At 65.8% G+C, this 56,620-nt stretch carries 49 protein-coding genes (2 of these 49 cut by a window edge); 22 read left to right on the top strand and 27 right to left on the bottom strand.

The window, feature by feature from the left end; translation table 11 throughout:
• Positions 1-312, bottom strand: partial view of a hypothetical protein gene (locus C2862_RS01490; protein WP_136218332.1) — the 5' portion only. 57 nt of this gene lie to the left of the window's left edge; only the first 312 of its 369 coding nucleotides appear in the window; the start codon lies at positions 310-312; the stop codon falls past the left edge of the window.
• A 228-nt stretch (positions 313-540) separates the two neighbouring features.
• Between C2862_RS01490 and C2862_RS01485 the strand changes: the two genes are divergently transcribed.
• The 3 genes from C2862_RS01485 (at position 541) to C2862_RS01475 (ending at position 5,050) form a co-directional block, all read left to right on the top strand.
• Complete coding sequence (locus tag C2862_RS01485; RefSeq protein ID WP_136218331.1) at positions 541-2,988, top strand: alpha/beta hydrolase fold domain-containing protein; 2,448 nt, start codon at positions 541-543, stop codon at positions 2,986-2,988.
• A 3-nt stretch (positions 2,989-2,991) separates the two neighbouring features.
• Positions 2,992-3,363, top strand: a complete 372-nt coding sequence (locus tag C2862_RS01480) for a DUF2784 domain-containing protein (RefSeq protein ID WP_136218330.1) — start codon at positions 2,992-2,994, stop codon at positions 3,361-3,363.
• 292 nt (positions 3,364-3,655) lie between these two features.
• Positions 3,656-5,050, top strand: coding sequence for an amino acid permease (locus C2862_RS01475; protein ID WP_307723529.1), 1,395 nt, complete (start codon positions 3,656-3,658; stop codon positions 5,048-5,050).
• Between the two features lie 79 nt (positions 5,051-5,129).
• Here the strand turns inward: C2862_RS01475 and C2862_RS01470 are convergent, their stop codons facing one another.
• A complete protein-coding gene (locus tag C2862_RS01470) occupies positions 5,130-5,732 on the bottom strand; it encodes a nicotinamidase (protein ID WP_136218329.1) in 603 nt (200 codons plus the stop codon).
• Positions 5,733-5,833: 101 nt separating this feature from the next.
• Here C2862_RS01470 and C2862_RS01465 point away from each other — a divergent pair, with 101 nt between their 5' ends.
• From C2862_RS01465 to C2862_RS01455, 3 genes are all read left to right on the top strand, one after another.
• Entirely contained in the window at positions 5,834-7,012 is a 1,179-nt protein-coding gene (locus C2862_RS01465; protein WP_229467237.1) for a tyrosine-type recombinase/integrase, read from the top strand.
• A gap of 173 nt (positions 7,013-7,185) precedes the next feature.
• On the top strand, positions 7,186-8,343 hold the full coding sequence (locus C2862_RS01460) for an acyltransferase (protein ID WP_136218328.1): 1,158 nt from the start codon (positions 7,186-7,188) through the stop codon (positions 8,341-8,343).
• Positions 8,344-9,009: 666 nt separating this feature from the next.
• On the top strand, positions 9,010-9,870 hold the full coding sequence (locus C2862_RS01455; protein WP_136218327.1) for a hypothetical protein: 861 nt from the start codon (positions 9,010-9,012) through the stop codon (positions 9,868-9,870).
• Between the two features lie 244 nt (positions 9,871-10,114).
• Here C2862_RS01455 and C2862_RS01450 read toward each other — a convergent pair whose 3' ends face one another.
• Both C2862_RS01450 and C2862_RS01445 read right to left on the bottom strand, forming a co-directional pair.
• Complete coding sequence (locus C2862_RS01450; RefSeq protein WP_136218326.1) at positions 10,115-10,765, bottom strand: glutathione S-transferase family protein; 651 nt, start codon at positions 10,763-10,765, stop codon at positions 10,115-10,117.
• A 58-nt stretch (positions 10,766-10,823) separates the two neighbouring features.
• Positions 10,824-12,950, bottom strand: coding sequence for a bifunctional diguanylate cyclase/phosphodiesterase (locus C2862_RS01445; protein ID WP_136218325.1), 2,127 nt, complete (start codon positions 12,948-12,950; stop codon positions 10,824-10,826).
• A 160-nt stretch (positions 12,951-13,110) separates the two neighbouring features.
• Between C2862_RS01445 and C2862_RS01440 the strand changes: the two genes are divergently transcribed.
• Complete coding sequence (locus tag C2862_RS01440) at positions 13,111-13,548, top strand: universal stress protein (RefSeq protein ID WP_136218324.1); 438 nt, start codon at positions 13,111-13,113, stop codon at positions 13,546-13,548.
• Between the two features lie 155 nt (positions 13,549-13,703).
• Positions 13,704-14,708, top strand: coding sequence for a tyrosine recombinase XerC (xerC, locus tag C2862_RS01435; RefSeq protein WP_136218323.1), 1,005 nt, complete (start codon positions 13,704-13,706; stop codon positions 14,706-14,708).
• Positions 14,709-14,766: 58 nt separating this feature from the next.
• On the opposite strand, the gene lpxO is transcribed toward xerC, so the two are convergent.
• From lpxO to mltG, 11 genes are all read right to left on the bottom strand, one after another.
• Positions 14,767-15,666, bottom strand: a complete 900-nt coding sequence (gene lpxO / locus C2862_RS01430; protein ID WP_136218322.1) for a lipid A hydroxylase LpxO — start codon at positions 15,664-15,666, stop codon at positions 14,767-14,769.
• Between the two features lie 161 nt (positions 15,667-15,827).
• Entirely contained in the window at positions 15,828-16,052 is a 225-nt protein-coding gene (locus C2862_RS01425) for a DUF6139 family protein (RefSeq protein WP_136218321.1), read from the bottom strand.
• Between the two features lie 112 nt (positions 16,053-16,164).
• Positions 16,165-16,365 (bottom strand): hypothetical protein, encoded by a 201-nt coding sequence (locus tag C2862_RS01420; RefSeq protein ID WP_136218320.1) that lies wholly within the window; start codon positions 16,363-16,365, stop codon positions 16,165-16,167.
• Positions 16,366-16,515: 150 nt separating this feature from the next.
• Complete coding sequence (locus C2862_RS01415) at positions 16,516-17,448, bottom strand: methyltransferase domain-containing protein (protein WP_136218319.1); 933 nt, start codon at positions 17,446-17,448, stop codon at positions 16,516-16,518.
• Positions 17,449-17,609: 161 nt separating this feature from the next.
• Positions 17,610-18,287, bottom strand: a complete 678-nt coding sequence (locus C2862_RS01410) for an ankyrin repeat domain-containing protein (protein WP_136218318.1) — start codon at positions 18,285-18,287, stop codon at positions 17,610-17,612.
• A gap of 1 nt (position 18,288) precedes the next feature.
• Positions 18,289-19,071: a TatD family hydrolase gene (locus C2862_RS01405; protein WP_136218317.1), complete on the bottom strand. Its 783-nt coding sequence runs from the start codon at positions 19,069-19,071 to the stop codon at positions 18,289-18,291.
• 77 nt (positions 19,072-19,148) lie between these two features.
• Positions 19,149-19,670, bottom strand: coding sequence for a GNAT family N-acetyltransferase (locus C2862_RS01400; RefSeq protein WP_136218316.1), 522 nt, complete (start codon positions 19,668-19,670; stop codon positions 19,149-19,151).
• A gap of 19 nt (positions 19,671-19,689) precedes the next feature.
• Positions 19,690-20,064 carry a PilZ domain-containing protein gene (locus tag C2862_RS01395; RefSeq protein ID WP_136218315.1) on the bottom strand — a complete coding sequence of 125 codons (375 nt, stop codon included), beginning with the start codon at positions 20,062-20,064 and terminating at the stop codon, positions 19,690-19,692.
• Between the two features lie 19 nt (positions 20,065-20,083).
• A complete protein-coding gene (locus C2862_RS01390) occupies positions 20,084-21,109 on the bottom strand; it encodes a DNA polymerase III subunit delta' (RefSeq protein WP_136218442.1) in 1,026 nt (341 codons plus the stop codon).
• Complete coding sequence (gene tmk, locus C2862_RS01385) at positions 21,109-21,717, bottom strand: dTMP kinase (protein WP_136218314.1); 609 nt, start codon at positions 21,715-21,717, stop codon at positions 21,109-21,111. Before tmk ends, C2862_RS01390 begins: the two co-directional genes overlap by 1 nt.
• Complete coding sequence (mltG, locus tag C2862_RS01380; RefSeq protein WP_136218441.1) at positions 21,714-22,706, bottom strand: endolytic transglycosylase MltG; 993 nt, start codon at positions 22,704-22,706, stop codon at positions 21,714-21,716. Before mltG ends, tmk begins: the two co-directional genes overlap by 4 nt.
• A 121-nt stretch (positions 22,707-22,827) precedes the next feature.
• Here mltG and C2862_RS01375 point away from each other — a divergent pair, with 121 nt between their 5' ends.
• The 3 genes from C2862_RS01375 to C2862_RS01365 are packed head-to-tail and all read left to right on the top strand — an operon-like array spanning position 22,828 to position 24,909.
• Positions 22,828-23,889 carry a folate-binding protein YgfZ gene (locus C2862_RS01375; protein ID WP_136218313.1) on the top strand — a complete coding sequence of 354 codons (1,062 nt, stop codon included), beginning with the start codon at positions 22,828-22,830 and terminating at the stop codon, positions 23,887-23,889.
• 1 nt (position 23,890) lies between these two features.
• Positions 23,891-24,175, top strand: coding sequence for a DUF4936 family protein (locus C2862_RS01370; protein ID WP_136218312.1), 285 nt, complete (start codon positions 23,891-23,893; stop codon positions 24,173-24,175).
• Positions 24,166-24,909 carry an NRDE family protein gene (locus C2862_RS01365; RefSeq protein ID WP_136218311.1) on the top strand — a complete coding sequence of 248 codons (744 nt, stop codon included), beginning with the start codon at positions 24,166-24,168 and terminating at the stop codon, positions 24,907-24,909. Before C2862_RS01370 ends, C2862_RS01365 begins: the two co-directional genes overlap by 10 nt.
• A 114-nt stretch (positions 24,910-25,023) precedes the next feature.
• Here the strand turns inward: C2862_RS01365 and C2862_RS01360 are convergent, their stop codons facing one another.
• The 4 genes from C2862_RS01360 to C2862_RS01345 are packed head-to-tail and all read right to left on the bottom strand — an operon-like array spanning position 25,024 to position 28,272.
• The gene (locus C2862_RS01360) at positions 25,024-25,920 is read right to left on the bottom strand and encodes an SDR family oxidoreductase (protein ID WP_136218310.1); all 897 of its coding nucleotides are present in this window, start codon (positions 25,918-25,920) and stop codon (positions 25,024-25,026) included.
• A 9-nt stretch (positions 25,921-25,929) separates the two neighbouring features.
• Entirely contained in the window at positions 25,930-26,712 is a 783-nt protein-coding gene (locus C2862_RS01355; RefSeq protein ID WP_136218309.1) for an SDR family oxidoreductase, read from the bottom strand.
• A 35-nt stretch (positions 26,713-26,747) separates the two neighbouring features.
• Positions 26,748-27,050, bottom strand: coding sequence for a Dabb family protein (locus C2862_RS01350; protein ID WP_136218308.1), 303 nt, complete (start codon positions 27,048-27,050; stop codon positions 26,748-26,750).
• A 43-nt stretch (positions 27,051-27,093) separates the two neighbouring features.
• Entirely contained in the window at positions 27,094-28,272 is a 1,179-nt protein-coding gene (locus C2862_RS01345) for an acetyl-CoA C-acyltransferase (protein ID WP_136218307.1), read from the bottom strand.
• 304 nt (positions 28,273-28,576) lie between these two features.
• Between C2862_RS01345 and C2862_RS01340 the strand changes: the two genes are divergently transcribed.
• The gene (locus tag C2862_RS01340; RefSeq protein ID WP_229467236.1) at positions 28,577-30,277 is read left to right on the top strand and encodes an MFS transporter; all 1,701 of its coding nucleotides are present in this window, start codon (positions 28,577-28,579) and stop codon (positions 30,275-30,277) included.
• 101 nt (positions 30,278-30,378) lie between these two features.
• Here C2862_RS01340 and C2862_RS01335 read toward each other — a convergent pair whose 3' ends face one another.
• The 4 genes from C2862_RS01335 to C2862_RS01320 form a co-directional block, all read right to left on the bottom strand.
• The gene (locus C2862_RS01335) at positions 30,379-31,908 is read right to left on the bottom strand and encodes a PAS domain-containing sensor histidine kinase (RefSeq protein WP_168709977.1); all 1,530 of its coding nucleotides are present in this window, start codon (positions 31,906-31,908) and stop codon (positions 30,379-30,381) included.
• Between the two features lie 224 nt (positions 31,909-32,132).
• Positions 32,133-32,768 carry a metalloregulator ArsR/SmtB family transcription factor gene (locus C2862_RS01330; protein ID WP_136218305.1) on the bottom strand — a complete coding sequence of 212 codons (636 nt, stop codon included), beginning with the start codon at positions 32,766-32,768 and terminating at the stop codon, positions 32,133-32,135.
• Positions 32,765-34,012 (bottom strand): MFS transporter, encoded by a 1,248-nt coding sequence (locus tag C2862_RS01325; RefSeq protein ID WP_136218304.1) that lies wholly within the window; start codon positions 34,010-34,012, stop codon positions 32,765-32,767. Before C2862_RS01325 ends, C2862_RS01330 begins: the two co-directional genes overlap by 4 nt.
• A 123-nt stretch (positions 34,013-34,135) precedes the next feature.
• Positions 34,136-36,223, bottom strand: a complete 2,088-nt coding sequence (locus C2862_RS01320; protein ID WP_136218303.1) for a 3-hydroxyacyl-CoA dehydrogenase NAD-binding domain-containing protein — start codon at positions 36,221-36,223, stop codon at positions 34,136-34,138.
• 180 nt (positions 36,224-36,403) lie between these two features.
• Between C2862_RS01320 and C2862_RS01315 the strand changes: the two genes are divergently transcribed.
• The 3 genes from C2862_RS01315 (at position 36,404) to C2862_RS01305 (ending at position 39,717) form a co-directional block, all read left to right on the top strand.
• Entirely contained in the window at positions 36,404-37,171 is a 768-nt protein-coding gene (locus tag C2862_RS01315) for a hypothetical protein (protein WP_136218302.1), read from the top strand.
• Positions 37,172-37,291: 120 nt separating this feature from the next.
• Positions 37,292-37,888 carry an MEDS domain-containing protein gene (locus C2862_RS01310; protein WP_168709976.1) on the top strand — a complete coding sequence of 199 codons (597 nt, stop codon included), beginning with the start codon at positions 37,292-37,294 and terminating at the stop codon, positions 37,886-37,888.
• A 2-nt stretch (positions 37,889-37,890) separates the two neighbouring features.
• Positions 37,891-39,717: a bifunctional diguanylate cyclase/phosphodiesterase gene (locus C2862_RS01305; RefSeq protein WP_168709975.1), complete on the top strand. Its 1,827-nt coding sequence runs from the start codon at positions 37,891-37,893 to the stop codon at positions 39,715-39,717.
• A gap of 3 nt (positions 39,718-39,720) precedes the next feature.
• Here C2862_RS01305 and C2862_RS01300 read toward each other — a convergent pair whose 3' ends face one another.
• Complete coding sequence (locus tag C2862_RS01300) at positions 39,721-41,370, bottom strand: 3-(methylthio)propionyl-CoA ligase (protein WP_136218299.1); 1,650 nt, start codon at positions 41,368-41,370, stop codon at positions 39,721-39,723.
• A gap of 300 nt (positions 41,371-41,670) precedes the next feature.
• On the opposite strand from C2862_RS01300, the gene C2862_RS01295 reads away from it, so the two are divergent.
• The 6 genes from C2862_RS01295 to C2862_RS01270 all read left to right on the top strand — a co-directional run bounded on the left by C2862_RS01295 (position 41,671) and on the right by C2862_RS01270 (position 46,172).
• Complete coding sequence (locus tag C2862_RS01295) at positions 41,671-43,065, top strand: YdiU family protein (RefSeq protein ID WP_373888236.1); 1,395 nt, start codon at positions 41,671-41,673, stop codon at positions 43,063-43,065.
• Positions 43,066-43,085: 20 nt separating this feature from the next.
• Positions 43,086-43,481 carry a peptide-methionine (R)-S-oxide reductase MsrB gene (msrB, locus tag C2862_RS01290; protein WP_136218297.1) on the top strand — a complete coding sequence of 132 codons (396 nt, stop codon included), beginning with the start codon at positions 43,086-43,088 and terminating at the stop codon, positions 43,479-43,481.
• 5 nt (positions 43,482-43,486) lie between these two features.
• Complete coding sequence (locus C2862_RS01285; RefSeq protein WP_136218296.1) at positions 43,487-44,119, top strand: septation protein A; 633 nt, start codon at positions 43,487-43,489, stop codon at positions 44,117-44,119.
• Entirely contained in the window at positions 44,116-44,406 is a 291-nt protein-coding gene (locus tag C2862_RS01280; RefSeq protein ID WP_136218295.1) for a BolA family transcriptional regulator, read from the top strand. The genes C2862_RS01285 and C2862_RS01280 overlap by 4 nt, the downstream gene beginning before the upstream one ends.
• 120 nt (positions 44,407-44,526) lie before the next feature.
• Positions 44,527-45,309, top strand: a complete 783-nt coding sequence (locus tag C2862_RS01275; protein ID WP_136218294.1) for a peptidylprolyl isomerase — start codon at positions 44,527-44,529, stop codon at positions 45,307-45,309.
• Positions 45,310-45,392: 83 nt separating this feature from the next.
• The gene (locus C2862_RS01270) at positions 45,393-46,172 is read left to right on the top strand and encodes a peptidylprolyl isomerase (RefSeq protein ID WP_136218293.1); all 780 of its coding nucleotides are present in this window, start codon (positions 45,393-45,395) and stop codon (positions 46,170-46,172) included.
• Positions 46,173-46,347: 175 nt separating this feature from the next.
• Here the strand turns inward: C2862_RS01270 and C2862_RS01265 are convergent, their stop codons facing one another.
• Both C2862_RS01265 and purL read right to left on the bottom strand, forming a co-directional pair.
• Entirely contained in the window at positions 46,348-47,178 is an 831-nt protein-coding gene (locus C2862_RS01265; protein WP_136218292.1) for a hypothetical protein, read from the bottom strand.
• Positions 47,179-47,368: 190 nt separating this feature from the next.
• Positions 47,369-51,394, bottom strand: a complete 4,026-nt coding sequence (purL, locus tag C2862_RS01260; protein WP_136218291.1) for a phosphoribosylformylglycinamidine synthase — start codon at positions 51,392-51,394, stop codon at positions 47,369-47,371.
• A gap of 170 nt (positions 51,395-51,564) precedes the next feature.
• On the opposite strand from purL, the gene C2862_RS01255 reads away from it, so the two are divergent.
• Positions 51,565-53,193 carry a tetratricopeptide repeat protein gene (locus tag C2862_RS01255; protein ID WP_136218290.1) on the top strand — a complete coding sequence of 543 codons (1,629 nt, stop codon included), beginning with the start codon at positions 51,565-51,567 and terminating at the stop codon, positions 53,191-53,193.
• Between the two features lie 51 nt (positions 53,194-53,244).
• Here C2862_RS01255 and C2862_RS01250 read toward each other — a convergent pair whose 3' ends face one another.
• On the bottom strand, positions 53,245-56,620 hold the 3' portion of the coding sequence (locus C2862_RS01250) for a hydantoinase B/oxoprolinase family protein (protein ID WP_136218289.1). The gene runs 251 nt beyond the window's last position; only the last 3,376 of its 3,627 coding nucleotides appear in the window; its start codon lies off the right edge, out of view; the stop codon is at positions 53,245-53,247.

Below are 56,620 nucleotides of genomic sequence, written 5' to 3'. Positions count from 1 at the left end.
GAGACCGGTCCCGGTACCGCCGGCCTGGTCGCCGCGGGTGTCCTGGGCGCCGCGCGCCCCGCTTTGCATGGCGCTGCCGTCCGGGCTTGGCACGGCCTGCGGTGCATCCGGGGACTGCTGCGGGCGGCTGTCCGGCGCCTTGTCGATCTCGCCCGTGCTCTGGGTGAGCTGCGCGCCGCCGCTGCCGCCCGTTTCCTGCTGGGTTTCGTGCGCGGGCGTGGCGCCGGCCTGGCCGCTGGTCGCGCCGCCCAGGCCCAGGGTAGCAGAATCGCCTTGCGGCGCCGATGCGTTGTTCGTAGCTTGCGTAGCCATCGTGGGTCTCCCGAAAATGTCTTCGCTTCGATTATGCCCGCAGCGAAAGCGCGTACCATCGGTGCGTACAGCGTGCCTTTGTAGGAGTGCGGCGCGTCGTCCTCATGCGTGGCACATAAAGCGCAGCCTGTTCCTGCTTGACAGGGACTCAAGCGGACTTTCCTCGTGTATTGTTGCGAATTGGAATCATTGATTGAATCATTGCTCCATTCGCGACAGGAGACGCAAATGACACACTTACCCCCATCACCGGAGGACGCCGGGATACGCGACGCGCTCGTCATTGGCGCCGGCTTCGGTGGCATCTGCGTGGGGGTGGCGCTACGCCGTGCCGGTGTCGAGGATTTCCTGATCCTGGAGAAGGGCGCCGAACCCGGCGGCGTCTGGCGCGACAACACCTATCCCGGCGCCGCCTGCGACGTGCCCTCGCACCTGTATTCTTTCTCCTTCGCCCCGAATCCCGGCTGGTCGCACACCTTTGCCCGCCAGGGAGAGATCCACGCTTACCTGCACGACTGCGTGCGCCGCTTCGAACTCGGCAAGCACCTGCGCTACCGGACCGAAGTCGCCGCGGCGCGCTACGACGAGGCCCTGGCGCTGTGGGAAGTCAGCCTGGCGAGCGGCGAGCGCATGCGGACGCGCATGCTGGTGAGTGCCACCGGCCTGCTGAGCCGGCCGCTGCTGCCGCGCCTGCCCGGCATCGACAGCTTCCGCGGCCCCGCCTTTCACTCCGCGCAGTGGGATCATGCCTGTTCGCTGTCGGGCAAGCGTGTCGCCGTGATCGGCACCGGCGCCTCGGCCACCCAGTTCGTTCCGGCGATTGCCGGCGAGACGGCGAAGCTGACGGTATTCCAGCGTTCCCCCGCCTACGTGATCGCGCGCCGCGACCGTGCCTACCGGCCCTGGCAGCAGGCGCTGTTCCGGCGCCTGCCGCTGGCGATGCGCCTGCACCGGGGCCTGATCTACGTGAAATACGAAGCGCGTGCGCTGGCCTTCACGCGCATGAAAGCGATCCTGTCGCTCGCGGTCGGCCGGCCGTTCCGGCGCATGCTCGCGCGCGACGTGCTCAACCCGGACCTGCGCGCCAGGCTGACACCCGATTACCCGATCGGCTGCAAGCGCATCCTGCTGAGCGACGACTATTTGTCCGCCTTTTCGAGGCCGGAGGTCGCCCTGGTCACCGACCCGGTCCGCCGCATCACCCCCGGCGGGATCGAAACCGAAGACGGCACACGGCACGAGGCCGATGTCCTGATCTACGGCACCGGCTTTGCCGCCACCGAGTTCCTGGCGCCGATGCGCATCACCGGGCGCGGCGGACGCGAGCTGAACGAGGCCTGGCGCGAGGGCGCCGAAGCCTTTCTCGGCATGACGGTGCCGGGCTTTCCGAACTTCTTCATGCTATACGGCCCGAATACCAACCTGGGTCATAATTCCATCGTCTACATGCTGGAGAGCCAGGTGGAACATGTGATGCGCTGCCGCAGGGAGATGATCGCCGCCGGCGCAGCCTCGGTCGAAGTGGAGCCGACCGCGCACCGGCGCTTCAACACGCGCCTGCACGCGCGCCTGGCGGATGCCGTCTGGCAGGGCTGCAGCAGCTGGTACCTCGACCGCCACGGCCGCAACAGCGCCAACTGGCCGGGCTTCACCTTCAGCTACCGGCTGCTGACCCGCCACGCGAGCCTGCGCGCCTACCGCTTCGCCTCGCCCCTCGACGGCCGGCCCGACAGCGTCGGCATCGCGGCGCCGCGCTCGCCGGCGGAGCGCGGCGCCGCCGCCTTCCAGCGCGCTTTTCTCCGCACCGCCTTCAAGCCGCTGATCGGGCCGCCTTTCAGCGCCCCTGCGCAACGACGCTACGCCCGCCTGCTGGCGCCGCTGATGCCCGGCGTCGGCGGGGTCGGGTATCGCCGCATCGATGTCGGCGGCCTCGCGGTCGAGATCGTCACACCCGAGCAGGCGGGGCAGGGTGCCGTTCTCTACCTGCACGGCGGCGCCTTCTGCCTGGGCAGTGCGCGGACCCACCGCAGCATCACCTCGCGCCTGGCGCGCGACGCCGGGCTGGCGCTGTGGGTGCCGGACTACCGCCTGGCGCCGGAGCATCCGTATCCGGCCGCGCTCGAGGATGGGCTCGCCTGCTTCGATGCCATGCTGGCCGCCGGCATCCCGGCCGCGCGCATCGTGCTGGCCGGCGACTCGGCCGGTGCGGCGCTGGCGCTGGCCGTCGCGCTGCGCCTGCGTGCGCGCGGCGATACGCTGCCGGCCGCGCTGGCGCTGGTCTCGCCGGTGACGCGGATCCCGCCGCCCGGGCCCGACGGCTATCCGATCGCCGCGATCGACCCGATGGTACGGGCGGAGTGGGTGCGCCAGGGTGTGGCCTGGTACGCCTGTCCGCCGGAGGCCGAAGCCCATCATCCGTTGAGGTGCAACCTGGCCGGGCTGCCGCCGATGCTGGTGCAGGCGGGCGACCAGGAGATCCTGCTGCCCGACGCGCAGGCCCTGGTGGCGCATGCCAGGGCCTGCGGCGTGTCCTGCCGTTTCGAGCTGCACCGCGAACGCTGGCACGTCTTCCACCTGCAAGCCTTCTACCTGCGCTCGGCGGCGAACGCCATCGGCGCCCTGGCCCAGTTCGCGCGCGCGCACGTCGCGAGCGCGAACGAGCACGCGACGGCCTGAGCCATGCTGTACGCCGCCGCAGCCGTGCTGGTCTTGCTGGTGCACCTGAGTTTCGTGCTGTTCGTCGTGTTCGGCGCCTTGCTCATGCTGCGCCGTCCGCGCTTCCTGTGGGTGCACCTGCCGGCCGTGGCCTGGGGCGTGTATATCGAACTGAGCAGCCGCGGCTGCCCGCTGACGGCGCTCGAGAACCTGCTGCGCCTGCGCGCCGGGCTGGCGGACGTCCAGGGCAGCTTCATCGAGTACTACCTGCGCTGGCTGCTGTATCCGGGCTGGCTGACGGCCGATATCCAGTACCTGCTCGCCGCCCTGGTGGCGGCGGTCAATCTCGTATTGTATGTATGCGTCTGGCGCAGGCGGGCCGTGCCCGTCGGCTGAAAAACGCTGCGCGCCGCCATGAGCGCTTGCTGAACAGGGGGTAGCGGAGCAATAATGCGGACGTGCTGGCTTATTGTTAATGCTTTTCGCCGCGCCCGGGACAAGGGCGCGGACGGACGTAGCGGGTCGATCGGCGCCTGGCGGTCTTGCAGGCGCTTTTCGTTGGTAGCTTCCCTCGGCGCGGCCGGTTCACGCAGCAAACGTAAGCGGGGCAGGAGAGAGTAAAGAGGCCGGCCGGACCCATCCGGCGGCCTTCCGGAGGAGACATTATGAAAAAACAGGAGAACACGTAGTGAGTCTTTTTAGAACCAAGAATCTCGATACCATGGTGGCGGACGCCCGCACGCCCGGCGGTCTGAAGAAGGTCCTCGGACCGACCGACCTCATCCTCATGGGTATCGGGGCCATCGTCGGCACGGGTATCTTCGTGCTGACCGGTACCGGTGCGGTCACGGCCGGTCCGGCGTTGACGCTGTCCTTCATCATCGCGGCCATCGCCTGCGGCTTCGCCGCGCTGTGCTATGCCGAATTCGCGTCGAGCGTGCCGGTGGCCGGTTCGATCTATACCTATTCCTACGTGACCCTGGGCGAAATCGTCGCCTGGATGATCGGCTGGGACCTGCTGCTCGAATACGGCCTGGCCACCTCGACGGTCGCCGTCGGCTGGTCCGGCTATTTCCAGTCGCTGCTGGAGGGCTTCGGCATGGTGCTGCCGGAAGCGCTGCGCGCGGCTCCCGGCGCCAAGCCTGGCGTGGACACCGTGTTCAACCTGCCGGCCTTCCTGATCATGATGGTCCTGACCTGGATGCTGTCGCTGGGCGTGCGCGAATCGGCGCGCGTGAACAACGTGATGGTCCTGATCAAGACCGGCGTCGTCCTACTGTTCATTTTCGTCGGCGTCGGCTACGTCAAGCCGGACAACTGGCAGCCGTTCATGCCTTTCGGCATGGGTAGTGTGATGAGCGCCGCTGCGCTGGTGTTCTTCGCCTTCATCGGCTTCGACGCCGTCACCTCGGCCGCCGAGGAAGTCAAGAACCCGAGCAAGGACCTGCCGATCGGCATCATCGGTTCGCTGGGCATCTGCACCGTCCTGTACGTGATCGTTGCCGCCATCATGACCGGCATCGTTCCGTTTATGAACTTCAAGGGCGTCGACCACCCGGTCTCGCTGGCCCTCAAGTACGCCGGCCAGGACTGGGTCGCCGGTTTCGTCGACCTCGCCGCGATCCTGGGCATGAGCACCGTGATGCTGGTGATGGCCTACGGCCAGACCCGCATCCTGTACGCCATGTCGCGCGACGGCCTGCTGCCCGCGAAACTGTCGACCGTGCACCCGAAGTACGGCACCCCGTACTTCGCGACCTGGATGGTCGGCATCATCTTCGGCCTGATCGCCGCCGTCGTGCCGCTCGACGTGCTGGCCGAGCTGGTCAACATCGGCACCCTGGCCGCGTTCTCGCTGGTCTCGCTGGCCGTCATCATCCTGCGCAAGAAGCGCCCGGACCTGCACCGCGCCTTCCGCTGCCCGGGCGTGCCGGTCGTCCCGGCCCTGGCCATCATCTTCTGCCTGGCCCTGATGTCCTTCCTGAGCTGGCACACCTGGGTCGCCTTCGTCGTCTGGCTGGCGATCGGCCTGGCCGTGTACTTCGGCTACGCCCGTTCGCGCTCGAAGCTGAACGCACAGTAATACCGATGCGCCCAGGGGCGCATCTTTCCTGGAACCTGGCCGCCGGCGCTTGCCGCGGCCAGGTTTTTTATTGACTCCTTCAGGCCGGCGCCAGCTCCTCGAGCCTGATCGACTGCGCGCCGAGTTCGCGCATGCGGGCGATGGCGCGCTCGCCGTCGCCGGGGGTGACGTCCACGGCCCGCATCGCCTCCTCGGCGATCAGCACCGCGAAGCCGTGCTCGCGCGCGTCGATCACCGTATTCAGCACACAGTAATCCGTCGCCAGTCCGCACACGACAAGGCGTTGCACACCATGGCCGCGCAGGTGCGATGCCAGTTCCGTGCCATTGAAGGCGGAGTAGGCATCCACGTCCGCGGTATCGGCCTTCGAGACGATCACGGCGCTGGCGGGCAGGGCGAGCCGCTCAGAGAACGCGGCGCCCGCGGTATCGGCCACGCAATGGGGAGGCCAGGGACCGCCGCGCGCTGCAAAGGAGCAGTGATTCTCGGGATGCCAGTCGCGCGAGGCGTAGATCGGCAAGTCCTGCCCCGCAAACAGGGCCAGTAACCGGTTGATCGGTTCGATCACGGCGTCCCCGTTCGGCACACCCAGCTTGCCGCCCGGGAGGAAATCGACCTGCATGTCGATCACGAGAAGGGCGTCCGTGGAAGTAAGCCGGAATGGCTGGTCTGGTGTAGTCATGGGGTTCCTGTCGGGTGGTTTGATATGGAAAGGGTAGCACGCGCTGCGGCCGTGGGCGCTGCAGGCTTGTCATGTTATACTGTATGAAAACACAGTATTGCATGAAGCCAATGACCAAGTTCGCTCCCATCGACCTCGCCCCGCGCCTGCCCGGCACGGACGACGCGCCCAGCAGCCGGCTCGACGTCAAGATGTTCCGGGTCGCCGACGACCCTATCACCGAGGCGCAGACCGATGCCGAGATCGCGCGCGAATTCATCGGCAATGGCGAACTGAGCGCGAAGTCGATCGCCAACAGCCAGAAGGAACTCTACCGTTTCCTGACCTGGTGCCGCGAGGAGGCGAAAAAGACACTGTCGCAGCTGAACGTCGCCGACCTGAATGCCTACAAGGAATTCCTGCGCAATCCGCCGCCCGACTGGATCTCGAAGACCAAGTGGCCGCGCAGCGACCCGCGCTACCGTCCGTTCACCGGCCCCTTGTCCGACCCCAGCCGGCGCCAGGCGATGATCGCGGTGAAAGGCTTGCTCGCCTTTGCCGAACAGACCGGCTACCTGCGGCGCAATCCCGCCGCCCTGGTGCGCAACGTCCGCACGCCCGTCGCCAGCCGCATCACGCGCTACCTGACGCCGGAGGCCATTGCCCTGGCCATCGAGACGGTGTCGAAGCGGGTGCCCGATTCTCCGGCGGCGGCGCAGCGCCGTGCGCGCGACCGCTTCCTGCTGATCGCGTTCGCCCATACCGGCGCCCGCCTGAATGAGCTGGTCAGCGCGAACATGGGCGACATCTATTCCGAAGGAAAGAATCGCTGGTGGCTCGACGTCATGGGCAAGGGCAACAAGCCACGCCGCCTGCCGGTCCCCGCCGACATGCTCGAGGCCTTCCGCGCCTACCGCGAGACATTCGGGCTGCCGCCCGTCACCGCGCGCGCCGATCGCACGCCGCTGGTGCTGTCGAGCCGGAGCAGGGCGGTCACGCGCCTCACCGATGAGGCGGCATCGGAAGCGATCAAGAATGGTTTCGCCGAAGCGGCCGGGGTGGCGGCCCGCCAGGGCGAGGCCGACATCGCCGCCAGCCTGCGCCATGCCTCGGCCCACTGGCTGCGCCACAGCATGCTGACGAATCATGCCAATAACGGCGTGCAGCTCAAGACCCTGCAGGACACGGCTGGGCACGCAAACATTGCCACGACCGCCGGCTATCTGCACAAGACCGACAATGAACGGCACGACGAGATCATCGGCTCGATCTTGAACGAAGACGCGAAGAAGGGCAGGTAAGTGTAAATACGCGCAGGGCTGCCGATCGGTGCCGAAATTCAATAACTTGCACCAAGGAAGTGCCATTTGGCCTCTTCGTGCAGACAATGGCACTTAACTTGGGACTGGTCAGCATATCGCCACCTGTAGGGTTATATCGTCACTCCGAACTTGTTCACTAAGGAGAGGCGGCAATGCCGAAAATCACGATTTTAAGGAAAACCAATCTGCAGGAAGACAGCTGGCATTCAATGTTGATCTCGCTGTTTCGGGGGTTGGCAGCGCTGGTGGTGGCATGGGCGCATCTGCGTGCGGCAACGTTTCCGGCATTCGGTGAGGTCGCGAATCCGTCCTTGCTGTTCCAGGCAATGGCGTTCAGCTCGGGCTTCGCTTACCTTGCCGTGATGGTTTTCTTCGTACTCAGTGGCTGGCTCGTCGGCGGAAGTTTCCTTAACAAGATGGAATCGGACCGGGCGATCCAGCATTACGCGGTCGACCGGGTCTCGCGCCTGTGGGTGGTGCTCGTGCCGACCTTCCTGGTCGCGCTGCTCGCCGGCGCCGTGGTCGGCACGATCGATCCGGCCCGCGTCTCCTTTTCGGCAAGCGATCCGTATTCCGTGACCGCCTTCATCGGCAACATGTTCGGGCTCCAGACCATTCTCGTGCCTTCGTTCGGCGAGAACTTCCCCCTCTGGAGCCTGGCCAACGAGACCTGGTACTACGTGCTGTTCCCGCTGCTCGTGCTGGTATTTCGCGGCGGATCGCTCGTGTTGCGGGCCGCGGCGCTGCTGGCGATCGGCGCCATCGTCCAGCTGGTCACGCCTGAGATCATCGTGTACTTTTCTATCTGGCTGCTCGGTGCCGGCTTCTCGCGCGTGAAGATCGAGGCAGGACCGGTCCTGCGCTGGGCACTGCTGCTCCTGATCGGCGGCGTCGCCGTCCTCATCCGGCTGAATGGCGAAAACGAGATCAGTACGGCAACGTTTCCCCAGTTCCTGGTGTTTAGCCTGCTCTTTGCACTGTCCCTGTCCAGCATGCAGTTCAAGCGCCTACCGTCTCCGATGCTGGACCGGCTCGACCGCATCGGACGATTCTTCGCCAATTTCTCGTTCACCGTGTATGTGCTCCACGTGCCGCTGATCTTCGTACTGGTGTACCTGAGCTCGTCGCTGCTCGGAGTCGCCCAGCTCTCGCCCCACATCCTGTCCCACTACCTCATCTACCTGGGGATGTTCCTGGTGCTCGTGGTCGGCGGCTACTTCTTCCATCTGCCGTTCGAGGCGAATACGGGCCGGGTCCGCCAGTGGCTGAAAGGGCAGCTGTTCACGCGGGTCGGCGCCGTTCGGACTTGAGAAGGCAGGGTGGGGCGGCTGGGGCTGAGCTAGCCGGCCGCCGCCGGCATGATGCTGTGCCGATGGCGCGCGTGCTTCAAAGGGGAGGGATACGCCAGCCAGTCCGCCTCTCCGTTCCGGCCGCGACAAGACTGCCAGTTTTCGCGAGTCTGGGCGTGGCCTTCGGTAATCAGCACCTGGCGCGAACCAGTCGAGCAGGGATGACGTAGGGCCCGAAACATCCGGGACGGTCGATGGTGGGCAGCTCCCACCATCGATTGACAACAACGAAAACCGGGTCCTGAGGAGAGGCGGATTCTATACGCGGAAAGAGCGCCTCGATACACAAAAGCCGTTTCTCCGCCTTGATGGCTCCTCATCGGGTCCCGGCCGGGTCCCGTTTCAGGTTTGAGCATCAACCAAATCCGCCCACATGCGGACGAGACGGTAAAACTACGAACTCGACATTAGCAAATATATTGTCGAGTTCAGTCCATGCGCGCGGCCGATCCGCCGGGGGCGGTATCCCTGCTGGCGCGCCAGGAGGTGGCTTGACGCAATAAAGCAGATATCAAAGCACTCCGGCATAGCAAAATGGTCATTCTTTGATAAGCTGCCGGCACGCGTAGCCGCAGCCGCTGCCGCAGCGGCAGGCGAGATGGCGGCCGACCACATAAGGATGACAAGATGAAGTTGCTGAGCCATGTACTCAATGCAATCAAACCCGTGCTGGACATGCTGGACCACATTATCTGGGCCCGCCGCACGCGGACATTATTGATCGATTACAGGACGCGCGAAAACCAGCCTTTGCTGGAGATGCTGAACCGCCTGCTGACGCAGTACGGATTCGAGCCGGCGCCGGCCGAGGAAGACAGCAGGCCGGACTTCGCAATCTGGCACAAGCGCCTCGCGCCGACCCTGCGCGCCCGCATGTCGATCACATTGCATCCCGTAGTGGCGCCGGATACCTGGAGCCTGAGCCCGATGGTGTCTATCGACGCTTCTTACGTGGCGCATGTCGAGAGCGCGCTCGCCGCCGGCCGGGACCTCGACGCGCTCACGGTGCAAGGCTTCGATCCCGCGCACCCGCCGATCATGCGCTTCGAGCCGGCTCATCTGCGCTGGCAAGACCGGCTCGAACTGCAGTCTCCGGCGCTCAAAGGCCGTCCGGAGACCATCGAACAGCTGCGCACGGACCTGGTGGACGTATGCGAGCATTACGTGCTCCCCGTACTCGAGGAGTGCCGTGATCCTTTGGCCGCGGCGCGCTTCCTCGAACGTGCGGAAACCGAATTGCGCTCCAGACGGCTGCGCCATGACGAGCCGCGCTACAAAGTCTTCAACCCGGCCAGCGCGCCGGCGCTACTGTTCGACGAAGCCGGTGAAACCGCCAGGGCATTCGCATTCCTGGAAGCCCGCCGGGAAACACTGTCGCAGCTCTGGGCGACGGAAGATCCGGACTGGACAGGACCCCGCTTGGCCAGGATCGACAAGCTGCTGGACTATCTTCGCTCCAGGCTGCCGGCGGAGCAGGTGCGCGCCTGAGTCGGGAATCGGCCAGACCCGGGCGGCCGGTCCTGGGACTGGTTCTGCCATTGGCGAAGGGTGCTACCCGGCACCGCCGGCCATCACGCCCAAAGCGTATTTGACATAATATAGATTATGCGTCTTTTAGGTACGGGACTATCACAGCTCACTCCGCCGCCAATTACGCTCAAAAAGCCGGCATGTTCCGACTTCCCGGCCAGCCCGCCACCGTGTGCCGCACCGTGCGCTTCGCAGCGACTTCTCAACCCGCCGGCGCCGCCTTGAACACCGCCAGCTGCGCCGCAAACGCCCGCCGATACGCCGGCCGCGCCTCGCCGTGCGCGACATATGCCGCGAGATTCGGATACTCCTCGACCAGGCCGGAACCGCTCAAACGGCGCAGCACCGTCACCATCAGCAAGTCGCCCGCGCTGAACGCGCCGTCCAGCCAGTCGCGCTCGCCCAGGTATGCGGACAGCTCCGCCAGGCGCTTGCGGATGCGTTCCTCCAGGACCGGCAGCCGCTCCCTGGTCCAGCTCTCGTGGCCTTCCGCCAGGATCGCGTTCTGGCGTTCGACGATCGGCGGTTCGACCGTGTTCAGCGCCGCGAACATCCAGGTGATGGCGCGCGCCCGGCCGCCTGGCTCCGCCGGCAGCAGGCCCGGATGGCGTTCGGCGACATGGAACACGATGGAACCCGATTCGAACAGGACCAGTTCTCCTTCCGTCCAGGTCGGAATCTGCCCGAAGGGATTGCGCGCCCGGTGCGCCGGCGCCTTCAGGGCCTCGAACGAAACCAGCTGGACTTCAATGGGCTCGCCGACCTCTTCGCAGGCCCAGCGCACGCGCATGTCGCGTGCAAGTCCCCTGCCGCGGTCCGGCGATTTTTCGAAGGCGGTGACGGTGGCAGGCATGCTGGGCTCCCGGCGGTGGCGTGAACCCCGAGGCTAACACAGGCGCAGCCCGTGCAGCTCATGCGTGGCCAATGCCGGTCGCGCTGTACAGCGACTCGAACTCGGCGATCGGCATCGGCGCGCCCAGCAGGTAGCCCTGCAGCGCCGAGCAGCCGTTGCGCGCCAGGAAGGTTCTCTGGGCTTCGTGCTCGACGCCCTCGGCGACGATCTCGAGTTTCAGCTGCTGCGCCAGCGCGATGATGGCTTTCACGATGGGACCGGCGCTCGGGTCGACGTGGACATCGTGCACGAAGGAACGGTCGATCTTCAGAGCCGTCAGGGGAAACTGTTTCAGGTAGGCCAGCGAGGAATAACCGGTGCCGAAATCGTCCAGCGAAAAGCGCAGGCCCTGGCCGCACAGCAGGTGCATGCGCTCGGCCAGGTCCTGCTTGTCGTCGGCGAAGATGCTTTCCGTTAGTTCCAGGAACAGCTGGCCCGCCGGCGCGCCCGACCTGGCGAGAATCCGCGCGACTTCGTCCGGAAACTCCGGATCGCGCAGTTGCTGGACGCTGACGTTCACCGCCAGCTTGAGCTTGCCGAGCGCCCTGTCGCCTGCCCAGCGCGCAAGCGCCCTGCAGCTTTCCTCGAGCACCTGCCGGCCCAGCGGCAGGATCAGGCCCGAGGATTCGGCCAGCCCGATAAAGTCGCCGGGCGCGACTAGCACACCGCTATCGCGGCGCCAGCGCACCAGGACTTCGGCCCCCACCAGGCGGCCATGGGTGTCGAACTGCGGCTGGCAGTACAGCACGAACTCGTGGCGGGCGAGCCCGTCGCGCAAGCCTGTTTCCAATGCCGACTGGCGATTGGCCGCGGCCTGCATGCCGGGATCGAAGAAGCGCGCGATGTGGCGGCCGTCCGCCTTGGCCCGGTACATCGCCAGGTCGGCCTGCTTCAGGAGCGTGTCCACGTCCGCACCCATGCCTTCGAACAGTGTTACCCCGATGCTGGTGGTGCTGACGAACAGGCGGCCGTCGAGGTGATATGGCTGGTCGAGCACTTCGAGGATCTTGTCGACCACGTGATTGGCTTCGGCGATCGCGTCCTCGAGCGTGGTGCCCAGGTCTTCGAACACGACCACGAATTCGTCGCCGCCCAGGCGTGCCAGCTGATCGCTGTGGCGCAGGGCCAATTTGAGGCGCAGGGCCACCTGGCGCAGCAGCAGGTCGCCGATGTCGTGGCCCATCGTGTCGTTCAGGAGCTTGAAGTTGTCGAGGTCGAGGAAGAGCACGGCGCCGAACTGGCCGGAGCGCTCGCTGCGCGCCAGCACCTTGTCCAGCTCCTCGGCCAGGAAGCGCCGGTTCGGCAAGCCGGTGAGGTGGTCGAAATACGCCAGTTCGTGAATGCGCTGCTCCACCTGCTTGCGCTCGGTGAGGTCGGTATTCGTGCCGGAAATCCGTAAAGGGAGCCCGTCTTCGTCGCGCAGGATGAAACCGCGCGAGAGGATCGGTACCGCGTGGCCGTCGCGGTGCACCATCCGGAACTCGACGCTGTAGCTGTCGGTTGTACCACCCAGCAGATCGTGCAGGAAGCCGGTGACGCGCCGGAAGTCGTCCGGGTGCAGGACTTTCTGCCAGGTGTGCGCGTCGATCGGCAAGTCTCCCACGCGGTAGCCGAGCATCTCCCACCAGCGCTCGGAATAATGCACCTCGCCGTTCCTGAGGTCGTAGTCCCAGGAGGCATCGGTGGACCCGCGCAGCACCAGGCGCAGCCGTTCTTCGGATTGCTGAGCGCGGTGTTCGGCCAGCTTCAGCTTCGTGCAGTCGGTGAAGCAGACCACGACACGCTCGATGCGCCCGTCCCGTCCGCGTTCGGGATAGGCATTGCAGATGAGCCAGCGGACCGGACCTGGAGGCGTCGCCGGTACTCCCACGACCAGGTCGGACACAGGATCGCCAGTCGACAATACCTGATTGACCGGGTATTCCGGCTCCGGCATCACCGTATTGTCAGCACGCACGAGGGACCACACGACCTGGCTCGATTCCGCGCCGATCAGTTCCTCCACCGAATGCCCGAGCAGTACCTTGGCCCGCCGGTTCGCCGACAGGATGCGGCCGTCCGGGCCGTGTACCACTACCCCGGCGGGCAAGTGGTCGAGTAGCACGTCGAACTGCCGCTGGAGATTCGCCGATTCGTTGGGAGGCATAGGATCGCTGGGAATGCGCTTCAGAAGCAATTCTGCCACCAATAATGCGCGAATGGGCGCGTGACATGCTCTCCACCGCCTTTGAGCTCGATCAAACGCATAACAGCCCCGCGCGCGAGACTGGTCATGGAAGCTTCGTTGATTTCTTCAAGGAGGAAGCATGTTCAAGCGTATTCTGCTGCCGACGGACGGATCCGAACTATCGTCGCGCGCCGTCCTGGCGGGCGTCAGTTTCGCCAAGGAAGTAGGCGCCGACCTGGTCGGCATGACCGCCCTGCCCGACTTCAAAACCTTCACAGCCGACGCCGAGATGATCGAAAGCACCGAGGACGAATATCTCGCTGCCAGCGAAGCGCGCGCCAACAGGCGCCTGGCGCCCCTAGTGGATGCGGCGCGCACTGCGGGCGTGGATTGTGCCGCGCTACTGGTGCGCTCTGACGATCCCCACGAAGCAATCCTGCGCACGGCGCGGGACCGAGGCTGTGACCTGATCATCATGGCCTCGCACGGCCGGCATGGCCTGGGTGGCGTTCTGCTGGGTAGTGAAACGCAAAAAGTGTTGGTGCACAGCTCGATTCCGGTGCTGGTCTATCGCTGAGTGACAATCCGCCGGCCTCTGTCCTGGCGGCTGGTATGTTTAGTCGTAAGGTGGCCGGAGTCGTTTGTGTTTCAGTTATTTGGCTGTCGTGAAGCGGGTGTTGGTTAGTTACGCTTTTATGGTAGGCTAGCCATACTTCATCCCAAGCTCGCCGCATGCACACCCTGACTTCGTGGGATGCCGATCCGGTTCAGGCATTCAAGAAATTCATCGCTTCCGCCGCCTTCGCCGATACCGGCCGGCGCACGCGCGCCGACGGCACGCCCCGCCTGCTGTCGCCCGCTTCGGCGAAGATCTATATTTTCATGTTCAACAACCTGGCAGGCTGGTTCCTGGAACAAGGGCTGAAGTTTTCGACCGTCACCCAGGCCGACCTCCTCCGCTTCATCGACCGCCGGGTCAAGGGCAAGCGCGTCCTCAACAGCAAGATCGCCTACCGTTACCTGCGCCTGCTGGAGCGCTGCTACGAGCACCTCGGCGCCATGCCCAATCCCGCCCAGCAAGCCATCCTCGGCATCGACCGCGCCCACATGACCCAGGACGAGGCCGGACGCGCCCTCTCCGAGGACCAGCTGGAGCGCTTCTTTGCCGCCCTGCCCGGCGAAGCGCCACGGCAGGGCGGCAACAGGCCCTTCGGCGGCTGGAAACGGCGGCGCGACCGCGCGATGCAGCTGGTCATGGCGCTGGCGGGACTGCGGGTATCGGAAGCGATCGGCCTGCTCATTGCCGAGGTCGGCCGCCAGGTTGCGCTCGACGGTGCGATCGAGCTCACCATCACGCCGGACGAGAAGCACGACACCAGCCACGAACATGCCGTCACCCTGCCCCGCATGGGCGCCGAGGCGCTGCGGGCCTGGCTGGAGGAGCGTGAAGCGATGGCGATTCCGGGGGAGTTGGTGTTTCCGGCCAACCTAACGGGCGCCAGGATGACCAGGAAAACCGTGTATATGCAGATGCGCGCCACCTTCGAGCGGGCCGGCATGGACCTCGCGCGCTCGGGCGGGCGCACCTTGCGCAACACTTTCGCGAAGCAGCAGCTCGAACAAGGGACACCTGCCGACGAGCTCAAGGACGTATTGGGACTCGCGCTGGAACGCTCGGCCGCAGACTACCAGATGGTGCGCGTGAAGCCGGATCCGGAACCCGATCCGCCAGTTTGACGGCCAGCCCACGCGCCGAAACGGAGCCGTAGCCGGGGCCCCGCCCCGGACTGGACCGTCAAATCCAATAGATCAATGCCGCCAGTCCGACAATTAGCGCTACCTTGGTGACCTTATAAGCCGTCTTGTTCCAGGCCTTGTAGCGGCGGCGGTAGCCGCCCATGATGTGCGAAATCTTGAACAGCTTGCTCACCAGGCCGGTCTGGTCGCCGGTCTCGTTGGGCGAGCTGGCGGCCGTCATCATCGTGCGGCCCAGCCAGCGGTTGATCGCCGCCATCCAGCGCGTGCGCATCGGGCGCTCGACGTCGCAGAACAGGATGATGCGATCGCTGTCGCTGCCGTTGATGGCCCAGTGGATATAGGTTTCGTCGAAGATCACGCCCTCGCCGTCGCGCCAGCTATGGCGCTGGCCGTCGACGTCGATGAAGCAGCGGTCGTCGTTCGGCGTCGCCAGGCCCAGGTGGTAGCGCATCGAGCCGGCGAAGGGATCGCGGTGCGGGTTCAGCTTGGCGCCCGGCGGCAGTTCGGCGAACATCGCGGCCTTGACCGTGGGGATGGCCTGGAGCATCGCGTAGGTTTGCGGGCACAGGCGCTGGGCCGACGGGTGGCTGGCGTCGTACCACTTCAGGTAGAAGCGCTTCCAGCCGGTCTTGAAGAAGGAGTTGAAGCCGGCGTCGTCGTTCTGCTCGGCCGCCTTGATCTTTTTCATGGCCAGCATGTTCTCCGCTTCGGCGCGGATGATCTGCCAGTTGGCCTGCAGGGGCGCCAGCTCGGGGAAGTCGCTGACCGGGATGTAGGGCGTGCTCGGCACCCGCGAGAACAGGTGCATGAAGATGTTAATCGGCGCCATGAACGACGAATGGTCGAACAGCTGGCGTCCGAACGGCAGGCGCACCTTGCCGCGGAAATGAATGTGGAAAACCGCGAGGAAATAAAAACCGACCAGCGCCCACTTCATCTTGCCCCCAACCCGGCTCGAACAGCCGGCATCAATTAAACAGGGCGCAAGAATAGCATATCCACCGGGTGCCCGTCGGGGGAACCCGGTGAAAACGGGACCGCTTGTCGCGTGCATGCCGAAGCCTGCACTGTCGGTGCCGCCGGCGCGGCGAATGCGTCCTACTGGACGTGCGTCATGGCATAGCCTTTTTCCGCGAGCTGGCCACTCAGGTTGTCGATCTCATAGTCGGGCAGCAGATCGGCATTGTCGTCGATCTCGAAGGCGCGCGCCTCCACTTCCCAATCGGTGTTGGTGGCTTCTTCGGGGATGTTACGGGTTTCCGGCACGGCCAAGTAGGAGAACTTGCCGTCGCTTTCGGCTCTGCGGTAAATGTCCAGGCGCATAATCGTTTCCTTACAGTGAAAGCGCGCTTTCGGGTGAAAGCGCACGGCTCCACAGTATGCGAAAGGCAAGCCGGCGTCTGTTAATTGCCCCACACTCTGCCGGGCGCGGCGCTTACCTGCCCGGCGACAGGCCGAGCACACGGGCCGGCAGCAGCAGGATGGCCTTCAGCAGGCTGAACACGGCATCCACGCCGATGCCCAGCAGGCGCAGCGGCAGCAGGAGCAGCCAGACGAGCGGATACAGGATCAGGGCCAGCAGAGCGAGCGGCCAGCACAGGAACAGAAGTAGCAGCCACAGCAGGAAACCGAACATGGTGTGCTCCAGTAGAAGAATGGAGCGAGTGTAGGGCCGGGAGTAAAGACGCGCAGGCCGTATGCGACGAATGGCAGACTGGGGCGGCCGACCTGCGCAAAGACGCGACGAACCGGCCGTTCGCGGGGCCGGACCGTCGGTATGGAAGGTTTAGGCGAACTCGACGGTACGCATGCCGGCCGGCACCATCGCCTCGGCCTCGTCGAACACCAGGCTGGTGCGAATGGCCGCCTGCAGGCTCGGGATCGAGCCGCCGGCGCGGTACTGGAAGGACACCTCGACCACGTCGCCCGCCACCACCTCGAGCGGGCGCGCCAGCGGCAGCGTCATGTAATGGTTCAGCCAGTCGATCGTCGTGCCGCGCTCCTGCACGATGGAGAGCACGTTCTTGGTCACGAAACGCAGGGCGTTCAGCGTACCGTCCTGCTCGACCGTGAAGTTGCCGCGCCAGGCGATCAGGCTGTCCACCGGCTCGGCGAAATCCAGCACGCTGTAGACGGCCGGCTGGGCCAGCAGGGCGGTGCCCGCATAGGCGACGGCCGTGTCCTGGAACTGGACGATGGGCGCGTAATAGCCGTGGAAACTGTAGTCCTGCTGCAGCGGCTGCACCGCCATCACGACCGCTTCCGGCATGAAGATGGGCAGCGGGCCGCCGAAACGTTCGAGGTAGCGCTGCTTGAAGGCTTCGATCACGGCCACCTGCTTTTCGCGCAGCATGGCGACGTGGATCATCTCGCAGATCACGACGTCGACCGGCTCCGGCGGCAGGTAATCGAAGGCGTCCGCATGGATCACCTCGACCTTGTGGCCGTTCGGGTTCTGCGCCAAGAAGCGGCGCGCCTCCTGCACCAGGTCGGGATTGAACTCGACGCAATACACCTTGTCCGCCTGCTGGGCCGCGAAGAAAGACAGCACGCCCGTGCCGCCGCCCAGTTCGAGGACCTTCATGCCGGGCCGCACCGTGTGGGCGATCGCGCCTTGGAAGGCATTCATGCGGTTCTGGTCCATCAGCATATTGTGATGGTAATGGACCGGGATGAATTGGCCGAGGTAGCAGCTTTCGATTTCGCGTTCGTTCAGCATGGGAGATCCTTGTTGGGCGCCACGGACGTTTCCATGTCGCAATATTCGTTACGGTAACGAGATTATGCGACGCTGCCTCGAAGATCTATGCAGAGAGGAAAGGCGGGATTACCCGCCAGTTCGGCCGACGCAAGCGCTGCCCGGTGGCCGGATGGCGGGATTCAGCGCCCGCCGCGCTGCAGGGCCGCAGCCACGCGCGGCTTGCCGGCGCGCTCGGCGATCTGGACCGCGTCCAGGCCCTCGATGTTCTTGCGCGTCCGGTCGGCGCCGTGCGCGATCAGGACCAGGGCCGTGCCGTCGTGCCCTTCGCGCGCGGCCATCATCATCGGCGTGTAGGCGCCGCTCTTGGGCGGCGACACGGCGTCCACCTTCGCGCCGCGCGCCAGCAGCAGGCGCACGATCTGCTCGTCGCCGGCGGCGGCCGCATAATGCAAGGCGGTCCAGCCAGGCTGGTTGACCTTCGCACCCTTGGCCAGGAGCAGCTCCACGGCCGGCCGGTTGCGCTTAAACGCAGCCATCATCAGCGCCGTGTTGCCGTTCGCGGCTTTCGTTTCCAGGTTGGTGCCGGGATGGTCGAGGAAGACCTGCACGACCTTCATCGCATCCTCGCGCAGCGCCTGCACCAGGCCCGGCTCGCCGCCGATGGGATTGGGCTGGTTGGCGTTAACCACCGTGCCCAGCATCTCCCCCACGGTTTTCGCGTCGTCCAGCTGAACGGCGCGGAAGAAGGTGGTCAGTTCCGACGGGCTCGGTGGCCGCGGCGCCGCGGCCGTGAGTCCGCAGGCCAGGCCGGCGGCGAGAACGATTCCTTGAAGGACGAGGCGGCGCCGTGCTTGCATATCAACCCTTTGCGTGTTGGAACAGCTTAAAGAAATTCTCGCTCGTGCGGTCCGCGACTTCACGCAAGGGCACGTCCTTCAGATTGGCGATGAATTCCGCCACATGGGCCACGTAGCCCGGCTCGTTCATCTTGCCGCGGTAGGGAACCGGCGCGAGATAAGGCGAATCCGTTTCGATCAGGATCCGCTCCATCGGCACCGCGCGCGCCACCGCCTGCAAGTCCTTCGCGCTCTTGAAGGTGACGATGCCGGAGAAGGAGATATAAAAGCCCATCTCGATGGCCGCTTCGGCCACTTCGAGCGACTCGGTAAAGCAGTGCATCACGCCAGCCACGCCGCCCTCATTCGTCCCCGCGCCCTCTTCCCGCATGATGCGGATCGTGTCGGCGCTGGCCGAGCGGGTGTGGATGATCAAGGGTTTACGCGTCGCGCGCGAGGCCCGGATGTGGGTGCGGAAACGCTCGCGCTGCCACTCGAGGTCGCCTTCGAGGCGGTAATAATCCAGGCCGGTCTCGCCGATCGCGATGATTTTCGGATGCGCCGCCAGTTCGACCAGCTGCTCGACGGTTGGTTCCGGCGTGTCTTCGTAGTCCGGATGGACGCCGACCGAGGCGTAAATGTTGGGATATTGCTCGGCCAGCGCGAGCACCGAGGGAAAGTCCGGCAGGTCGACCGAGACGCACAGGGCGTGGGTGACGCGGTTCTCGGCCATCTTGGCCAGGACTTCGGGCATCCGGGCGGCCAGCTCGGGGAAATTGATGTGGCAGTGGGAATCGATGTACATCCTCGTATTGTACGGGGTGCGGGGGAGACGCGTCACGCGGTCGCCGCCTGGGCATTTCGTAGGCCGCAAACGTCAGATCAGTCGACGACGCGTTTTCCGAGAATGATCAGATCGCGCTCGATCCCGTCCAGATTCGCCACGCGCGGGAAATTCGCCCAGGTGTCGAAGCCGAACTTGCGGAACAGCGCCAGGCTCGGCACGTTATGCCCAAAAATGAAACCCAACAGTGTATGCACGTGAATACGAGGCGCAAACGCGATCGCCTGCTCCAGGCAGTAGCGCCCCATGCCCTTGCCACGCCATTCCTCGTCGATATAGATCGACAGCTCGGCCGTCCCCGAATAGGCCGGGCGGCCGTAGAAATTCGAGTAGGACATCCAGCCGATCACGGTCGGCTCATCGGACACGTCGTTCGCATCGTGGATCACCCAAAGCGGCCGGCGCTCGGGCGTGTGCTCGTTGAACCAGGCTTCGCGCGAGGCGACGCTCACGGGTTCGGTGTCGGCGGTGACTTCGCGCGAGGCGATGGTGGAGTTGTAGATGTCGACGATGACGGGCAGGTCGTCGCGGCGGGCAAGGCGATGAACGTAGGACGGCATTGGAGCAAAAAATGAGGGATTACAGGGTATGCGTGGCGCGCGAGGACCGCAGCGCCGCGCCGAGGATTTCTTCGATTCTAGCCTTGGCGCGCTGGCCGGTTTCGTCGGCCGGGAAATGCACGCCGATGCCTTGCGCCTTGCTGTTGTTGGCGCCGGCCGGGGTGATCCAGGCAACCTTGCCGGCGATCGGGTATTTGTTCGGGTCGTCCATCAGCGACAGGATCAGGTAGACCTCGTCGCCGATCTTGTATGGCTTGTTCGTCGGCACGAACATGCCGCCGTTCTTCAGGAAAGGCATGTAGGCCGCATACAGGGCCGCCTTTTCCTTGATCGCCAGCGACAGGACCGACGGCCGTGGGAGCGCGGCGTTGGGGTCGGTGGTGTTGCCAGTCATGTCGGTCCTTTCCAGCCCTTCAGGCAGCTGCGCAGCAGGCTGCATAATCCAGCAACATGTCCTCGACGAACAGCTTGGCCGAGAGCGGATGGTCGGCCACGGCGCGGCGTTCGTTGGTGGACTTGATTGCACGTAACAGGTTCGCAGTGTGCACGTTGCCGGCCAAGGCTGCAAGTTCCTTCTGGTAGCGCGGGTAATAACGCACCGTGCCGGCCAGCTTGCTCGCCAACAGGTCGTAGAGCCAGCGCTGCTGCCAGGACACAAGGGCGCTCAGCGGCGTCTTGCTCAGTTTATCCGCCTGGCGCAACGCCGACTCGACGTTCGGACGCGCCAGGAATCCGAGCAGGGCATCGAGTTCTTCGCGGTTGCCGCTGCCGGAACGCTCCAGCGCGGCCAGCGGTGCGCCGCCCTCCTCGCGCAGCCAGCTGTCGGCGTCCGGCACGCCCTGCGCCGATAGCCAGGCCAGCGCGGCGGCGTGCTCGGGCATGGGCAGCGCGAACTTGCGGCAGCGCGAGAGGATGGTCGGCAGCAGGCGGTCCAGGCCGTTCGAGGCGAGCAGGAAGACGGTGCCGGGCGGCGGCTCTTCCAGGGTCTTGAGCAGCGCGTTCGAAGCCGGCATGTTCAGTGCTTCGGCCGGATACAGCACCACCACGCGCAGGCCCTGGCGGTGGGTCGAGATGTTCATGAAGTCGGCCAGGGAGCGGATCTGCTCGATCTTGATCTCTTTCGAGGGCGCCTTGGCCGACTTCGCCTTCTTGTCCTCGCCGCCTTCTTCCCCTTCCGCAGCCGGCTCGTCTTCCAGCGCTTCAGGGCGCACGCGGCGGTAGTCCGGGTGGTTGTGCTGCAGGAACCAGCCGCAGGAGGCGCAACTGCCGCAGGCCTGGCCGTCGGGCTGCACGTTCTCGCACAGCAGGGACTGGGCGAAGGCTTCGATGAAGCCCGACTTGCCGATGCCGGCCGGGCCATGGAACAGGATCGCGTGCGGCAGGCGCGCGCGCATGGCCTGGAGCTGGGTCCAGGCGCTTTGCTGCCAAGGGTAGATCATCACAGCAACTTCTCCAGCGCCTCACCGATCGTTTGCTGCGTTTGCGCGATGCTGCGCGTCGAATCGATCACGACGAAGCGTTGCGGAAACTGCTCCGCGCGGCGCAGGTACTCCGCGCGGCAACGGGCAAAAAACTCGCCCTGCTCGCGCTCGAATTTGTCGAGGGTGCGGGTCGCATCCAGGCGCTCGCGCGCCACCTCGAGCGGCACGTCGAACAGCAGGGTCAGGTCCGGCTGCAGCTGCGGGTGCACCCAGGCTTCCAGCGCTTCCATCTTGCTACGGTCCATGCCGCGCCCGCCGCTCTGGTAGGCGAAGCTGGCGTCGGTGAAGCGGTCGGACAGGACCCAGGAACCGGCGGCCAGCGCCGGCTCGATCACCTGCGCCATGTGTTCGCGGCGGCTGGCGAACATCAGCAGCGCTTCCGTTTCCAGGTGCATCTTTTCGTGCAAGAGCAGCTCGCGCAGCTTTTCGCCCAGCGGGGTGCCGCCCGGCTCGCGCGAGGACACGACGGTCTTGCCGCGCGCCTGGAGGAATTGCGTCACGAAGCCGATGTGGGTCGACTTGCCGGCGCCGTCGATCCCTTCGACGGTCAGGAACTTGCCCCTCATGGCTTGCTCGCGCCGCGCTGGTACTGGTTCACCGCGCGATTGTGTTCGTTCAGGTTTTCCGAGAAATGGCTGGTACCGTCGTTGCGCGACACGAAATACAGGGCTTCCGTCTTGGCCGGCGCCAGCGCCGCGCTCAGCGACTGCACACCCGGCAGCGAAATCGGGGTCGGCGGCAGGCCGTAGCGGGTGTAGGTGTTGTACGGGGTATCGGTCGTCAGGTCCTTCTTCGCGATCTTGCCCTCGTAGCGCTCGCCCATGCCGTAGATCACGCTCGGATCGGTCTGCAGCATCATGCCGGTACGCAGGCGATTCACGAACACGCCGGCGATCATCGCCCGTTCGCTCTTCTGTCCCGTTTCCTTTTCCACGATGGAGGCCATGATCAGTGCCTCGTACGGGGTTTTATACGGCAGGTTGGCGTCGCGCTTTTCCCAGGCCGCGTTCAGGCGGCTCAGCAGCATCTGGTGCGCCTGTTTATAAATCTGCAGGTCGCTCGACCCCTTGGCGAACAAATAGGTGTCGGGGAAGAACAGGCCTTCGGGCTGCTTGTACTCGGTCGAGATCTTCGCCATCAGCTCGGCGTCGCTCATCTTGACCGTTTCGTGGCGCAAGGTCTTGGTGGCGGCAATCGCGTCGCGCATCTGGCGGAAGGTCCAGCCTTCGATGATGGTGACGGCTTCCTGGGCGTATTCGCCGCGCACCAGCTGGGTCAGCAGGCGCCGCGGCGAGGTGTTGGGTTTCAGCTCGTAGCTGCCGGCCTTGATGCGCGCGCTCTGGCCGGTAACGCGGGCCAGGATCTGGAACAGCATCGGGTTGACCGGCACGCCGGCCTGCGCCATCTGCTGCGCGGCCGCGCCGACGCCGCTACCGGGCGTAACCGTGAAGGGGATCGGCGGCTCGCCCGTGGTGAGCGGCTGCTTCGACCACCAGCTGAACGCGCCGATGCCGACGATGGAAACGACCACAGCCGTAATGAGTGTTTTTTTTATGAAAGCCATTCTGATTTTCGGGTTGACGCCAGGGTTTTATCAGGTCCGCGGCGCGAAATGCTCGACAACTCTATAATGAGGCCGTAATGATAAAGCCTAAACCGCAAAGCATATTGCATTTATGAGCAACTGGACAGACTATCTAGCAAGCCACGGGGCCCGTTTCCATATCGACGAGGCCACCCAGGTCGAGGATTTCCGCCGTACCCTCTCCACCGCCGACCTCGCAAGCGGTTTCGTCGCCCCCGTCACCGACCTCGGCCTGATCGCGGTCGCCGGCGAAGAAGCGGCCAAATTCCTGCACAGCCAGCTGACCAACGACGTCGAGCATCTGGGCATGGGCGAGGCCCGCCTGGCCGGCTTCTGCACGCCGAAAGGCCGCCTGCAAGCCACTTTCCTGATGTGGCGCAGCGAGGATGGCACGGTCTGGCTGCAGCTGCCGCGCGCCATCCAGGCGCCGCTGCAAAAGCGCCTGACGATGTTCGTGCTGCGCGCCAAGGCGAAGTTGCGCGATGCGACCGAAGAAGAGAACGTCGCCGCCGTGCTCGGTTTCGGCGGCCTCAAGGCCGAAGCCGCCCTGCGCGCGCAAGGCCTCGAGCTGCCGGGCGCGCCCTACGCAGCGACGCAGGGCGAGCGCGGCACCGTGATCCGCCTGGCCGATGCCTTTGGCGCGCCGCGCTTCCTGTGGCTGAGCTCGAACGCGACCGCGCAGGACGCCCTGCCGGCACTCTCCGCCGAACTGGCCCTGGGTGGGAACGCCGCCTGGCACCTGGCTGCGATCCATGCCGGGGTGCCGCAGGTAAGCGCCGCGACCCAGGAACAGTTCGTGCCCCAGATGATCAACCTCGAGCTGCTGGGAGGCGTGAATTTCAAGAAAGGCTGCTATCCGGGCCAGGAAATCGTTGCCCGCAGCCAGTATCTCGGCAAGCTGAAACGGCGCACGGCGCTGGCCAGCGTCGAGAATGCCGCCGCGCGCGCCGGCGACGAGGTCTTCTCCGCGAGCGACCCCGAGCAGCCTTGCGGCATGGTGGTGAACGCCGCGCCGAACGGCCTGGGAGGCGCCGACCTGCTGGTCGAGATGAAGCTGGCGTCGCTGGAGGAAGAGGTGCACCTCGGCTCCGCCGCGGGCGCGCCGCTGCGCTTCCTGCCCATGCCTTATGCGCTGGACGCGCTCGATCTCTAGCATGGTCGACCTTTACGTGTATTACAAGGTGCGCGACGAGCACGCCGAGCACCTCGCGCCCCTCGTTTGCGCCCTGCAGGCCCGGGTGATCCAGCCCGGCCACGCGCGCCTGCTGCGCCGTCCCGAAAGCAAGGAAGGCCTGCAGACCTGGATGGAAGTCTATCCCGACGTGCCGGCGAGTTTTGCCGCCGAACTGGACAAGGCGGTGCTTGGGGCCGGCCTCGAAGGCCTGGTCGAAGGTCCGCGCCACGTCGAAGTATTTACGGAGATTCCGCCATGTGCCTGATCGTCTTTGCCTGGCGCGTGATTCCAGGCGTGCCCGTGATCGCGGTCGCCAACCGCGATGAGTTCTACGACCGCCCCGCCGCCCCGGCGGCGCCCTGGCCCGAGCACCCGAACCTGATCGCCGGCCGCGACCTGGAGCACGGCGGCAGCTGGATGGGCATCACGCGCGAAGGCCCCAAGGGCCCGAAATTCGCCGCGCTGACCAACATCCGCGCGCCGGGCGAAGGCCGCGCCAACGCGCCCTCGCGCGGAGAGCTGGTGGCGGATTTCCTGAAGGGTTCGCTGAGCGCCGCCGAGTACCTTGAGCTGATCGCCGCGCGCGGCGACGTCTACAACGGCTTCAACCTGGTGCTGGGCGACCGCGAGAACCTGTACTGGTACTCGAACCGCGCCGGCGACGACCCGCGCAACGGCCAGCCTCTGGAAGCGGGCCGGATTTATGGCGTCTCGAACGGCTTGCTGGATGCGCCCTGGCCGAAGGTCACCCGCACCAAGGCCCAGTTTGCCAGCCTGCTGTGCCAGGGTGCGCCGGAAGATGCCTATTTCGAGATGCTGGCCGATACAACCCGGGCGCCGGACATGCGCCTGCCGGAGACGGGCGTGCCGCTCGACCTGGAGCGGGTGCTGTCGGCCGTGTGTATCGAGACGCCGGGGTATGGAACGCGGACCTCGACGGTGGTCAAACTGTACGATAACGCGCCCGCGGAACTGCACGAGCGCATCGTCCGCCCATGACGGTGGCGTAACGTAGGGTGGGCTTGCCCACGCGTGAATGTCGCATTGTGTTGGCTTCGTTTGGGGAAAGACCCCGCCAACACGATGCGGGCGCCACGCGCGGGCATGCCCGCCCTACAATTTCGCCTTCAACATCTCCGTCACATGCGGCGTCGCCGCATACGGATCCGGCGGATTCTTCCCTTCCACGATCGCTTCCATGCGCTCGCGCACGCCGCCCAATGCCTGCGGGTGCGAGTAGATGTAGAAGCGCCCTTCGCGGATCGCGTCGAAGGTGATGCGCGCCACGTCGCTCGCCGATACCTTGCCCGACTCCACCGCTTTCGAGGTCAGCGCCTGGGCCGCCATCTGGCTCGCGGTCGGCCGCGCGTCCGGTTTCAGTTCTTCCGGACGGTTGCGGTGCGACTGGTGGATGCCGGTCGGGACGAAATACGGGCAGAGCACCGAGGCGCCGATCGGGGCGCCGACCAGTTCCAGGTCGTGGTACAGGGTCTCCGACAGCGAGACCACCGCGTGCTTGGAGACGTTGTAGACGCCCATCGCCGGCGCGTTCAGCAGGCCCGCCATCGAGGCCGTGTTGACGATGTGACCCTCGAAATCGGGATCGCGCCGCGCGCATTCGAGCATGGCGTGGGTGAAGACGCGCACGCCGTGGATCACGCCCCACAGGTTCACGCCCAGCACCCATTCCCAGTCGGCTTCCGTGCTTTCCCAGATCAGGCCGCCCGAGCCGACACCGGCATTGTTGAACACCAGGTGAATGCCGTGGAAGCGCGCGATGGCCGCGTCCGCCAGTTCCTGCACGTGGGCGCCCTTGCTGACGTCGCAGACCATGGACAGCACTTCGCAGTCCTTGGCCAGCAGTTCGTCGGTGGTGCGTTCGAGCGCGTCGGCCTGCACGTCGGCCAGCACCAGCTTCATGCCCAGCCCGCTTGCTACGAGCGCGAATTCACGGCCCAGGCCGCTGCCGGCCCCGGTGATGACGGCCACCTTGCCGCTGAAGTGTTTCATGCTGCCTCCTCAGACCGCGGACACGCCGCCGTCGATCGCCAGGATCTGGCCCGTGATGTGCTTGCTGGCGTCGGAGGCGAACAGCACGACCGCACCCTTCAGGTCTTCGTCGTCGCCCAGGCGGCCCAGCGGCGCGCCCTTGGCCAGCTTGTCGACGCCGATATTTTCCAGCACGCCCTTGGTCATTTTAGACGGGAAAAAGCCTGGTGCAATCGAGTTGACGGTGATGCCGTGGCGGCCCCATTCGCCCGCCAGCGTGCGCGTGAAATTGATCACGGCGCCCTTCGAGGTGTTGTAGGCGATGGTCTGCATCGTGCCCGGACCATTGCCCGCCAGGCCGGCGATCGAGGAGATGTTGATGATCTTGCCGTAGCGGCGCGGGATCATCGACAGTTTTCCCACTGCCTGCGACACCAGGAAGATGCTGCGCACGTTCAGGTTCATGACCTTGTCCCAGGCCTCCAAGGGATGCTCTTCGGCCGGGGCGCCCCAGCTGGCGCCGGCGTTGTTGACGAGGATGTCGATCTGGCCGAGGCGGCGCAGGGCTTCCTCGACGAAGGGGTGGACGTTCGTTTCCTTCTGCAGGTCGACGGCGATGCTTGACGCCTCGATACCGCGTTCCTTCAGGTGGGCCACGGCTTCGTCGAGCTCGTCCTGCTTGCGCGCCGAAATCACGATCCGCGCGCCCTGCTCGCCGAGCGCTTCGGCCATCTGCAGGCCGAGCCCGCGCGAGCCGCCGGTCACGAGGGCGGTTTTACCTTGCAACGAAAAGAGTTCCTGAGTCTTGCGCATGCTGTCTCCGTATTTTTATGCTTCGGTTTGGTTGTTCAGACTTCGTAATCCATGCACTGGCGCCCTTCGCGGATGGCGCCGATGAAAGGCACCAGCGCCTTGTGCGTCGGATGCACGGCGTAGGCCTCGAGCGCCGCCTTGTTTTCGAATTCCGAATACAGGACGACGTCGTAGGTCGCTTCCAGCCCCGGCTGGGCCAGGGTGACTTCGAAGCTCAGGATGCCGGGGACGATGTCGGCACATTCGTCGAGGCGGCGCTTCATCTCGCGCGCATTGGTCAGGCGGTCCGCGCCTTCGGCCTCGTCCTTGAGCTTCCACATGACGATGTGTTTGATCATATCTTTCTCGAATCTCAGCAGTCGGTTTGAATGGTTTTAGATATCACAGCACCTCGAACAGGCCCGCCGCGCCCTGGCCGCCGCCGATGCACATCGTGACGACGACGTACTTGACGCCGCGGCGCTTGCCCTCGAGCAGCGCATGGCCGACCAGGCGCGCACCGGAAACGCCATACGGGTGGCCGACCGCGATCGCGCCGCCGTTCACGTTGAGGCGGTCCATCGGAATGCCCAGCTTGTCGGCGCAATACAGCACCTGCACGGCAAAGGCTTCGTTCAACTCCCACAGGCCGATGTCGCCGACCGTCAGGCCGGCTTTCTGCAGCAGTTTCGGCACCGCGAATACGGGACCGATGCCCATCTCGTCCGGCTCGCAGCCGGCCACGGCGAAACCGCGGAAGGCGCCCAGCGGCTGCAGGCCCTTGCTGTCGGCCATGCTGCGGCTCATCAGGATCGAGACCGAGGCGCCATCCGAGAACTGGCTGGCGTTGCCCGCCGTGATCACGCCGCCCGGCAGCGCGGTGCGGATCTTCGACACGCCTTCGATAGTCGTGTCGGCGCGGATGCCTTCGTCGGCCGCGATCGTCACCTCACGGGTCAGCAAGCGTCCGGACGCCTTGTCGGCCACGCCCATCACGGTCGTCATCGGCACGATCTCGGCCTCGAACAGACCGGCGGCCTGGGCGCTTGCTGCGCGCTGCTGGCTCTGCACGCCATAGGCATCCTGGCGTTCCTTCGGGATGTTGTAGCGCTTGGCGACCGTCTCGGCCGTCTGCAGCATCGGCCAGTAGATTTCCGGCTTGTGGGCGCGCAGCCAGGGGTCCTGCAGCATGTGGGTGTTCATTTCCTGCTGCACGCAGGAGATCGATTCGACGCCGCCGGCGGCCAGGATTTCGTTCTCGCCGGCGATGATGCGCTGGGCCGCCAGCGCGATGGTCTGCAGGCCCGAGGAACAGAAGCGGTTGACCGTCATGCCCGGCACCGTGGTCGGGCAGCCGGCGCGCAGCGCGATCTGGCGCGCGATGTTGGCCCCGGTCGCGCCTTCCGGATTGGCGCAGCCCATGATCACGTCCTCGACTTCACCTGCCCCAATACCCGCGCGCTCGATGGCGGCGGCAAGCACGTGGCCGCCGAGCGTGGCGCCGTGGGTCATGTTGAAGGCGCCTTTCCACGACTTGGCCAGGCCCGTGCGGGCGGTCGATACGATCACTGCGTCTTGCATGCTGGTCTCCCTGGTTGTTGGTGTGTTGGTGTCTGGACCAGACGAGAATAGCACAATTAAGTACGACCGTTCGCAAATCTTCTGACCGGCCTCAAGGTGTTGTTCCGGATCTTTGTTGGGGCCGGTACTGTCCAACCAGTGAGAGATGCGGCTGCTCCACTCCCATCAAGCGCACCCGTCAAATGACTGTAAGTTTCGGGTAAGTTTGGAGCAAGCATGACGTAAGTTTAACGGTCCACACTGCGACGCAGCTGATTACATTTCGGCTACATCCGACGCATTAAATATTATACGGAGACAAAAAATGGCTATCACACCCGGCATGACCGCGGGCGGCAAGGCAGCGCCTGCCGCCCAGGGGATGACCAAGGAAGAACGCAAGGTGATCTTTGCGTCCTCCCTCGGCACCGTTTTCGAATGGTACGACTTCTACCTCTACGGTTCGCTCGCCGCCATCATCGGCAAGCAGTTCTTCCTTGGTGATCCCACCACCTCGTTCATCTTCGCCCTGCTCACCTTCGCAGCCGGCTTCATCGTCCGTCCGTTCGGCGCCCTCGTGTTCGGCCGCCTGGGCGACATGATCGGCCGCAAGTACACTTTCCTGGTCACCATCCTGCTGATGGGCGCCTCGACCTTCGTCGTCGGCCTGCTGCCGGGCTATGCCACGATCGGCATCGCGGCGCCGATCATCCTCGTCACCCTGCGCATCCTGCAGGGCCTGGCGCTGGGCGGCGAATACGGCGGCGCGGCCACCTACGTCGCCGAGCACGCCCCCGAAGGCAAGCGCGGCGCCTTCACCGCCTGGATCCAGACCACCGCAACCGCTGGCCTGTTCCTCTCGCTGCTGGTCATCCTGGCCACCCGCACCGCCATTGGCGAAGAAGAGTTCGCCGCCTGGGGCTGGCGCATTCCCTTCCTGATCTCCGTCGTCCTGCTGGGCGTCTCGGTCTGGATCCGCCTGTCGATGAACGAGTCGCCGGCCTTCGCCAAGATGAAGGCCGAAGGCAAGACCTCGAAGGCGCCGCTGTCGGAAGCCTTCCTCAACTGGCGCAACGCCAAGATCGTCATCCTGGCCCTGGTCGGCCTGACGATGGGCCAGGCCGTGGTCTGGTACACCGGCCAGTTCTACGCCCTGTTCTTCCTGACCCAGACCCTGAAGATCGACGGTGCGACCGCCAACATCCTGATCGCGATCGCACTGGCCCTGGCGACGCCCTTCTTCATCGTGTTCGGCTCGCTGTCGGACAAGATCGGCCGCAAGTGGATCATCCTGGGCGGCTGCGTCATCGCCGCGGCCACCTACTTCCCGATCTTCAAGGCCATCACCCACTACGGCAACCCGGCCCTCGAGCAGGCGATCGCCACCTCGCCGGTCACCGTCGTCGCAGATCCTGCCACCTGCCACTTCCAGGTCGACCCGAGCGGTACCCGCAAGTTCCCGTCGTCCTGCGACATCGCTACCCGCATGCTGACCAACGCCTCGGTCAACTACGACACCGTTGCCGCCCCAGCGGGTACGGTCGCCCAGATCAAGGTCGGCGACAAGGTGATCCAGTCGTTCAACGCAACGATGACGCCGGACGGCATCGACTTCGTCAAGGACGACAAGGCCCGCCAGACCGCGCTGAACAAGGAAGTCGTCGCCACCCTGAAGACGGCCGGCTATCCTGAAAAGGCCGACCCGAACGCGATCAACAAGCCGATGCTGGTGCTGCTGCTGTTCATCCTGGTCATCTACGTGACCATGGTCTACGGCCCGATCGCGGCGATGCTGGTCGAGATGTTCCCGACCCGTATCCGCTACAGCTCGATGTCCCTGCCTTACCACATCGGTAACGGCTGGTTCGGCGGCCTGCTGCCGACCATCTCGTTCGCCCTGGTGGCGGCCAACGGCAACATCTACTATGGCCTCTGGTATCCGATCATCATTGCACTGATCACGGTCGTGATCGGCGGCATCTTCGTTCGCGAAACCAAGAACAACAATATCTACGCCGCCGACTGAGACCCGGTCTGCGCCGCACCTAAAAATGCCGCTGGAAACAGCGGCATTTTTTTTCGGCCTGGCGCAGCCCAGGCACCGGCAGGCAGCGCAATGCCCGTCCTTCAATGCACCTGGTGCACGGGCAAGGCGATCGTGAATGTGCTGCCCCGGTCCGGACCGTCGCTGGCCGCGCGAATGCTGCCGCCGTGCGCCTCGACCAGCTGACGCGTGATCCACAGGCCGACCCCGAGGCCACCGGCGGGCAGTGCGTCGAGCTCGGTGCCCTTGCGCGCGAACAGGTCGAACAGCCGCGCCAGCGTGCGGGGCGACATGCCGATGCCATTGTCGCGGATCCGCACCAGTACCTGCGCATCCTGTTTCTCCACTTCCACCCCGATCCGCGCCGGCACGCGCGAATACTTGATCGCATTGGCGAATACGTTGCCGAAGGCTTGCGCCAGCCTCGTCGGGTCGGCGTAGACGGGAATCGGTTCCGGCGGCATCGACAGCGACAGCGAATGCGTCTTCGAGGACACCAGGGCGCGCGCGGCCTCGACCGCGGCCAGGACCGCTTCCTGCAGGACGATCCGGTGCCGGTGCAGGTGCGCCCGTCCATGGCAGATGTAGGAGGTATCGAGGACGTCCTCGATCAGGCGGTTGATGTGGCCGAATTGCCTTTCCACGAGCGCGAGAATGGCTTGCGGGTTCACGTTCGTTCCGGGGCGCTCCAGCAGGGCCAGGCTGTTGCGCACCACGGTCAGGGGGCTGCGCAGGTCGTGCGCCAGCACCGCGAGGAACTGGTCCTTGCGGCGGTCGGCTGCCTCCAAGGCCTCGAGAAGGCGCAAGCGATCAATCTGCGTCCAGGCGCGCTCGGTGATGTCGCAGGCCAGCCGGGTGTCTTCCTCGCGCCATGCTTGCGGCGTCTCGCTCAGGATGGCCGTGACGCCCGTCAGCCGTCCTCCGGAGATGTGCGGACACAGCAGGAATGCGCGGAGCCAGGGCGGCAAGCCATATGGCAGCGGGCCATCGCCAGATTCGACAGTCTCTCCGCGCTGCAGCCGGTCGAGTGCGCGCTCGCCGAACGCGGCCAGGGGAATCTCCTCCACCTCGGCTTCGTCCAATTCGCCATCGAGGCGCAACATGGTGCAGCGAACGCCGCCAAAATACTCCTCGAGCAAGCTGCTTGCGGCGGCCGCCACGTCGGCCGCATCGCTGGCGTGGCGCACCACCGCCCACAGCTTGTCCAGTATCTGCAGGCGCCGCTCGTTGCGCTTGCGCTCGGTGATGTCATAGGAGACGACCAGGGCCGCGTGGATGCACCCGTGCTCGTCGGCCAGCGGTACGCCATGCGAGGCGTACCAGACGCCGCCAACGCAGTGTTCGCGCTCCATGGGGGCACCGCCCAGGATCCCTGCATAGTCCTGCGTGTATTGCGCCAGCAGCTCAGGCGGCAAAGCCTCGCGCAAGCTGCGTCCTTCAAAGTCGGACGGTTCGAAGCCGGACATGCGCAAAGCCGGCCCGGCGGCGAGTATGTAGCGCAATTCCCGGTCGACGACAAACACGGCGCCGCGCGGGATCTGTTCGGCAACGGCGCGGTAGAGCGCCAGCCCGCCATCGCCGGCTGGGCCAAGGAAAGCGGTCGAAGACGTCACGCGGGCCGGCCTATATGCCAGGGACGGAGCCCCTCGGGTGGAGGAAGACATCGGTGCGCTGCTCTCGGAGAAATGTGTACATACTATCAATTCGATGTTAGCACGGCATGGTGCTGAGTTGACATGGGAGATTGCCATAAATTACGGCCGGTGCGGCAGCGCTGCGAAAAAAGAGCGGGACAATCTGGCGTAGCGGCCCATTCCCGGGCGCGCAATTGTCCCGCTTAGCCACCCGCCGGCGCAGCCTCGCTCACCAGGTAGGTACAGCGCCGCGCCCCTTCCAGCTGGTGCTCGATGCGCACCACGACCGCCGAAGGACCGAGCACGCGCCGGAAGACGTCCAGCTCGGAGCGGCAGAACTGCCGGCAAGCCTGGGCCGCGCTAGAGATCGGACAATGGTTCTCATGCAGCAGCACGCTGCCGTCGACGCGCGCTTCGGTCGTGGCCATGTAACCGTCCAGCGTGCGCGCCGCGGCCAGCGCCTCGACCCGCTCGTCGAGTGTCCATTTCCCGGCCAGTTGCGCGCGGTAGGCGCGTTCGCTGGCCTCTTCGCGGCCGGCGACCAGTTTCTCCAGGCCGGTCTCGCCGAACAGCGTGCGCACGCCCTGGATCAGGTCCAGCGTCAGCTCGGCATGGCGGTCCGGGTAGCGCGCATTCCCGCTCCCGGTCAGCATCCAGCGCCGCACCGGCCGTCCGACCTTGCCGGGGCTGTCCTCGAAGCGCACCAGCCCGGCCTCGACCGCCGCTTCCAGCTGGCGCCGCACGCCCATGGCCGTCAGGCCCATCAGCGCAGCCAGCGCCTGGGCCGTCTGCGGGCCGCGCGTCTTCAGCAGCATCAGAATCTGGTCATGGGTATTCATTGCAGCTCCACTGTCGATTGCGCGGCCACGCCGATGGCGCGCCGGCTCCAGGTGCGCATCGCCAGCGCCGCCCAGAGGGCCAGCGCTCCCCCCACCACCAGCACGATGCGCGTGTCGACCAGCGCCAGTACGCCGCCGGCCAGGGCCATCACGATATTCGCCAGGCAAAACGTCGTCGACAGCAGACCCATGACGGCGCCCTGGCCGTAAGCGGCGAACTGGTCGGCCGCCCAGCTCTGGACGGTGGCGTTGTAGTAGGCGTGCGGCAGCCCGAACAGCACGATGGCGGCCAGGCCGACCTGCAGGCTGCCGAAGCCCACGGCCAGGATGCTGCATGCGGCCAGTCCGGCCTGGACGCTGGCGCGCCGGCGCGGCTCGACGCCGCTGGCGCGTCCGGCGAACAGGGCGGCGCCCGTCATCAGCGCGCACATGCCCATGTTCACGAAGGCGATCTCGCGCACCGCATAGCCGCCCACGTCCACCAGCCAGAGCGGGAAGAATTCATAAAAGGCGGCCACCCCGCAGGCGTAGGCGAAGTGGACCGAGAAGAGCGTGCGCAGCGGCCCATGGCGCAGCAGCGTGAACGCATGCCGCTCGCGCGCCACCCGCCACCAGCGCTCGCCGGCCTTGGCTGCGACCGTCTCGCGTTCCAGGGCGATGGCGACCAGCAGCGCACCCACCAGCAAGGCACAAGCCGCGACCGTGAACGGCAGCGTGAGCGACACTCCAACCGTAAAGCCCGCCAGCAGCGGACCGACCAGCCAGCCGAGGTGGAAGGCCCCGTTCAGCCAGGACAAGGCATGGTTGCGCAGCCGCCCCTCGACCCGCTCGACGACCATGGCGCGCATGATCGCGCCGTTCCCTTCCAGCAGCCCGGTCACGAAGCGCGCCAGCAGGAACAGCGGATAGGATTCGGCCACCAGCGCGGCCGCCGTCAGCGCATGCCCGGCCGCCGCGCCGATCGCGGTGGCCAGCAGCATGCGCCGCCGCCCGAGCCGGTCCGACACGGCGCCCAGCACCGCGCTGCCGATCAGCAGCCCGAGCGGGTTCACCATCAACGCGATGCCGAGCAGGAGTTTCGGCGGCAGCCCAAGGAAGGCGCTGATCCCGTTGCCCGTGTCGCCGGCAAACAGCGGCGCCAGGATCGGATACGGCAGCGAGGCGCCGGTCGTCGACAGCAGGCCAAGCAGGCAGAGGCTGGCGATCAGCACATTCGTTTTGACGGACGCGGCACGGGAGCTCATGTGGCCATTCTCGGCGCAGCCCGACAATAAGTAAACATAAATGTTTGTTTATTGATGCGTACCCTGAAAACGGCAACGCCGCTGGCGAGCAGCGGCGTTGCAGGGGAGGCCGACGAGGCTGGCTTAGCCGTTAAAACCCTTGTTCTCGCCCGCCAGGCGCTCCAGCAGCGGCGCCGGCGTCCAGGCATCGCCATGTCGGCCGCGCGCGAACTTGCGCATGGTGTCGAGCACGTTCGGCAGGCCGACCGTGTCCGCGTACAGCATCGGGCCGCCGCGGTGCAGCGGGAAGCCGTAGCCGGTGAGGTAGACCATGTCGATGTCCGAGGCGCGCAGGGCGATGCCCTCTTCCAGGATCTTCGCGCCCTCGTTCACCAGCGCGAACACCAGGCGCTGGACGATCTCCTCATCCGTGACCTGGCGGCGTTCGCCGCCGCTGGCCTGCACGTGCGACTGGATCATGCTTGCTACGACCGGCGACGGATAGGCAGCGCGGTCGCCCGCCTTGTAGTCGTACCAGCCGGCGCCCGTTTTCTGGCCGAAGCGGCCCTGTTCGCACAGCAGGTCCGGCACCTTCGAGTATTCCAGGTCGGGCTGCTCGAGATAGCGGCGCTTGCGGATGTACCAGCCGATGTCGTTGCCGGCCAGGTCGCTCATGCGGAACGGTCCCATGGCGAAGCCGAACTTCTCGATCGCCTTGTCGATCTGTTCCGGCAGCACGCCTTCGTCCAGCAGGAAAAAGGCCTGGCGCAGGTATTGCTCGACCATGCGGTTGCCGATGAAACCATCGCACACGCCGGAGACGACGCCGGTCTTCTTGATCTTCTTGGACAGCGCCAGCGCGGTGGCCAGCACGTCCTTGCCGGTTTCCTTGCCGCGCACGATTTCCAGCAGCTTCATCACGTTGGCCGGGCTGAAGAAGTGCAGGCCGATCACGTCCTGCGGGCGTTTGGTGAAGGCGGCGATCTTGTCGAGGTCCAGGGTCGAGGTGTTCGAGGCCAGGATCGCGCCCGGCTTCATGGTCGCGTCCAGCTGGCGGAATACGGTTTCCTTGACGTTCAGGTCTTCGAACACGGCCTCGATCACGATGTCGGCCTGGGCGATGTCCTCATAGGACAGCGTGCCGGTGATCAGGCCGATGCGCTGGCCCGCCTTTTCCGGGCTCAGCTTGCCCTTCTTGACCGTGTTCTCGTAGTTCTTGCGGATCGTCGCCAGGCCCTTGTCCAGCGCTTCCTGTTTCGTTTCGAGCATCGTCACCGGAATGCCTGCATTGGCGAAGTTCATGGCGATGCCGCCGCCCATGGTGCCGGCGCCGATCACGGCCGCTTTTTCGATCTTGCGCGTCAGCGTATCCGAGGGCACGTCGGGCACCTTGCTGGCGGCGCGCTCGCCGAAGAAGGCGTGGCGCAGGGCTTTCGATTCCGTGGTCTGGGCCAGCGCCAGGAAGCGCTCGCGCTCGTATTTCAGGCCATCCTCGAATTTCATCGTGACGGCGGCTGCCACGCACTCGACGCATTCGAGCGGCGCCGGGAAGGCGCCGGCCATGGCTTTGACGGTGTTACGCGAAAACTGGAGAAAAGCTTCAGAGTTCGGATAGTCGACCTTCAGGTTGCGCACCTTCGGCAGCGGACGCACGTCGGCGATGCTGCCCGCGAACTCGACGGCGGAGCTGACGAGGTCCGCGCCTTGCGCGAACACCTTGTCGAACAATTTGGTCTCGGCCAGCTTTTCCGACAGCACCGGGTTCCCGGAGACGATCATGTTCAGGCCCTGCTCGAGGCCGACCACGCGCGGCAGGCGCTGGGTACCGCCGGCGCCCGGCACCAGGCCGATCTTGACTTCCGGCAGGCCGATCTGGGCGCCCGGGACGGCGACGCGGTAGTGGCAGCCGAGCGAGAGCTCGAGGCCGCCGCCCATGCAGACGCCGTGGATGGCCGATACGACGGGCTTGCTCAGGTTTTCGGCGGTGGCGATCAGGGTGTGCAGGGTCGGTTCGGTCAGGGCTTTCGGCGAATTGAACTCGCGGATGTCCGCGCCGCCCGAAAACACCTTGCCGGCGCCCGTGATCACGACCGCCTTGACGGCCTCGTCCTGTTCGGCGCGGCGCAGGGCCGCGACGGCCGCGGTACGCGTCTCCATGCCGAGGCCATTGACGGGGGGATTGTTCAGGGTAATGACGGCAACGCTGCCCTGCACGACGTAGTCTGCACTCATGTCTCTTCCTTTTTAATAGTTGAACCAGCGCTCTCACTTACTATAAGCGACTATAACCGAAAAAAGTACGGTCGTCTTATTCTCTGGAACGAAAATTCGTCGCTGGCGCGGGCGCCGGATCGCGGCACCCGCGCCTGTGCCACAATGCCGGGTTCGCGTTACCGACCTGCAGGTGAAAACATGGAAAAACTGATTGCCGAATTGATGCGCCTGTTCGTCCAAGACGGCGCGGCCGGCCCCGACTTGCTGGCGCGCCAGCTGCAAGGCGAGCAAGTCGAAACGCTCGACTTGCTCTCGCTTGGCGGCCTGACGCGCGCCATCGCCATTCCCTTCGAAAAGAGCAAAGAAAACCCTGAGGGCGACCATTGGAAGCAGTTGTGCGAGGCGGCAAATGCCTTGCAGACGGATCATGGCTTCCCCGCACCGGCCGTCAGCGTGACCGGCCTCGGCTACTGCCTCTGGATTTCGCTCGCGGCGCCCATCCCGAATGCCCAGGCCCGGCAATTCGTGCGCCGGGTGCGCCAGGCCTGGCTGCCCGGGCCCGCCGCGCGCGTGGAAGTCAGGACACCTCCCCTGCCGCCCTGCCTCGATGCCCGCAGCGGCCATTGGGCCGCCTTCATCCACCCCGGCATGGGCGGCTCCTTCCTCGAGGAACCCTGGCTCGACCTCGCGCCGCCGCCCCTCGCACAGGCGGCTTTCCTGGAAGCCGTGGACAGTGTCGCGCCGGAGCGCTTCGCCGACGCTTTTGCGGCGCTGGCGCGGCCCGAAGCCGCGCCGCCGCCGTCCGCCCCTGCCGCAGCGGCGGCGCCCGCGCCGGCCGCCCCCTCTGCCCTCGCGGATGGCCTGCTCTTGAAAGACGCGACCCTCGAAGACATCGTGCGCCACCTGCACACCCTCAACATCGAACCGACTTTCCGCCACCTGCTGCCCGAAGGCGACAAGCACTAAGTCCTTCCGGAAACTGGCGCACAATTGCGCGATTCGCGCCTGTACGCCATGCTCACGGGCGCAGGTGTATCCTGTCCGCATGGAGCGCCTGCATGGGCTCGCCACGATGAGGAGAACTTCATGGCGGAGGCAAGGCGGCATATCTGTCTCGGGTTCACGGAGGAACGCTATCCGGAGGGCACCCATATCTGCTACCTCTACAACAGCGACGAGGAGCGCCGGCGCATCCTGCCCCTGTTCGCGCGCCACGCGCTGCTGGAAAACGAGGCCTTCGGCTACCTGGCCGACGTCGAGACCCATGCGGAACTGCCGGCGGCCGCCGCGGCGCTCGATCTGACCCACGCCTTGATGGGCCCGGCCGACCAGGTGCAGCTGCTGACTACGCGCGAAGGCTATTACCCTGAAGGACAATTCGATTCCGAGGGCATGCTGGCGCGCCTGCGCGCCCAGTATCTCCAGGCGCGCGCGGCGGGCCTGGCCGGTGCGCGCTTCGCTGGCGAGATGGACTGGGCCTTGCGCGGTGTGCCCGGAACCGAGCACATCATCGAATGCGAGTCGCGCATCAACGACTTGGTCAAGGAGGCGCCGATCACCATCATGTGCCAGTACGACCTGCGCAAGTTCGACGGCGCCATGATGTTCGACGTCATGAATGTGCACCCGGTGATGATCGTCGGCGGCCATATCCTGCGCAACCCCTTCTACAAGCAGGCCTGAACATGGAGGGCGGGACGTCCACAGCGCAGGGCCCGAGTGCCGAAGTCCTCGGCCGCCTGCTGGTCATCCAGCAGGCCGTCGACGCCATGCCCGACGAGCTGCGCATGGCCGACTTCGTGCGCCGCGCGATGTCGGCCGTGCCGGGCGTCGCCGACGCCTTCCTGTATCTGGCGGGCGTCAACGAGCCGCCGCCGGAGCTCGCCCCGCTGCTGGCGCGCTGCGCGGACCATATTCCGGACGCGCCGGCGCAGAACCAGCAGCGCGACTTCGGTCCCGACCTGCATTGTTTCCCCATGTACGCGCCGGGTCAGCATCTCGGGTGCCTCGCGATCCAAGTCCGCGAGCCCGAGGCCCTGCACCCCTACTTGCCTTTTCTGAGCAATATTTCCAGCGCCATCACGCGAATCGTCGTCGCCCACCGCTACCAGGCCCGGCTGACCCAGCTCAACGAGGAATTGCGCCAGGCGCGCGACCACCTCGAAATGCGGGTGGCCGAGCGTACCCGCGAACTCGAATACCGCGCCACCCACGATCCGGTCACGGGACTGGCAAACCGGGCCCTGCTGGTCGACCGCCTGCGCGGCGCGATCGCCAATGCCCAGCGCGACGGGACGATGGCGGCCGTGGTCTACCTGGATCTCGACAGCTTTTCCTTCATGAATACGGGCCTTGGCAACGACTGCGGCGACGCCTTCCTGTGCGAGACGGCGCGCCGGCTCTCCAGCCTGGTGCGCGACGGCGACACGGTGGCGCGCATCGGCTCGGACGAATTCGTGATCCTGCTGGCGGGCCTGGAGAACGTCGAGCGCAGCAGCGCGCGCCTGTCGGCCATGCTCGCGGCCGTGCGCCGGCCGATGGCGCTGGCGGGCAAGGACCTGGTGGTGACGGCCAGCATCGGCGCCTGTGTCTATCCGCTCGACGGCGACGAGCCGGAAATCCTGCTGCGCCGCGCCAACACCGCCATGCACCGGGCCAAGGCCTCGGGCAAGGACAATGTCCAGTTCTATGCGAGCACGCGCGACGCCGCGGTGGCCGAGCGCATGGAACTGGAAACGGAATTGCGCCGGGCCGTTAGCGCAGGCGAGCTGGTGGTGCATTACCAGCCCAAGCTCTGCGTGGAGAACAACCGCTTCGTCGGCGCCGAGGCCCTGGTGCGCTGGCAGCATCCACGGCGCGGCCTGCTCCCGCCCGCCCGCTTCATTCCCATCGCCGAGGATTCCAAGCTGATCGTCGAGGTCGGGGAATACGTGATGCGCCAGGCCTGCCTGGAAGCGCGGCGATGGCAGGAGGCGGGGCTGGAGGGAATGACGGTGGCGGTGAATGTAGCCGCCCGCCAGCTGCGCGACGAACAGATCATCCACACCGTTGGCCGGGTGCTGCGCGAGACCGGCCTGCCGCCGCACTGCCTCGAACTGGAAATCACGGAAAGCTCGATCATGCACGACCTCGAGCACGCGACCGCCCTGCTGCACGCCCTCAAGGGCCTGGGCGTGTCGATCTCGATCGACGACTTCGGCACCGGCTATTCCAGCCTCAGCGCCCTGCGCAACTTCCCGGCCGACAAGCTCAAGATCGACCGCTCCTTCGTGCACGAGATCGAAACCGTGCCGAGCGCCGCCGCCGTGGCGCTGGCCGTGATTTCCTTCGCCCGCACGCTGGGCATGCGCGTGAATGCCGAGGGCGTGGAAACCCTCGGCCAGGCCCAGTGCCTGCGCAAGCACGGCTGCGACGAGATCCAGGGCTTCCTGCTGGCGCGGCCGGTGCCGGCCGGGCAGGTGCCGGCCATCTTCAGGCAGCCGGGCCTGGCTACCTGGGACGAGCCCGCGTGAACTTTACGCCGTCGGCAGCTTGTGCTCGCGATACTGGTCGCGCAGCCGGTTCTTCTGGATCTTGCCGGTCGCGCCCATCGGCAGCGCCTCGGTAAAGACCACATCGTCCGGCAGCCACCATTTCGCGATCTTGCCCTCGAAGAAGGCGAGGAGTTCCTCGCGCGTGAGCTCCTGGCCGGGGCGCTTGACCACCACCAGCATCGGCCGCTCGTCCCATTTCGGGTGCGCCACGCCGATGCAGGCCGCCTGCAGCACGGCCGGGTGGGCCATCGCGATGTTTTCCAGGTCGATGCTGCCGATCCATTCACCGCCGGACTTGATCACGTCCTTGCTGCGGTCGGTGATCTGCATGTAGCCGTCGCCGTCGATGGTGGCCACGTCGCCGGTCGGGAACCAGCCGTCGACGAGCACGTCGCCGCCTTCGCCGCGGTAGTAGCCCGAGACGATCCACGGTCCCTTGACGTACAGGTGGCCGTAGGTCTCGCCGTCCCAGGGCAGTTCCTTGCCCTCGTCGTCGACGATCTTCATGTCGACGCCGTAGATGGCGTGGCCCTGCTTCTGCAGGATACGGCGCTGCTCTTCCTTCGGCATGCTCAGGTGCTTCATCTGCAGGCCGCCGGTGGTGCCCAGCGGCGACATTTCCGTCATGCCCCAGCCGTGGATCACGTGCACGTTCAGCTTGTCGATCAAGGTGTCCATCATCGCCGGCGGGCAGGCCGAGCCGCCGATTACGGTGCGGCGGAAGGTCGAGAACTGCAGGTCGTTCTGCAAGGCGTAGTTGATCAGCCCCAGCCAGACGGTCGGCACGCCGGCCGAGAAGGTCACGCCCTCGGCTTCGAACAGCTCGTAGAGCGACTTGCCGTCCAGCGCCGCACCCGGGAACACCATTTTCGCCCCCGACAGCGGCACCGAGTACGGCAGGCCCCAGGCGTTCACGTGGAACATCGGGACCACCGGCAGCACCGAGTCCATCGAGGACACGTTCAGCGCGTTCGGCACGCTCGATCCGTAGGCGTGCAGGATGGTCGAGCGGTGCGAGTACAGCGCGCCCTTTGGGTTGCCGGTCGTGCCCGAGGTGTAGCACAGCGTGGCGGCCGAGTTCTCGTCGAACAGAGGCCATTCGTACTCGTCGCTGCTCGCGCTCATCAGGTCTTCGTAGCACAGCAGGTTGGGGATCTTCGTCTCCTGGGGCATGTGGGCGCGGTCGCTCATCAGCACGAAGCCCTTCACTGTCTTGCAGTGGGCAGCCACGGCTTCCACCAGCGGCAGGAAAGTCAGGTCGAAGAACAGATACTGATCTTCGGCATGGTTGACGATGTAGGCGATCTGCTCCGGATGCAGGCGCGGGTTGACCGTGTGCATGACCGCACCCGAGCCCGAGACGGCGTAATACAGTTCGAGGTGGCGGTAGCCGTTCCAGGCCAGGGTCGCGACCCGGTCGCCCATCTGCACGCCCAGTCCCTCCAGCACCTTGGCCATGCGGCGCGCGCGCTGTTCGCAGTCGCGGTAGGTGTAGCGGTGCATGTCGCCCTCGACGCGGCGCGATACGATCTCGCCATTCGGGTAGTGGCGCGCGGCGAATTCGATGATGCTGGAAATGAGCAGGGGCTGGCTCATCATCTGGCCCATGAGCGGGCTCTTCGGGTAGGACATGCGCGTTGTCTCCTATGCTGTGGTCGGACTGTTAACTTTTGGTCGAGTGTGAGTCGGTCCGGCTGGCTCCGTCAAGACGTTTCGATGTTGCATTGCAGCAGGGAGCATTTTTCCATCCTGCGATTCCGTAACCGGATGTAAGCAGCGCTCCTGGAACAGGCGTGTGCGAATAGAATCGGCCCGGTACGGTAGAATCGCGCCATTGTTCCCCCACCCTGCATTGGAGCTGCCATTACGCCCGACGAACTGACACTGGAGAACGGCTTTGCCGCGCTGCCGCCGGCCTTCTATACGCGGCTGATGCCCACGCCCTTGCCGGCGCCCTATTTCGTTGCGGCCAGCAGCCGCGCGGCGGCACTGGTTGGGATCGCACCAAGCGCGCTCGAGCAGGCCGATTTCGTGGCCGCCTTCACCGGCAACCGGTTGCTGCCCGGCTCCGAACCGCTGGCTGCCGTGTATTCGGGCCACCAGTTCGGCGTCTGGGCCGGCCAGCTGGGCGACGGCCGCGCCATCCTGCTCGGCGAGCTCGACGGCCCTGAGGGCCGCATGGAACTGCAGCTGAAAGGCGCCGGCAAGACGCCCTACTCGCGCATGGGCGACGGCCGCGCCGTGTTGCGCTCCTCGATCCGCGAATTCCTCTGCTCCGAAGCCATGGCCGCGCTCGGCATTCCGACCACGCGCGCCCTGGTCGTGACCGGCTCGCACCAGCGCGTGATGCGCGAGAACATCGAGACCGCCGCCGTGGTCACGCGCATGGCGCCCTCGTTCGTCCGCTTCGGCTCCTTCGAACACTGGCACTACCGCGACAAGCCGGACGAGCTGAAAACGCTGGCCGACTACGTGATCGACGGTTTCTATCCCGAACTGCGCGACGTTGATAATCCCTACAAGGCGCTGCTGGCCGAAGTCACGAAACGGACGGCACGCATGATCGCCGCCTGGCAGTCGGTCGGCTTCATGCACGGCGTGATGAACACCGACAATATGTCGATCCTCGGCCTGACGCTGGACTACGGCCCCTTCGGCTTCATGGAAGCCTTCGACGTCAACCACATCTGCAACCACACCGACCAGGGCGGACGCTATTCGTATGCGAACCAGGTCGCGATCGGCCACTGGAACTGCTATGCGCTGGGCAACGCCCTGCTGCCGCTGATCGGCACGGTCGAGGCGGCCCAGGAAGCGCTCGACGTCTACATGCCGGTCTTCGAAGCGAAACTGGACGAGCTGCTGCACGCGAAGCTGGGCCTGAGCACCTATGACGCGGGCGACCGCGCCCTGTTCGACAGCCTGTTTACGATCATGCAAGGCAGCCACGTCGACTTCACGCTGCTGTTCCGGCGCCTGGGCGACCTGCGGGTGGACGCACCCGAAACTGACGCTCCGCTGCGCGACCTGTTCATCGATCGCGCCGCCTTCGACGACTGGGCCGTCCGCTACCGCGCCCGCCTGCGCCGGGAAAACAGCGTCGATGCCGAGCGCCGCGGCGCCATGAACCGGGTCAATCCGAAGTACGTCCTGCGAAACTATCTGGCCCAGCAGGCGATCGAACGGGCACAGAACGGCGATTATGGCGGCGTGCGCGAATTGCTGGCCGTGCTCGAGCAACCCTTTGACGAGCAGCCCGAACACGAGCACTATGCGGCACTGCCGCCGGACTGGGCGGCGCATCTCGAGGTCAGCTGCTCCTCCTGATTTTCTATAGAAAGACCATCATGACCGATAAAGTGACAAAAACCGACGCCGAATGGCGTGCCCAGCTCGACCCGATGGAATACCAGGTGACGCGCCACGCCGCCACCGAGCGCGCCTTCACGGGTAAATACTGGGACCACCACGAGCACGGCATCTACACCTGCGTCTGCTGCAATACGCCGCTGTTCGAATCCGACGCCAAGTTCGAGTCCGGCTGCGGCTGGCCCAGCTATTTCAAGGCGCTCGACCCCGACAACGTGATCGAGAAGGTCGACCGGTCGCACGGCATGGTGCGCACCGAGATCATCTGCGCCGTCTGCGACGCCCACCTCGGCCACGTCTTCCCGGACGGCCCGCCGCCGACCGGCCTGCGCTATTGCATCAATTCAGCCGCCCTGTCGTTCAAGGAAATCTGAGCACCATGAAATTTCTGTTCGACTTTTTCCCGCTGATCCTGTTCTTCGTCGTCTACAAGATCGGCAACGGCAACGAGGCCGCCGCATTGGCCATCGCCGAGCAATACCTGGGCGGCATGGTCTCGGGCGGCAAGATCCTGGCCGAGCAGGCGCCGACCATGCTCGCCACGGTCGTCGCCATCATCGCCACCGTCCTGCAGGTCGGCTACCTGCTGGCGCGCCGGCGCAAGGTGGACGGCATGCTGTGGGTCTCGCTGTTCGTGATCGTCGTCTTCGGCGGCATGACCATCTACCTGCACGACGAAACCTTCATCAAGTGGAAGCCGACCATCATCTACTGGATCTTCGCTGCCGCCCTGCTGGTGAGCCAGCTGTTCTTCGGCAAGAACCTGATGCGCAAGGCCATGGAAGAAGCCCTGCCCCTGCCGGACGCCCTGTGGCCGCGCGTCGGCTATACCTGGGTCGTCTTCCTGTTCCTGCTGGGCGCCCTGAACCTGCTGATGGCCTTTGTCATCTACCGCGACAACATGGCGGCCTGGGTCAACTTCAAGGTGTTCGGCATGACCGCGATCTTCTTCCTCTTCACCATCGCGCAGTCGATGCTCCTCATGAAGCACATCCCGCAGGAGGAAGCATGAGCCTGGATAACAAGACCGACCACCGCGTCGAACGCATCCAGGCAGCGCTGGAACAGGCCCTCGCGCCTACGCTGCTCGAGATTTCCGACGACTCGCACCTGCACGCCGGCCACGCCGGCGCAGCCTCGGGCGGCGGCCATTACAGCGTCAAAATCGTCTCGGAACGCTTCCAGGGACTGAGACTCGTCATGCGTCATCGACTGGTGTATGATGCCGTGGCCGATATGATGCGGGCCGAGATCCATGCCCTGGCGATCACGGCCTTGACGCCATCCGAACTGGACTGAGGCCGGTTCAGGATCGCTTAAGATTGATAACGCATCATTCGTATCGTATTGAAGAACTGCTCTGCAAAAAGAACTAATTCAAATCTCGTCCAAGCAACTCCCTCCACAGGAAATTCAATAATGACTTTTAAGCCAGCTCGTCTGCTGTTAGCCCTGATCGCCGTTATTTCGGTGCCAGCATTCGCCCAGAACATGGCCGTCGTGAACGGCAAGGCCATCCCGACCTCGCGCGTCGATGCCATCGTCAAGCAGGTTGTGGCCCAGGGCCAGGGCCAGGATTCGCCGCAACTGCGCGAAGCGATCAAGCGCGACCTGATCGCACGCGAAGTGCTGATGCAGGAAGCGATCAAGCAGGGCTACGACAAGAAGCCGGACGTCAAGCAAGCCCTCGACAGCGCCCGCCAGGCCATCGTCGTGAACCAGCTGGCGCGCGACTACATCGCCAAGAACCCGGTGACCGACGCCGAGATCAAGGCCGAGTACGACCGCTTCGCCAAGACCCAGGCAGGCGAGAAGGAATACCACCTGCGCCACATCCTGCTGGGCACCGAGGACGAAGCGAAAGCCGTGATCGCCAAGATCAAGGGCGGCGCCAAGTTCGAAGACCTGGCCAAGCAGAGCAAGGACACCGGTTCGGCTGCCAATGGCGGCGACCTCGACTGGGCTGCCCCATCGGCCTTCCCGCCTGAATTCGCGGCCGGCTTCACCAAGCTGAGCAAAGGCCAGGTCACCGACGCTCCGGTCAAGACCGGCGCCGGCTTCCACGTCATCAAGGTCGACGACGTGCGCGCAGTCAAGGTGCCGGCGATGGAAGAGATCAAGTCCCAGATCGCGGAAAGCCTCACCCAGAACAAACTGGCGGCTTACCAAGAGGAAATGGTCAAAAAGGCAAAGGTGCAGTAAGATAGTTTTTCACCGGCGCCGTCGCTGGCGCCGGTCATTCGTCGCCAGCGGGCGACTTTTCGAGTTTTTATAGGATCTGAACAATGATTTTGAAGCCAACCCGCCTGTTGCTCGCCATGTCCTTCATCGTGGCCGCACCTGTCTTCGCCCAAAACGTTGCGACCGTGAACGGCAAGCCGATCCCGGCGGCGCGGGTCGACCAGATGGTCAAGCAGGTCGTCGCCCAGGGCCGCGCGACGGACTCGCCGCAACTGCGCGAACTGATCAAGAAGGACCTGATCGGCCGCGAAGTGCTGATCCAGGAAGCCGACAAGCAGAACGTGGGTGCCCGTCCTGAAGTCAAGGCCGCCATCGACAACGCCCGCCAGAGCATCATCATCAACGCGATGCTGGCCGACTACGTCAAGAAGAACCCGGTGAAGGATGCCGAGATCAAGGCCGAGTACGACAAGGCGAAAGCCGGCGCACCGGACAAGGAATACCACGCTCGCCACATCCTGGTCGAGAAGGAAGAAGACGCGAAAGCCATCATCGCCAAGCTCAAGGGCGGCGCCAAGTTCGAAGAACTGGCCAAGCAGAGCAAGGACCCAGGCTCGGCTGCCCAGGGCGGCGACCTCGGCTGGACCGATCCTGGCCGCTTCGTGCCTGAGTTCTCGAAGGCCATGGTCGCCCTGCAAAAAGGCGCCATCACCGACACCCCGGTGAAGACCCAGTACGGCTACCACGTCATCAAGCTGGAAGAAACCCGTCCAGTGACCATCCCGCCGCTGGACCAGGTCAAGCAGCAGGTCGCGGAACAACTGCAACAGCGCAAGCTCGCCGAATACCGCGAGTCGCTGCTGAAGAAAGCCAAGATCCAGTAATCGGATCGGCCAGATGAGAAAAGGCGCTTCCGGGGAAGCGCCTTTTTTATTGCCGGGGCCGTAGGGTGGGCGCCCCGAGCCCACCGGACGCGTGCGCCGCGTTTGCGCGAACAAACGCGCATGCCTGTGCGCGGTGCTGGTGGGCACGGGGCGCCCACCCTACCTCTCGGCGATGTCAATCGCAGTGCTTGGGCGCTCCCGGATACGCACCATTGTTGTAGGTATCGAGCATCCCCGCCCAGGTCTTTTGCTGCGCGCACTCGCCCGGCCCGCAGGTCGAGGGCACGGTGCCGCTACGGAACCAGGTCGTGGCCGCATCGATCACGGACTGCACGCCGGCTGGGGCCGAAGCACCGGCGGCGCGGTTGAGGACGGCGGCGATGTACTGGTGCGCCAGGATGATGTAGCCGCTGCCGCGCGGCGGCGTGTCGAGGATCTGCTGCCAGGTCAGGCCCGAGGAGAAGAACAGCGCGGTCCGGCTGTATGGCGCCCTCCAGACCACGTTCGGCTTGTTGCCCCAGTAGCCCTGCGTGCGCACGCAGCCTTTCGGCGGGCAGCCGCAGGTGGCGCTCGGGGACACGGTCGCGCTTTCCGCGAACAGGGTGCGCAGCGTCGGATTGGTCAGCGAGTCCTGCACCTGTATCGTCAGCGCGCTGCGCAGCTCGCCCAGGGTCAGCGGCGGCCCCTCCACCGAATACGGCAGCACCAGCGTCTCTCCTGTCCGCGCCACCGGCGCGCCGACATTGGCCTTCAGCGCATCCTGGAAGCCCTCGCGCGAGGTCTGGTTCTGGATGCGGCCGTTGACCAGCACCTGTGCGCCGGCAGGCGCCGGCACCGTCACGACGCCCGAATAGCGCCATTGTCCGGTGGCGTCAATGCTGGTGACGTCGAGGGTCGCCGTGGCCGCCGGCGCCGTCTGCGCCATCGCATGGCCGGCGGACAGGCCGAATGCCAGTGCGACAGCGAGGACAGCCCAGGTGGATCGATACAGGGTGCTGAGCGTCATGGAGGTCTCCTTGGGTAGTCGGCGGGCTTGCCGCTTGGGACCATGATCGGGGAGAAACCCCGCCTGAGAATTGTGCAGGCTCAGCAAGGTAAGCGTTTGAATTTAAAGGAAGAAATGTTCGCCAAGGTCAATTTCTCTCCGCCAAATCCAATGAAAAACGCCTCCCGAAGGAGGCGTTCTGGTCAAGCGATCAACCGACCCATTTGCGCGCGTTGCGGAACATCCGCATCCACGGCGCATCGTCGCCCCAGCTCGGCGGCGCCCAGGAATGAACCGCCGTGCGGAACACGCGCTCGGCGTGCGGCATCATGGCCGTGAAGCGGCCATCCGGCGTGGTCACGGCCGTCAGGCCGCCCGGCGATCCGTTCGGGTTGAACGGATAGGTTTCGGTGGCCTGGCCGCGGTTGTCGACGTAGCGCAGCGACTGGACAACCTCGTCCAGATTGCCGGTCAGCGAGAAGTCGGCGAAGCCTTCGCCGTGGGCGATGGCCAGCGGCGCCTGGGTGCCCGCCATGCCGGCGAAGAAGATCGACGGCGAATCGAGCACCTCGACCATGCCGAAGCGCGCCTCGAACTGTTCCGACTTGTTGCGGGTGAACTTCGGCCAGGCGTGGGCGCCCGGGATGATCGGCTTCAGGTTGGCCAGCATCTGGCAGCCGTTGCACACGCCCAGGCCGAAGGTGTCCTGGCGCGCAAAGAAGGCCGCGAACTGGTCGGCCAGCCGGGCGTTGAACAGGATGGTCTTGGCCCAGCCTTCGCCCGCGCCCAGCACGTCGCCGTAGGAGAAGCCGCCGACTGCGATGACGCCATGGAAGTCGGCCAGGTTCGCGCGGCCCGCGATCAGGTCGCTCATGTGGACGTCGACCGCCGTGAAGCCGGCCTGGTGCATCGCCCAGGCGGTCTCGATGTGCGAGTTGACGCCCTGCTCGCGCAGGATGGCGACGCGCGGACGCACGCCGGTGGCAATGAAGGGCGCCGCGATGTTCTCGCTCGGGTCGAACGTCAGCTTCGGCGTGATGCCGGGGTCGGTTTCGTCGAGGAGACGATCGTATTCCTGGTCCGCGCAGTCTGGATTGTCGCGCAGGCGCGCGATGCGCCAGCTGGTTTCCGACCACAGGCGGTGCAGGCTGCTGCGCTTCTGGTTGTAGATGACCTTGGCGTCGCGCGTGAATTCGATCGCGCCGCGCTCGTTGACCTTGCCGATGATGTGGCTGCAGGCGCCCAGGCCCAGTTCGCGCAGCACGTTCATGACCTCGCGCTTGTCCCCCTCGCGCACCTGCATGACGGCGCCCAGCTCTTCCGCGAACAGCGCGCGCAGCGTCATCTCGTTGCGGCGCTCGCCCACTTGCGACGCCCAGTTCTTGGCGTCGCCCCAGTCGGAGGCGTGTTCGCCTTCCATGGTCAGGATGTCGAGGTTGACCGAGACACCGGCGCGGCCGGCGAAGGCCATCTCGCAGAGCGTCGCGAACAGGCCGCCGTCCGAACGGTCGTGGTAGGCCAGCAGCTTGCCCTCGTTGTTGAGACGCTGGACCGCTGCGAAGAAGGCCTTCAGGTCGTCCGGCGAATCGACGTCCGGCACCGAGTCGCCGAGCTGCTGGGTCACCTGCGCCAGCGCCGAGGCACCGAGGCGGTTCTTGCCGCGGCCGAGGTCGATCAGGACCAGGGCGGTGTCGCCCACGTCCGTGCGCAATTGTGGAGTCAAGGAACGCCGCACATCCGGCACCGGCGCGAAGCTGGAAACGATCAGCGAGACCGGCGAGATCACCGACTTGTTCTCGCCCTCGTCGTTCCAGGTGGTGCGCATCGACAGCGAATCCTTGCCGACCGGGATACTGATCCCCAGCGCCGGGCACAGCTCCATGCCGACCGCCTTGACGGTGTCGAACAGGGCCGCGTCCTGGCCCGGCTGGCCGCAGGCGGCCATCCAGTTGGCGGACAGCTTGATGTCTTCGATCGAGGCGATCGGGGCGGCCGCAATGTTGGTGATCGCCTCGCCCACGGCCATGCGGCCCGAGGCGGCGGCGTCGATCACGGCCAGCGGCGTGCGCTCGCCCATCGCCATCGCTTCGCCCTTGAAGCCTTCATAGCTCATCGCGGTGACGGCACAGTCGGCCACCGGCACCTGCCAGGGGCCGACCATCTGGTCGCGCACGGTCATGGCGCCGACCGAGCGGTCGCCGATCGTGATCAGGAAGGATTTGTCGGCCACGGTCGGCAGCAGCAGCACGCGGCGCGCCGCTTCTTCCAGTTCGATGCCGGTCAGGTCGACCTTCGGCAGCTCGCGCTTGACGTGCTCGACCTCGCGCAGCATCTTCGGCGGCTTGCCGAGCAGGACGTCCATCGGCATGTCGACGGGATTGTTCCCGGCCAGCTCGTCCACCACGCGCAACTGGCGCTCCTCGGTGGCGACGCCGATCACGGCGAAAGGCGAACGCTCGCGCTCGCACAGCGATGCAAACAAGCTCAGGCTTTCCGGCGCAATCGCCAATACATATCGCTCTTGCGACTCATTTGACCAAATTTCCTTCGGCGCCATGCCGGATTCTTCCAGCTGAATCTTGCGCAGGTCGAAAGTCGCGCCGCGCTTGGCGTCGTTGACGATCTCAGGGAAGGCGTTCGAGAGGCCGCCCGCGCCGACGTCGTGGATCGAGATGATCGGATTCTTCTCGCCCAGCTGCCAGCAGCCGTTGATGACTTCCTGGGCACGGCGTTCCATCTCCGGGTTGCCGCGCTGGACCGAGTCGAAGTCCAGGTCCGCCGTGTTGGTGCCGGTCGCCATCGAGGATGCGGCCGAGCCGCCCATGCCGATGCGCATGCCCGGGCCGCCCAACTGGATCAGCAGGCTGCCGGCCGGGATGTCGTTTTTAAACGTGTGCTGGTCGGCGATGTTGCCGATGCCGCCCGCGATCATGATCGGCTTGTGGTAGCCGTACACGCCGCCGGCCGCCTGCGCGTTCTGTTCGTAGGTGCGGAAGTAGCCGCCCAGGACCGGGCGGCCGAACTCGTTGCTGAAGGCGGCGCCGCCGAGCGGGCCGTCGATCATGATCTGCAGTGGGGAAGCGATGCGCTCCGGCTTGCCGTAGACAGGGGCGTCGGCCTTCTCGCCGGCCGCGGTGACGTCGGCCGCGTTCTCCCACGGACGCTGGGCATCCGGCAGCAGCAGGTTCGAGACCGTGAAGCCGGTGAGACCCGCTTTCGGCTTGGCGCCGCGGCCGGTCGCGCCCTCGTCGCGGATCTCGCCGCCGGCGCCGGTCGAGGCGCCCGGGAACGGGGAGATCGCGGTCGGGTGGTTGTGGGTCTCGACCTTCATCAGGGTATGGGTCAGCTCCGTGATCGGCGCATACTCGCCGTCCTGGCGCGGGAAGAAACGCGTCACCGTCGCGCCTTCCATGATCGAGGAGTTGTCGCTGTAGGCGACGACCGTACCCTTGGGCTGCAGCTGGTGCGTGTTCTTGATCATGCCGAACAGCGATTTGTCCTGTTTCACGCCGTCGATGATCCAGTCGGCGTTGAAGATCTTGTGGCGGCAGTGTTCGCTGTTGGCCTGGGCGAACATCATCAGTTCGACGTCGGTCGGGTTGCGCTGCGCCTTGGTGAAGGCATCGTCCAGGTAGTCGATCTCATCAAGCGACATAGCAAGACCCAGTTCCGTGTTCGCGCGCACCAGGGCGTCGCGGCCCTGCCCCAGCACGTCGATCGATTCGAGCGGCTTGCCTTCGAGTTCCTGGAACAGCTGCGCGGCGTCATCGGCATTGCGCAGCACCGTTTCCGTCATGCGGTCGTGCAGCAGCGCCGACACGTTCGCGAGCTCTTCATCGGAGAGCTTCTTCGGCGCGCCGAGGCTGCTGCCGAGGATGCCGCTCTTCAGTACGACCTTGTAGGCCACGCCGCGCTCGATGCGGTGCACGTGGGCTAGGCCGCAGTTGTGGGCGATGTCGGTCGCCTTCGAGGCCCAGGGCGAGATCGTGCCCAGGCGCGGGATCACGACGAACTCGACGGTGGAACCCTCGTACAGGGTCTCCGGGACCGGTTCGCCATAGGTCAGCATGGCGGTGAGCTTCTCCGTATCCTCGATCGACAGCGGCGCGCTGCTGTCGATGAAATGCACGAAGCGGGCCTGGACCGCGGCGATCGCGGGGGCGGCTGCTTGCAACTGGTTCAGGAGGCGTTGGCTACGAAATACAGACAGGGCGTTGGAACCCGGCAGAATCAACATGGCTGGAAGTCGGTTGATGCAGCGTGGCTGCGGGTGGAAGATAGCCCGCTATTATACAGGGTTGACAATATTGCCTGCGCATAGGGACCCTTTCAGTTGCCGCGCACTACGCTTGCCGGTATTGTAGCGATTCAGAACACGCGGCCCCGAGGCTGCCCACGAGAGAGACGATGCAAGAGAACAGCAACCTGTCGGTCCTGGTAATCGACCCCAATCCGGGCATGCGCAGCAACCTGCAGAACATGCTGAATCTGTCGGGGATCAGCAAGATCGAATACGCCATCAATGCCGGCACCGCGATCCGCCAGCTGACACGCCGCGCCTACGACATCGTCCTCTGCGAGTATGACCTGAGCAGTGGCTCCGACAACGGCCAGGACGGTCAGCAGCTGCTGGAAGACCTGCGCCACCACCGCCTGATCGCTCCCTGGGCGATCTTCATCATGCTGACTTCGGAAGCCGTGTACGGCAAGGTGATCGGCGCAGCCGAGCTGGCCCCGACCGACTACGTCCTGAAACCCTTCACGGCCGAGACGCTCGGCGCGCGCATCGCCCGCGCCATCGAGCGGCGCGCCGTGTTCCTGCCGACCTGGCAGCTGGTCGCGCAGGGCAATATGCAGGAAGCCATCCGCTCGGCCGCGGCCGCCGAGATCGCGCATCCGCGCCACGCGCTCGACTTCGCGCGCCTGCGCGCCGACCTGCACGTGGGCCTCAAGGAGCACGGCGAGGCTGAGCAGATCTACTGCAAGGTGCTCGACTTCAAGCCGCTCGGCTGGGCAGCCCTGGGCCTGGCCCGGGCCCAGTACGCGCAGGGCCGCATCGAGGATGCGCGCGAGACCCTGCAGATGCTGGTGGCCGCCAACCCGCGCCTGATGGCCGCCTACGATGTGCTGGCGCGCTGCCACGAGGCGCTCGGCAATGTCGCCCAGGCCCAGAAGATCCTCGAGGAAGCGGTGGCGATCTCGCCGCACATGGTGCGCCGCCTGCGCAAGCTCGGCGAAGTCGCACTGGAAGCGGGCGATGCCGCCGCGGCCGAGAAATCCTTCAAGCAGGTGGTCAGCAAGGCCCGCTACTCCGAATTCCGCGATCCCGAAGACCACCTGCGCCTCGCCAAGGCGCTGGTCAAGCGCGGCGACCTGCCCGGCGCGAGCGGCGTGGTGCGCGACCTCGAGCGCTCGATGCGGGCCAGCCCGGAAGTCGAGGCCTGCGTCGCGGTGGCCAACGCCGCCCTGCACGATGCCGCCGGCAACCGCGGCGCGGCGCTGGCCGACCTGCAAGGCGCGGTCGCGGCCGTGCGCGCCAGCAGCGGCCTCTCCACAAGCCTGAAACTGGGCCTGGTGCGCGCCTGCCTCGACCACCGCCTCGACAAGGGCGCGCAGGACGTCATGATGGCGGTGGTGAACGATCCCGAGAGCGGCGTCACCAGCCAGCACGCGCTGGAACTGTTCGCCCAGGCGGGCCGGCGCGACCTGGCGGACGGCGTCCAGCAACAGCTCAAGGCGCAAGCCCAGATCCTGCTCGGCGTCGCCGACGAGAAGCGCAACATGGGCGACGTGCGCGGCGCGGTGCAGACCCTGCTCGAAGCGTTGCACATGGCGCCGAACAACCTGCAGGTGATGATCGCCGTGGCCGGCGGCGTGCTGCGCCAGATTGCCGAACTGGGATGGGATCATCCGCTGGGCGAGCTGTGCTACGCCCAGCTGGAGAAGATACGGGCGATCGATGCGCAGCATCCAAGGCTGGAGCCGCTGGAGGAAGAGTACCTGGCGATGCGGCGCAAGTACGGTATCTCCGGATGACCCGTAGGGTGGGCGCCCCGTGCCCACCTGATGCGCGCGCTGGCTTGACGCTCATTTCTGCGTGGGCACGGGGCGCCCACCCCACGCCCCGTACCCTCCTCCACCCGGCGTCTCGATCACGAACAGGTCGCCGGCCTTCATCTCGACCTTGCCGATGTGGCCGATCTGCTCGACGCGCCCGTCGGCACGCACCACCGTGTTGACGCCACGCGCACCGGGCTCGCCGCCGGCCATGCCGAAGGGCGCGTAGATCCGGTTGTTCGACAGGATCGCCGCCGTCATCGGCTCAAGGAAGCGCACCCGGCGCACGCCGCCGTTGCCGCCCCGCCAGCGCCCGGCGCCGCCGGAACCGTGGCGGATTGCATAGCTCTCCAGCCGCACCGGGAAGCGGAATTCGAGGATCTCGGGATCGGTCAGGCGCGAGTTGGTCATGTTGGTCTGCACCACGTCGGTGCCGTCGAAGCCGGGACCGGCGCCGCTGCCGCCGGAGATCGTCTCGTAGTACTGGTAGCGCGCATTCCCGAAGGTGAAGTTGTTCATCGTCCCCTGCGAGGCCGCCTGCACGCCCAGCGCGCCGTACAGGGCGTTGGTGATGCAGGTCGAGGTCTCGACATTGCCCGAGACGACCGAGGCCGGGTAATGGGGATTGAGCATCGAGCCGGGCGGGATAATCACGACCAAAGGCTTCAGGCAGCCGCCATTGAGCGGGATCTCGTCCTCGACCAGGGTGCGGAACACGTAGAGCACGGCCGCCATGCAGACGCTCGAGGGCGCGTTGAAGTTGTTGTCGAGCTGGGGCGAGGTACCGCTGAAATCGATACGGGCGCTGCGCGCCTGGCGGTCGACGGTGATCGCCACCGCGATGCGCGCGCCGTTGTCCAGGTCCACCGTGAAGCTGCCGTCCTTCAGGACCTTGACGACGCGCCGCACGGCTTCCTCGGCATTGTCCTGCACGTGGCCCATGTAGGCGCGCACCACGTCCAGGCCGAAGTGCGCCACCATGCGGTGCAGTTCCTCGACACCCTTCTGGTTGGCCGCGACCTGGGCGCGCAGGTCGGCCATGTTCTGGTCCGGGTTGCGCGCCGGGTAGCGCGCGCCTTGCAGCAAGGCCCTCGCCTCGGCCTCGCGCAGCACGCCGTCGCGGCCGTCCACCAGCTTGAAGTTATCGATCAGGACGCCCTCTTCCTCGATGTGCGCGGAGTCGGGCGGCATCGAGCCCGGCGTGGTGCCGCCGATGTCGGCGTGGTGGCCGCGCGAGCCGACGTAGAACAAAATCTCGGACCCGGCTTCGTCGAACACGGGCGAGATCACGGTCACGTCGGGCAGATGGGTGCCGCCGTTGTAGGGGTCGTTCAGCACGTAGACGTCGCCCGCCGCCATCTTGCCGGCATTCGCGCGCATCACGGTCTTGATGCTCTCGCCCATCGAACCCAGGTGCACCGGCATGTGCGGCGCGTTCGCGGCCAGGTTGCCGGCGGCGTCGAAGATCGCGCAGCTGAAGTCGAGGCGCTCCTTGATGTTGACCGAATAGGCCGTGTTCTGCAGGCGCAGGCCCATCTGCTCGGCGATCGACATGAACAGGTTGTTGAAGATCTCGAGCATGACCGGATCGGCCGTGGTGCCGATCGCGCGCCGTTCGGGCAGCGCCTGGACGCGCCGCAGCACCAGGTGCCGGTAGGGTGTGACCTCGGCCTGCCAGCCGGCTTCGACGACGGTGGTGGCATTGTCCTCGGCGACGATGGCGGGACCGGCAATGAGGTCGCCCGGCTGCAAGTCGGCGCGGCGGTAAATGCCTGTTTCGCGCCATTCGCCGCCGCCGAACATGCGCACCGTATCGAAGACTTGCAGCGCTTCCGTGCGGGCCGCGGCCGGCGCGATCGTCTCGGGCGGCGCTTCCGAGCGTCCGAGCGCCTCGACCGACACCGCTTCCACGACCAGCGCGCGCGAAGGCATCAGGAAAGAGAAGCGGCGCTTGTAGGCGGCCTCGAAGGCGGCCTGCATCGCCGGCTGCGTGCCGAAGCCGACCAGCAGCGCCGAATCGGTCCCTTCGTAGCGCAGGTGCACGCGCCTGAGCACGTCGATGCGCTCGTCCTGCACGCCCTGCGCGCGCAGTTCCTCCGTTGCCTCTGCCGCCAGCGCGTCCAGGCGCGCGGCCAGCGCCGCGATGGCGTCGGGCCCGAGGCGTTCCTCGACGGCCTGCTCACGCATCGCGCTCTGGTCGGCCAGGCCCATGCCGTAGGCCGAGAGCACGCCGGCCAGGCCGTGGATGAAGACCGTCTTCATGCCGAGGGCATCGGCCACCAGGCAGGCATGCTGGCCGCCGGCGCCGCCGAAGCTGGTCAGCGCATAGCCGGTGACATCGTGGCCGCGCTGTACCGAGATCTGCTTGATCGCGTTCGCCATGTTCCCGACCGCGATGTCGATGAAACCTTCGGCCACCTGCTCCGGCGTGCGCGCGTCGCCGGCAGCAAGCCCGATCTCGCGCGCCAGTTCGGCGAATTTCGCGCGCACGACCTCGAGGTCGAGCGGCGCGTCGCCATTCGGCCCGAACAGGTGCGGAAAATGCGCGGGCTGGATCTTCCCGAGCATCAGGTTGGCATCGGTGACCGTCAGCGGCCCGCCGCGGCGGTAGCTGGCCGGGCCCGGATTGGCGCCGGCGCTGTCCGGCCCGACGCGGTAGCGGCTGCCGTCGAAATGCAGGATCGAGCCGCCGCCGGCGGCCACCGTGTGGATGCTCATCATCGGCGCGCGCATGCGCACGCCGGCCACTTGCGTCTCGAAGACCCTTTCGAATTCACCGGCGTAGTGCGAGACGTCGGTCGAGGTGCCGCCCATGTCGAAGCCGATGATGCGCTCGAAGCCGGCCAGCCGACTGGCGCGCACCATGCCGACGATGCCGCCGGCGGGGCCGGACAGGATGCTGTCCTTGCCCTGGAAGGCGCGCGCATCGGTCAGGCCGCCGTTCGACTGCATGAACTGCAGGTGCACGCCGGGCAGCTCCGCCGCCACCTGGTCGACGTAGCGGCGCAGGATGGGCGACAGGTAGGCGTCGACCACGGTGGTGTCGCCGCGCGCGACCAGCTTCATCATCGGGCTGACTTCGTGCGACACGGAGATTTGCGTGAAGCCGATCTCGCGTGCGATGCGGGCGACTTCGCGTTCGTGCCGCGTGTGGCGGTAGCCGTGCATGAAGACGATGGCGAGCGCGCGGGTGCCGCTGTCGTACACGGCCTGCAGCTCGGCGCGCGCCTGTGCCGCATCGAGTTCGCGCACTACTTCGCCGTGGGCGCCGATACGCTCGTCGATCTCGACCACCTGGCCGTAGAGCAGCTCGGGCAGCACGATGTGGCGCGCGAACAGCTTGGGACGGTTCTGGTACGCGATGCGCAGCGCGTCGCGAAAGCCGCGCGTGATGGCCAGCGCCGTG

The organism is Massilia sp. Mn16-1_5, from assembly GCF_004798585.1.
GTDB lineage: Bacteria > Pseudomonadota > Gammaproteobacteria > Burkholderiales > Burkholderiaceae_D > Telluria.
The sequence above is the reverse complement of the archived record's forward strand: the minus strand, read 5'-3'. Positions and strand labels throughout refer to the sequence as shown.

Excerpts from the sequence above, each read along its gene's own strand:
- C2862_RS01485 (WP_136218331.1), top strand. The coding sequence starts at position 541 with ATGACACACTTACCCCCATCACCGGAGGACGCCGGGATACGCGACGCG.
- C2862_RS01480 (WP_136218330.1), top strand. The coding sequence starts at position 2,992 with ATGCTGTACGCCGCCGCAGCCGTGCTGGTCTTGCTGGTGCACCTGAGT.
- C2862_RS01470 (WP_136218329.1), bottom strand. The coding sequence starts at position 5,732 with ATGACTACACCAGACCAGCCATTCCGGCTTACTTCCACGGACGCCCTT.
- C2862_RS01465 (WP_229467237.1), top strand. The coding sequence starts at position 5,834 with ATGAAGCCAATGACCAAGTTCGCTCCCATCGACCTCGCCCCGCGCCTG.
- C2862_RS01460 (WP_136218328.1), top strand. The coding sequence starts at position 7,186 with ATGCCGAAAATCACGATTTTAAGGAAAACCAATCTGCAGGAAGACAGC.
- C2862_RS01455 (WP_136218327.1), top strand. The coding sequence starts at position 9,010 with ATGAAGTTGCTGAGCCATGTACTCAATGCAATCAAACCCGTGCTGGAC.
- C2862_RS01450 (WP_136218326.1), bottom strand. The coding sequence starts at position 10,765 with ATGCCTGCCACCGTCACCGCCTTCGAAAAATCGCCGGACCGCGGCAGG.
- C2862_RS01445 (WP_136218325.1), bottom strand. The coding sequence starts at position 12,950 with ATGCCTCCCAACGAATCGGCGAATCTCCAGCGGCAGTTCGACGTGCTA.
- C2862_RS01440 (WP_136218324.1), top strand. The coding sequence starts at position 13,111 with ATGTTCAAGCGTATTCTGCTGCCGACGGACGGATCCGAACTATCGTCG.
- xerC (WP_136218323.1), top strand. The coding sequence starts at position 13,704 with ATGCACACCCTGACTTCGTGGGATGCCGATCCGGTTCAGGCATTCAAG.
- lpxO (WP_136218322.1), bottom strand. The coding sequence starts at position 15,666 with ATGAAGTGGGCGCTGGTCGGTTTTTATTTCCTCGCGGTTTTCCACATT.
- C2862_RS01425 (WP_136218321.1), bottom strand. The coding sequence starts at position 16,052 with ATGCGCCTGGACATTTACCGCAGAGCCGAAAGCGACGGCAAGTTCTCC.
- C2862_RS01420 (WP_136218320.1), bottom strand. The coding sequence starts at position 16,365 with ATGTTCGGTTTCCTGCTGTGGCTGCTACTTCTGTTCCTGTGCTGGCCG.
- C2862_RS01415 (WP_136218319.1), bottom strand. The coding sequence starts at position 17,448 with ATGCTGAACGAACGCGAAATCGAAAGCTGCTACCTCGGCCAATTCATC.
- C2862_RS01410 (WP_136218318.1), bottom strand. The coding sequence starts at position 18,287 with ATGCAAGCACGGCGCCGCCTCGTCCTTCAAGGAATCGTTCTCGCCGCC.
- C2862_RS01405 (WP_136218317.1), bottom strand. The coding sequence starts at position 19,071 with ATGTACATCGATTCCCACTGCCACATCAATTTCCCCGAGCTGGCCGCC.
- C2862_RS01400 (WP_136218316.1), bottom strand. The coding sequence starts at position 19,670 with ATGCCGTCCTACGTTCATCGCCTTGCCCGCCGCGACGACCTGCCCGTC.
- C2862_RS01395 (WP_136218315.1), bottom strand. The coding sequence starts at position 20,064 with ATGACTGGCAACACCACCGACCCCAACGCCGCGCTCCCACGGCCGTCG.
- C2862_RS01390 (WP_136218442.1), bottom strand. The coding sequence starts at position 21,109 with ATGATCTACCCTTGGCAGCAAAGCGCCTGGACCCAGCTCCAGGCCATG.
- tmk (WP_136218314.1), bottom strand. The coding sequence starts at position 21,717 with ATGAGGGGCAAGTTCCTGACCGTCGAAGGGATCGACGGCGCCGGCAAG.
- C2862_RS01375 (WP_136218313.1), top strand. The coding sequence starts at position 22,828 with ATGAGCAACTGGACAGACTATCTAGCAAGCCACGGGGCCCGTTTCCAT.
- C2862_RS01370 (WP_136218312.1), top strand. The coding sequence starts at position 23,891 with ATGGTCGACCTTTACGTGTATTACAAGGTGCGCGACGAGCACGCCGAG.
- C2862_RS01365 (WP_136218311.1), top strand. The coding sequence starts at position 24,166 with ATGTGCCTGATCGTCTTTGCCTGGCGCGTGATTCCAGGCGTGCCCGTG.
- C2862_RS01360 (WP_136218310.1), bottom strand. The coding sequence starts at position 25,920 with ATGAAACACTTCAGCGGCAAGGTGGCCGTCATCACCGGGGCCGGCAGC.
- C2862_RS01355 (WP_136218309.1), bottom strand. The coding sequence starts at position 26,712 with ATGCGCAAGACTCAGGAACTCTTTTCGTTGCAAGGTAAAACCGCCCTC.
- C2862_RS01350 (WP_136218308.1), bottom strand. The coding sequence starts at position 27,050 with ATGATCAAACACATCGTCATGTGGAAGCTCAAGGACGAGGCCGAAGGC.
- C2862_RS01345 (WP_136218307.1), bottom strand. The coding sequence starts at position 28,272 with ATGCAAGACGCAGTGATCGTATCGACCGCCCGCACGGGCCTGGCCAAG.
- C2862_RS01340 (WP_229467236.1), top strand. The coding sequence starts at position 28,577 with ATGGCTATCACACCCGGCATGACCGCGGGCGGCAAGGCAGCGCCTGCC.
- C2862_RS01330 (WP_136218305.1), bottom strand. The coding sequence starts at position 32,768 with ATGAATACCCATGACCAGATTCTGATGCTGCTGAAGACGCGCGGCCCG.
- C2862_RS01325 (WP_136218304.1), bottom strand. The coding sequence starts at position 34,012 with ATGAGCTCCCGTGCCGCGTCCGTCAAAACGAATGTGCTGATCGCCAGC.
- C2862_RS01320 (WP_136218303.1), bottom strand. The coding sequence starts at position 36,223 with ATGAGTGCAGACTACGTCGTGCAGGGCAGCGTTGCCGTCATTACCCTG.
- C2862_RS01315 (WP_136218302.1), top strand. The coding sequence starts at position 36,404 with ATGGAAAAACTGATTGCCGAATTGATGCGCCTGTTCGTCCAAGACGGC.
- C2862_RS01310 (WP_168709976.1), top strand. The coding sequence starts at position 37,292 with ATGGCGGAGGCAAGGCGGCATATCTGTCTCGGGTTCACGGAGGAACGC.
- C2862_RS01305 (WP_168709975.1), top strand. The coding sequence starts at position 37,891 with ATGGAGGGCGGGACGTCCACAGCGCAGGGCCCGAGTGCCGAAGTCCTC.
- C2862_RS01300 (WP_136218299.1), bottom strand. The coding sequence starts at position 41,370 with ATGTCCTACCCGAAGAGCCCGCTCATGGGCCAGATGATGAGCCAGCCC.
- C2862_RS01295 (WP_373888236.1), top strand. The coding sequence starts at position 41,671 with ATGCCCACGCCCTTGCCGGCGCCCTATTTCGTTGCGGCCAGCAGCCGC.
- msrB (WP_136218297.1), top strand. The coding sequence starts at position 43,086 with ATGACCGATAAAGTGACAAAAACCGACGCCGAATGGCGTGCCCAGCTC.
- C2862_RS01285 (WP_136218296.1), top strand. The coding sequence starts at position 43,487 with ATGAAATTTCTGTTCGACTTTTTCCCGCTGATCCTGTTCTTCGTCGTC.
- C2862_RS01280 (WP_136218295.1), top strand. The coding sequence starts at position 44,116 with ATGAGCCTGGATAACAAGACCGACCACCGCGTCGAACGCATCCAGGCA.
- C2862_RS01275 (WP_136218294.1), top strand. The coding sequence starts at position 44,527 with ATGACTTTTAAGCCAGCTCGTCTGCTGTTAGCCCTGATCGCCGTTATT.
- C2862_RS01270 (WP_136218293.1), top strand. The coding sequence starts at position 45,393 with ATGATTTTGAAGCCAACCCGCCTGTTGCTCGCCATGTCCTTCATCGTG.
- C2862_RS01265 (WP_136218292.1), bottom strand. The coding sequence starts at position 47,178 with ATGACGCTCAGCACCCTGTATCGATCCACCTGGGCTGTCCTCGCTGTC.
- purL (WP_136218291.1), bottom strand. The coding sequence starts at position 51,394 with ATGTTGATTCTGCCGGGTTCCAACGCCCTGTCTGTATTTCGTAGCCAA.
- C2862_RS01255 (WP_136218290.1), top strand. The coding sequence starts at position 51,565 with ATGCAAGAGAACAGCAACCTGTCGGTCCTGGTAATCGACCCCAATCCG.